This window comes from Streptomyces sp. R41 (genome assembly GCF_041053055.1).
GTDB lineage: Bacteria > Actinomycetota > Actinomycetes > Streptomycetales > Streptomycetaceae > Streptomyces.
Window position 1 is genome coordinate 9,807,651 of sequence record NZ_CP163443.1, and the last position, 56,408, is coordinate 9,864,058.

Below are 56,408 nucleotides of genomic sequence, written 5' to 3' on the forward strand. Positions count from 1 at the left end.
CATGCCGAGCAAAGGAACCCGTAAGGGATGAGGTAGACCGCTTGCCCACCGGCCGTCTCAGTGCCACGAATCCCCGCCTGGATCGACGCCGTCGATGCCAGCCAACTGCCCGGGGCCTCACCGGCTTCGCACCCCACTTGCTCCGAGCCCTCGACGCCGTGACAGCCGGCCTCACCCTGCAGGGCTTCGGCGTAGTCGGGTGACGTCCGATTTGTGCTCGAGCGAGGCCGACGTCGACAAGATCAAGACGGTTCGCGCAATCGCCATGCCATGGGAGGGGGCGGCGGCGTCCAGCCATGGTGTGAACCCGCCGCCCCATCCTCCGCCCCAGCGCTTGCTTCACCTATCGAAACTCGATAGATTCCCATCGTAACTCGATGGAAGGATGGGTCGTGGGGAAGCTGACAGTGCGTGCGCTGCGCGCCGTGCTCGCGGTGGTGCTCGCCGGCACCGTGTTCGTACAGGCATTGATGGTGTGGGTGTTGGCCAGCGGGAGCGACCCGGAGGACGGGTCGCTCCCGCTGACCCCGCTCCGCGTGATCACGTTCCTGGGCATGGTGTCGGTCCAGGTCGCTCTGGTCTGCGTATGGCGGCTGGTGACGATGGTGCGACGCGGAACCGTGTTCTCCCACGCCGCCTTCCGGTACGTGGACGGCGTGATCGGCGCGATCGTGGCGGTTGCCCTGTTGTGGTTCGCGGTCACGGCCCTCAATGCGCCGGGCCAGCGGGACGACCCGGGGGTCACCGTCATCATGGGCGGGATCGGCATGGCCATCCTCGGGGTCGCGCTCATCGTGCTCGTGCTGCGGATGCTGCTCGCCCAGGCCGTCGCGCGCGACGTCGAAGCGGCGCAGATGCAGGCAGAGTTGGACGAGGTGATCTGATGCCGATCGCCGTCGACATCGACGTGATGCTGGCCAGGCGGAAGATGTCCGTGGGCGAGCTCGCGGACCGGGTAGGAATCACGCCCGCCAACCTGGCGGTACTCAAGAACGGCCGCGCCAAGGCGGTCCGCTTCGCGACGCTCGCCGCGCTCTGCGAGGTGCTCAAGTGCCAGCCGGGCGACCTGCTGCGCTGGGAGGCCGAGGACGCCGCGGGCGGATGACGTGCCCCGGGGCGGGCGTGAAAACGCCCGACACCACCGGCCCGTGACACGGCACGTGGACCGCATGGACATGGATCGCCGATCACCCGCAGCACCGTCCCGACACCGTTGGGCAGATCCCGGTTGACCTGCACCGCACCGCACCGTCCCTGCCGACGATCGCGACCTGCGAACGTGCCCCCACCGCAAGCCCCGTCCTTCCAGCGCGGAAGGGCGGGGTTCGTCGTTGGGCCGGCAGCCAGGGCTTCGGCATGTCGCTTGACGCCCGATTATGACGAACTGCCAGTTCGACGGGGTTCTGGGAACGTGACAGGCACAGGCTTCGAAGATCATGGAGTTCTCGACGCCCCCGTGATCCGAGTGGAAGACCGTGTCTGCCGACGCACCATCGCCGACCCCGCCTGCCTTTGACCAACTCCGCGAGCATCCCGGGGCCGTGCCCGAGGAGATCCCGGGCCTGCTGGAGCGACTGGCCGAGGTGCCCGACCCTCGTGATCCGCGCGGCGTACGGCACGCTCTGGTCGTCGTGCTCGGGCTGACCGCGTGCGCGGTTCTGGCCGGAGCAACCTCCCTGCCGGCGGTGGGCGAGTGGATCACCGACGCCCCGCTGTCCGTCCTGGAGTGCCTTGCCGTACGGCCCGATCCGCTGTCCCCGAAGCGGTTCCCGCCGGCGGAGGCGGCGGTGCGGCGGCTGCTGGGCCGCATTGACGGCGACGCGCTGGACAGGGCGGTGGGCCGCTGGCTGGCCGACCGGCGCGCTGGCCGACGGTCAGCTGCACGCAGTGGCGGTCGACGGCAAGACCCTACGCGGAGCGGCCGGGCCCACGGGGCGCAAGACCCATCTGCTCGCCGCCTGCGACCACCTCTCCGGCCTGGTCCTGGCCCAACTCGACGTAGGCGAGAAGACCAACGAGATCAGCTGCTTCCAGCCTCTGCTGGAGACCTTCGCCGACTTGGCGGGCGTGGTCGTGACCAGCGACGCCATGCACACCCAGCGAGAGCACGCCAGCTACCTTTTCGGCCGAGGCGCGCACTGAATCGTGATCGTGAAAGGGAACCAGAAGAAGCTCCACAATCAGCTCAAGTCCCTTCCCTGGAAGCAGATCCGGCTGCAGGGCCGCCCTCGCGACACCGGCCACGGCCGCGGCGAGATCCGCCGCATCAAGGTGTGCACGGTGAACAGCCTGCTCTTTCCCGGCGCCCGCCAGGCCGTCCAGCTCAAGCGCCGCCGAGTGGACCGCAAGGCCGGCAAGGTCAGCATCAAGTCCGTCGACGCGGTCACCAGCCTCCCTGCGGAACAGGCCACACCCGCCGAGCTCGCCCGGCTGATCCGCAGCCACCGGAAGATCGAAGCCCTGCACCACGTCCGAGACGTGACGTTCGCCGAGGACGCCTCCCAGCTGCAAACCGGCTCCGCACCCCGCGCCATCGCCACCTGCCGCAACTTCGCCATCGGCGCCCTTCGCCTCGCCGGGAAGAGCAGCATCGCCGCCGGACTCCGGCACAACGACCGCGACGCCAGCCGACCGCTCGCCCTCCTCGGACTCACATGATCACGAAACGGACGTCACGCGACTGCGCCGCGGCCCTGCCTCACCCTGGAGTGGAGCTCCGGCGGCATCGAGGGCGCCGTGAACGCATCACGAAGATCAAAAGCAGCTCCACGGACGAGCTGGCTTTGAACTGCACCGCAAGATGAACCTGCTTCAGTGACCCTCCGCGACCGCTCCCAAAGATCTGTTGCCAGAACCGAGTTCTGGCAACACCGGGGCTTGCGGTGGCAGCCGCTCGGCGCGGTCGTACCCTGCCTACCGGCGTGTGTGCGAGCTGTTCGTGGGGTCCGGCTGACCAGCGATCGCGGCGAGCTGCAGCTTGGTCTCGTCCGCGCTGCCGGGCACGGCAGTCATGATCACAATCTTGAGGTCGGAGTCGCCGTCGGTCAGCACATCGCAGTCCACTGTGACTGTGCCCACCGAGGGGTGCTCGATCGTTTTATGGTCCTCACGGTGCGCGGCCACCGTACCGTTCGCCCACAGTTCGGCGAACCGTTGGTTGCCCGCACTCAATACGCGGATCAGCTCTGCCAGGCGGGTGTCGTGAGGGAAGCGGCCGGTGGCGCGGCGCAGGTCGGACACGACGGCGGCGTCGGTGGCGTCCCTGTCCAGTTCGGTCACCGGCCATAGCCCGAGGCGAACAGGACCTGCACCTACCGGGAACCTCTCGCGGGCGAAATTGCGCAGCTGCGGTGGCACACCTGAGGGATCGCCCAGCAGCGCAGCCCAACTGCGGTTCCACCAGATCAGCTGCCAGTCCGCCGCGAACACGGCGACCGCGACGTCCCCGAGCCGGGTCAGCACACGGTGAACGCCGGGTGGGATGTGGCCGGAGATCGCGCCGTCCGCCGGCGGGACGAGGTGGGCCAGCCGGTACAGATGATCCCGCTCGGCGGTGGACAGCTGCAGGGCGCGGGCCAGAGACGCCACCACCTGCGCCGAGGGCGTCGTGGCCCGCCCCTGCTCCAGGCGCACGACATAGTCGACCGACACGCCGGCGAGTTCGGCGAGCTCCTCGCGGCGTAGCCCGACCGCGCGGCGTGCCGGGCCCACCGGCAGCGCCGCGGCCGACGGGGGCAGCCGATTCCGCCATGTACGGATCATCGCCCCTAGCCCGGCCTCTGGTGTCGTCGTCATGTTGCCCATCTTCCTGCGCCTCGGTCGTCAAACGTGATGTCGATGGTGGTACTGCTGCTCCTACCGTTGAGGCGTCCCTGGCCGCGCGCCACGGGTGGACGAACAATGAACGCATGACGATCATCTTCATTACAGGAGCGAACAAGGGGCTTGGTCGCGAGACCGCCCGCCGCCTCATCGAACTCGGTCACACCGTGCTTGTCGGAGCCCGCAACCCCGAACAGGGCGCGGAGGCCGCCACCGCGCTCGGCGCGCGGTTCGTCCCCATCGACGTGACCGACGACGCGTCCGTCACCGCCGCGGCCGCGGATGTCGCCGAGCACGAGGGCTCGATCGACGTTCTGATCAACAACGCCGGCATCCACGGCCCCGCCGGTGATCCCAGCACCTTGACCGGTGCCGACGTCCACGGTGTCTTCGATGTCAATCTCGCCGGTGTGGTCCGAACGACCACCGCGTTCTTGCCGCTGCTACGCCGATCATCAGACCCGGTCATCGTCAATGTCAGCAGCGGAATGGGCTCGCTCGCCTTCACCCACGACCCGTCGCGGGTCGAGTCTGCTGCCATCGCGCCGCTCTACAGCGCCTCGAAGGCGGCGCTCACGATGCTGACCACCCAATATGCCAAAGCGCTGACAGACATCCGTATCAATGCCGCCGATCCCGGCTACACGGCGACCGACCTCAACGGCCACAGCGGCCACCAGACCGTCACCGAAGGGACGGACGCGATCGTCGGCCTCGCAACCGAAAAGCCCGGCGCCGGCTCCGGACGCTTCGTCGACCGAACCGGTGAGATCGCTTGGTCGTGAACCCGGAAGACACGTTGCTCGGCGGGACTCGGCGTCGTAGTGGTGTTCAGCTACGGCGCCTGGGCCGGCCAGGGCTTCGCTGGCCTGGTGCGCCGCAGCCCGCCGCAGTGCTGAGCGAGCAGGATGCGGGCGCGGTCGTCACCGCCGTACGTGCACACCGCGCACCCGGACAAGGCGCTGCCCAGGATTCGCTGACCGGGCGACACCTACACCGCTGAACTGGGCCGTGGAAGAGGTCGATCACGCCCTCTTCGGGGTGCCGTTTCCTCGCCGACAAGATGCCCGCCCTGTTCAGCCGCGCGGAGCCGAGAGGTTCCCTCGACGTTGAACCGGCGCGCGGTTTCGTAGACCCTGACGCTTCAGCCGATCCCGGCATCAACCCGCTGTCCAGGGGCGAAGCTTCTCCGGGTTGCGTACCGCCCAGATGTTTGTGATCCGGTCACCGGCGATCCGGAACGCGAACACGGTGACCGTGATGCCGTGCTGCTGGGCTATCAGGCCGGGCTGGCCGTTGACAGTACGCTCCAGCAGCGTCAGGTCGGGCGCGATGCGGGCGACGTCGAGATAGGCGCGGGCGATCCGTTCGCGACCCGCGATCGGCCGCAGCACGGCGCCGACCAGGCCGCCGCCGTCGGCGATCACAGTGGCGTCGGGGTCGAGGAGGCCGATGAGGGCGCTGACGTCCTTCGCCTCCCATGCCCGCTTGAAGTCCCGGACGATGCCGGCCTGGGCGGTCGTCGGTGTTGCCGGAGCCTGCGACGCGCGGATGCGACGGCGGGCGGAGGAGGCCAGTTGGCGGCAGGCCGCCGGCGTACGGCCGACGATCTCAGCCACCTCGGCGAACGAGTAGCGGAAGACGTCGTGGAGGATGAAGGCGACGCGTTCGGCCGGCGTCATGGATTCGAGTACGACGAGGAAGGCCATGTTGACCGACTCGTCGAGGGTGATCCGGTCCGCCGGGTCCGCCGTAACCCCGTCGGTCCACTCCCGGCGTTCGGGAAGCGGCTCGGGGATCCATTCGCCCACGTAGCGCTCCCTCCGCGCTCGGGCGGAGCCGAGCAGATTGAGGCAGATGCGGCTGGCGACCGTCGTCAGCCAGCCGCCGGGTGAGGCGATGGCATCCCGTTGCCGCCGCGGCATGGCGTACCAGCGGGCGTAGGTCTCCTGCACGACGTCCTCGGCGTCGGCCAGCGAGCCGAGGAGCCGGTACGCCAGATTGATCAACTGGCGCCGCTCGCTCATGATCGCGCTCAGGGCAGGATCGGGCCGACCGTGTCCCGGCTCGAATCGGTTGGTCATGGTGTCGCGTACTCCCTTGCCTCGCAACTGTCCTCATCTCTTCGACAAGACAGCGCACCGGATTGTGAGGTCCGTCCCGTCGCCTCACATTCCGAACGGCTGCGTTGTCGTACCAGTCGAACGGAATGGAGGAAGCTGATGACCGATTTTCAAGCGATCGCCGACCGCGTCGAGATCGAGGCGCTGCGCGGTGAGTTCACCGACGCGGCGATGATGCGCGACCGCGCCCGCCTCGCGTCGCTGTTCACGCCGGACGGCGTGCTGCGGATGCCCAACATCCCCATCGAGTTGATCGGCCGGGAGGAGATCCGTGCCGGGGGCGAGCGGCTGCAGGCGCAGTGGGACTTCTTCGTGCAGAACACACATCCGGGCACGATCCAGATCGACGGCGACACCGCGACCGGCCGCGCCTACATGCAGGAGATCGCGCGTACGCGGGACGGCCGCCAGGGACTCAACTACGCCATCTACCACGACCGCTACCGGCGCACCCCGGACGGCTGGAGGTTCACCGAGCGGGTCTACGAGGTCAGGTACCTCGACACCACCCCGCTGGCGGGCTCGGCGCCGCGCGCGGAGGGTGCGCCTGACGACCCGCCGGCCAGGGACCTCCGCGCCCCGCGACCCGGCACACCCGACGCAGCCCAGGAGGCATGATGACCATCTCGGCCTCGGCGACACCGTTCACGGATCCGGCGCCCGCGCACCGCTTGGAGCGGGCGGCCACCGCGCTGGCGGCACACAACTTCACCGTCGAGATCCTCGATGATGCCGCCGCCGCGCGTACCCGCGTCAAGGAACTGATACCGGAGAACGCCAGCGTGTTCACCGCGGCCAGCGAAACTCTCCGGCTGTCCGGCATCGACGACGACATCAACACCAGCGGCCGGTACCGGGCCGTCAAGCCCCGCGCGCTGGCCATGGACCGGGCCACCGAGGCCGACGACATCCGGCGGCTGGTCGCCGGCCCCGACATCGTCGTGGGTAGCGTCGCCGCGCTCACCGAGACCGGCTCCCTCGTGGTCGCCTCGGCCAGCGGAAGCCAGTTGCCCGCGTACGCCGGCGGCGCCGGGCGCGCCATCTGGATCGTCGGGGCGCAGAAGGTGGTGCCCGACCTGAGCACCGCGCTGCGCCGCCTCGACGAACACGCCCTCCCGCTGGAATCCGCCCGCGCCCAGATGGCGTACGGGCAGCCCAGCGCCATCAACCAACTCCTGGTCCTCAACGCGGAATCCCGTCTCGGCCAGGGCATCGTTCTGCTGCTCCGCGAGGCCATCGGGTTCTGAGCTTGACGTTTGACGTCGCGGGTCACTCGACCTGCTGAGATCCCCGGGATCCGGGTGCATGCGACGCGGCCGTTCTCCACGCTTCGAGATGCTGAGTAACGAAGTGCGAGGAACGGCCGCTGCCTTGGAGAGGCTCACCTGAGGCAGGGTATGCACCGTCGACGGCGGCCCGCAGTCAGCTCCCACGGCTCAGGGCGCCTCGGCTTCCAGCCGGTCAGCCGCCGGCGCCCGTCCTGCGCGGGTCGCAGTCGGGGCAGGCAAGGCTGTCGGCGGCATGCGGCCCCTGGGCAACGGGGATCCAGTGACGGTTGTATCGGCCGCGTCCGCGCATCACATACGTCTGCCGCGGAGTCCACCCACACGCACGAGGACCGGCCGGGCCGGAAGCGACGACAGGATGACCGCGGGCGGGGAGCTGTTCCCGCGGTCCATCAATTCCGCAGGCCGGGGCTACTCGGCGAGCCTAGCGATGCGGTCCCCGGCGGGCGGCGCCGGTGTCCCCGGTGCCCTGTCGCGGCGCCGTACCGTCCAGGCGGAGCGCGAGGACGGCCCGGTCGTCGTTGTCGGACCTCGCCGACCAGCGTTCGCTGTCGATCCGCACGAACGACACGACTGCCTCCGGGTCCGGGGCGTGCTCGCCTCGGAACCGTTCGCCGAGCCGCTGCAGGACCGGGTAGAAGACGCCGTCCGCGTCGCGCGCCTCGCTCACTCCGTCCGTGTGCACGACGAGCACCTCCCCAGGCCGCAGCGGATGCACCGTCGTGTCGTCTCCGCCTGCCGCCAGGGCGCCCAGGCCCAGTGGCAGCCCGGGCGCCGTGACCAGCCGGCGGGCGCCGTGCGGCCCGATCACCAGCGGCGAGGGGTGTCCGCGGTCGACGATCCGCACCTCGCCGCCGCCCGGCGCGAACTCCAGCACCAGCGCGGTCACGAAGAGCTCGGGGTCGCCCTCGTCACCAGCCGGGCTGTTGCGGGCGATACTGAGCTCCAGCCGTTCGGCCAGACTGCTCAGGCTCTGCCACTCGTGGGCCGACACCCTGAAGCTGCCCAGCACCGCCGCGACGGTCTGGACCGCGTCCAGCCCCTTGCCGCGGACGTCGCCGATGATCGCCCGTACCCCGAAGGGCGTCTCGCATACGTCGTACAGATCCCCGCCGACGAGCGTGCCGCCCTCCCCGGCCTCGTAGAACCCGGCGGCATGGACGGGCCCGAGCCGGCGCGGCACGGGCCGCAGCAGGGTCCGCTGCATGGCTTCCGCGACCGAGTTGGCCCGGATCAGGTGCTGCCGGGTCCGCTCCCGCTGCCAGGCCAGCGCGACGCTGGCGATACCGATGAGGAACGTGGCGGCGTAGACGGCGACATGGTGCTGCTCGTCGAAGTGGCCGGGGCGACGGGCGGCCATCCACATCTCCAGGCCCAGGCACACCACGGCCGACAGCGCGGTGCCCCGCGGGCCGCGCGTCGCGGCCGCGAGCGGCGGTACGGCGATGAGCATGAAGCTCACCGGTTCGCGGCCCCTGACGATCACTTCGGCGAGCACGTCGATTGCCACCGCGATCAGCGGCAGCCACCACGCCCACCCCCGGCGCGGGGACGGGGGCCGCAGCCCGGCACGAAGGCTTCCGCAGGACACGGCCCGCGCCCTAGCTTCCGTGCCCGCCGGGACCGGTTACGGAGCGGGCGGTGCCACCGCCCGACGCACCGCCCGTCGCCTCGGCCGCCGCGCGGCCGCCCGCGCCCGGCAGGCCGGCCTCGACGCGGGAGAGCTGGGCGGCCAGGCTGGCCAGCCACACCTCGAAGTCGACCAGCGTCGGCAGCGGCTGTGTGGGCGGCCACGAGGGTTCTGGCCGCGTTCCGTCCGGCGGCGGCCGCTCCCCGGTGCACAGGGCCGCGAGCCGATCGGTGGTTCCGGCCACCGCCCGGGCATCGGCCCGGGCCCGTTCCACGGCGTCCGGAGACAGGGCACGCGAGGGCATGTCGAAGCGGGGCAGCCACTGGGCCCCGAGCAGGATCTGGCGGGCCGCGATGAGCAGGCCGTGCCAGTCGGCGCCGGCGGAGGCGCCGGTGGCCGGTTCACTGCGGAACTGGTCGTAGGCGGACTCGGCCAGGCGCAGCCGGTGCAGGGTGGGCAGGGTCGACGGGGGAGGTGCGGAGCCCGGTGGCACGGCCGTCAGTACCGCGGCAGTCTCCTTGATCAGCGGCCCGCACTCGCGCAGCAGCCCTGCCATGGTCCTGCGCACCTCCTGGCGTGCGCCGGCCGGCCAGGCGAGCATCGCGCACAGCAGACCGATGGCGCTGCCGGTCACCACGTCCACGATCCGCGCCTCGGCCAGCCGCCAGGTGGCCGGCGCGATCTGGGCGAACGCGGTGGCCACCACGAGCGTGAACAGTCCCTGCGCCCAGGCGATGCCGAGCAGCGGCCCGAGCGCGAAGGCGAGCAGCATGCCCGGCGCGAGGATCGCGGCGTAGGTGTCGGTGTGCTGTCCGACGCCGATGAGCAGGGCGCCCGCCGCGACGGCACCCACGAGATTCCCGGCCACCGCCTCGCGAATGGCCGCCCAGGTCGCCCCTACGGTGGTCCTGCTCAGCGTCAGTACCGCCAGCAGTACCCAGAACCCGTGGGTCAGGTCGAGTGAACCGGCGACCAGCCGTGCCGCGCCGAGGGCCAGTGCGATCCGGACCGCGTTGTGGAACTGCACCGAGCGGAGCGTCATGTTGCCGACGATCCGGCGCAGCCACAGCCGGGATGTGGACGCCTCCGTGTACCAGAACAGCTCGCGTGGCTCGATCGGCGGGGTGCGCCGCCCGTCGAGGCCGACCCGTACGGAGATTTCCAGGATGCGCACCGACTCGGCGACGGCCAGCAGAGCGGCCTGCCGACGCAGCACCGGCACCAACGCCAGCTCGTCGGCGGCCGACTCCGCCGCCTGTCGCACGCGCATCTCCTGGAAGGCGCCGATCGCCTCGTCCATGCGCGGCGGGCCCGTGGCCGCCCGGCCCGCCCGTAGGGCCGCGGCACTCTCGTCGCACAGAGACGTCACCTGCGGCAGCAGCCACGGGGATGCCGGGTCGGTACGGCCGCCACCCCTTTCGTCCGTCCGGCAGCCGTCCCGTATGTCGGCCCGGCCGCCGTCCCGCAGGAGGTCGCGCAGTTGTCCCGTCTCGGTCAGATGGGCCAGCTGTTCGAGCAGCCGGCGGGCCCCGGAACCTGCCTGGGAAAGACCGCGCATCGCACGGCCCGGGCCCGCGGGGCGTTCCGCGGGCGGGATCTTGGACAGCCGCAGCCGCGCGCCCGCGGCGCGCAGGACCTCGGGCGAGGGGCTGATGCGGTCGGCGAGGGTGTCGCCGGCGGTCGCCACGGCCTTTGCGAGGCTCCATCGGTACGTCTCGCCCGCAGGCTGCGGCAGGAGGAACAGCTCGCACAGCGCCAGCAGCACCACGCCCACGGTGAGCCCGGCCAGCCGCATCCCGAGGGTCTGCGGTTCGTAGGGCGGGAAGCAGGCCAGGATGTAGAAGAGCTGGAGTCCCGGTGCCGCCCCGGCCGGCCGCGGCCCCGCGATGGCCGCGAAGGCCAGGAGGAAGCCGACGACGAGCATCCCGAGCACCGCCGCCCAGGTCTGCACCGCCAGCACGGTCCCCAGTGCCACCAGCACCAGGCCCACCGGCAGCGCCTTCAGCATCACCGCGGCGCGTTGGCGCCCGGACCCCGGGATCGAGGACAGCAGCCCGAGAGCGATGGGCGCGAACAGCGCGTACAGCGCCAGCACTGGCTCGTCGAGCCCGTACAGGAAGGCGTAGAACCCCGCGGACGCCGCCAGTGTCACCCGCGCCGACCGGTGCAGGATCTCGGCTCGCTCGGCCCCGCCCTTCACGGCGGGCTCCCGCCGTGCGTCGGGCGCGAGCCGAGTGGCGGGACCTGGCCCAGGACCACGAGCCGGTGGCGTACGGCCATGACGACGACGGAAGCCGCCAGGATCACCGCCCCGCCCGCGCGCAGGATCGCGTCGTACGCCGCCTCCGGCGACCATTCCGGCGTCATCGCCGTGATCGCGGCCGCGGCCGCCGCCAGCGCGACGCCGCCCAGCGTGACCAAGAACGTCAGCAGGACGCCCGACGCCTCGCCGGCCCGGTCGGGCGCCACGACCTGTTGTGTGGCGACGCTGGCAAAGGTCCAGCCCAGCCCCAGGCCCAGCCCGCACCAGGCGAACACCACAACGTACAGCCACCCGGTCGTCACATGACTGAGCATGACCATGCCCGTACCGGCGATGGTCCCGGCCAGCGCCATCACCACCGTCGGCCGCATGTGCGCGGACAGCCTGGCGCCGAGCGGCCCGCTCAAGGCCACGAGCACCGCGGGCGCCAGGAACACCAAGCCCGCCTGAAGCGGTGACAGGCCCCGCACCTGCTGCAGGTACAGCGTCGAGACGAAGACGGTGACGGCGTAGCCCATGTTGGTGACGGAGCCCGCGCCCGTCACCAGGACATAGGGGATGTTGCGGAAGAGCCGGGCATCGATGAGCGGATGCCGGGCCGTCCGCTCCCGCAGCACGAACAGCCCGCCCGCCACCACGGCGACGGCCAGCAGGGTGAGCGTGCGGGCATGGTCCCAGCCCCAGGCGCTGCCCCGCTCCACGGCCAGCGTGAGCGCCGCCAAGGCGCACACCAGGGCCAGACAGCCGGCGAGATCGAGCTGGCGGGGAGCCGAGAGGTCCCGGGAGTCGGGAACGCACACGTACGCCACGATCAGCGCCAGCACACTCAAGGGCGCGAGCAGCCAGAAGATCCAGCGCCAGCCGGGCCCTTCGGTGAAACCGCCGCCGACGAACGGTCCCAGCGCCGTGCCCACGTTGGCGATCCCGAAGGCCGCCCCCAGCGCACGCGCCCGGGTCGTGTCCGGGAAGACGTTGGTGATCACGGACACCGCCACCGGGAAGACGAAGCCGGCACCGATGCCCTGCACGATCCGTGCCCCCACCAGCGGCCACAGCCCCGGCGCGAGCGCACAGCCGACCGACCCGGCCGCGAACAGCGTCGTCCCGGCAAGCAGGATGCCCCTGCGCCCGAAGACGTCGCCCACTCTGCCGCCCACGATGAAACAGCAGCCGATGGCGAGCATGTACGCGGACAGCGTCCACTGGGCGGCCGAGGCGGTGACACCGAACTCCTCGGCGATCCCCGGGACGGCCAGGTTCAGCGCGAAGAAGTCGAGCTGGATGCAGAAGAGGGCCAGGGCGACCGCGATGAAGGCCCCCGTCCGCGCGGCCGGCGAAGACTCAGCGCGCATGAGCACGTTCCTCTCGGGCCGACGCCGCCGAGGCGTCGTGGGCGGGCCGGACACGCACCCCACCACCTCATTGTCGGACGACCCCGTACGCACCGCAGCCCGGCCACCCGGGACCGCGGCGGGCTCCTTCCGGGGACGACGGCAGAAACCACGCGAGCGAGACCGGAACGGAGCGGCGGGGCGAGTGCAGTGTCATCGGAGCAGTTCGACTTCGAGCCGGCGCCGAACTGGCTGGCAGGGGACTGCCTTTTCGTGAACGTCGGACGAACGAACATCCCGATGTACTCACTCATCAGCCGTCTCTGGGACAAGGCGCTGATCGTGCGGGGCCGACGCTTGCTCATACACGGGCACCCTTTTCGGCGCCGACGGGTCGCGAACGACCACGCCACAAGCCGGTGTCGCCGTCCGTTGACCTCGGATCTGCCCCATTGGTGTTGGACGGGCGTTGCCCCCCGGTGACCAGGACTACCCGCACCCCCGTAGACGGCGACGACGGGGCCCGATGGCTTCAGAGGGCGTTGTGCCAAGTCGTCTCGTCGAAGTCGGCCGGCAGGCCGCCTCCGGCCAGGTCCCAGGCCCACATTCCGACGAACGCGCCGGTGAAGCCGAGAGCCCGGATCTGCCCGTTCTCGAACTCCTCGGCGTGCTCGTCGGACAACACCGTGGCATCGAGCGCCGGGCCGATGTAGTGCCAACCGTCTCCGGTGTCGTAGCGGAAGCGCAGGACGGGTCCCCGGAGGTCGAGACCGAGACGCAGCCGACGCGTCTCGCCGAGGGGTACCCCGTCGGCTTCGTCCACGGTCAACGCCCCGCGGTCGCAGCGTGCCACACGGAGAACCGCCTGCCCTTCGTCGTCCGCGGTGACGTGCAGGAAGTACCAATTGCGCGTGTTGTAGTGCGCGGTGATCCCGGCCAGATGCTGGAAGGAACGCGGCCTGTACTCGATCGTCGCCTCGAACGCGCCGTCGAGGGAGGTCACCCGGCGGCCGACCAGGCTGGGGCCGATCAGGCTCTGCGGGGAGCGGCCGCCGTGTAGCCGGAGGTGGGACGGGCGGGCGGTGAGGGTGAGCCAGTCGGGTGTCGCGGGGCGCCGCAGCGTGGACCACTGCGGCCCGAGCACCGGTCGGTCGAAGCCGTCGAACTCGACGGCTTCGGCCCCAGGCGCGTCGGGTTCGTCGGCAGGCAGGTCCAGGGCGGGTACTTCCAGGGCGGGCAGGCCGGTGGGGACGCGCGGCCATCCGTCGGGAGTCCAGGTGACGGGTGCCAGCGCGGTCTCGCGGCCGAGTACGCACGGGCCTCGGTGGCCGTGGGGCCGGGCGACGAGATAGGCCAGGTACCACTGGCCCTTCCCGGTCTCGACCAGGCTGCCGTGTCCGGCCTTCTGCAGAGGCAGGTCCGGGTGGTGGCGGGCGGTGATCAGCGGGCCGTGCGGGTCCCGTTCGTAAGGGCCGGTGAGGGTGCGGGAGCGAGCGACGGTGACCTGGTGGTCGTAGCCCGTGCCGCCGTCCGCGGTCAGCAGGTAGTACCAGTCGGCACGGCGGTAGAGGTTGGGGCCCTCGATCCAGCCGGCCTGCGGAGGCAGCACGAGCCGCACCGGGTCGCCGACCAGGCGGCGCGCAGCGCGGTCGTAGCGGGTCGCCTCCAGGCCGGCCGAGCCGCCGTGGCCCGGCCGCCAGTCGTGGACCAGGTTCAGCAACCAGCTGTCGGGACCGTCGTGGAAGAGGGACGCGTCGAAGCCCCGCGCGTGCAGCGGCACCGGGTCGGACCAGGGGCCGTGGATCGAGGGGGCCGTCGTGAGGTGGTTGGGGCAGTCGGTGAAGCCGCCCGCGTACGTCGAGACGTTGCTGAAGACGAGGTGGAACAGGCCGCCCGCGTGCGTGAGGTTGGGTGCCCAGACCCCGCCCGAGTCGGGGCAGCCGGTGAGGTCCAGCAGGCGCGCGCTGTCCAGGGCTCCGCCGAGCGGTCGCCAGTGCGCCAAGTCCCGGGAGTGGTGCAGCCGTACGCCGGGGTGCCACTCGAACGTCGAGGTCGCAAGGTAGAAGTCGTCACCGACGCGCACGAGGGACGGATCGGGGTGCGAACCGGCCAGTACCGGGTTCTGGATGACCTGTGCCGTCCGCTGCCGCATGCGCTGTCTCCGCCTCTTCTGCCTCAATGGCAGCGCCCGCCAACCGCCTTGATCGCCGAGGACCGTAGTGTCGAACACGTTCGCACGCAATGCCCGGGAGGCATCCCGCGTGCAACACATCTCCCGCCGGTCGGCCCTGGGCTCCGCCATCGCCGCGGCCCTCGGAGGCGGCGGCCGTGTGGCGGGGGATGGAGCCGCTGGTGCGGCTTCGCAACTCCCATGGTGTTTGGAGCGGGCCCGGCCTCGACCGGCGACGGGCCCGTTTGGAGCCCCTTCAAAGCGCCCTCACGTGGCAGGGGTCGACCGTCCACCGCGCTGCCCCCCCGGCGGAAGGCCGTCACCAGTGCTGGTGACGGCCTTCGGCGGAGAGCCCCTTGTGGTGGTCAGGGGCAGCTGATGCGGGTGTCGCCGGTGTCCGTGGTGCAGGTGTCCGTGTTGGGGCCGCCGTTGGCGGTGTCGTTGCCGGAGATGTTGTCGACGGTGTTGAGGTTGTCGGTGCCGTAGTTGCCGATCAGGTTGTCGTTGCCGGGGCCGCCGTTCAGGGTGTCGTTGCCGTAGCCGCCGTCGAGGCGGTCGTTGCCGTATCCGCCGTACACGGTGTCGTTGCCGTAGCTCGCGTTGACGTTGTCGTCTCCGCCGAGGGCGCAGATCACGTCGTTGCCGAAGGTGCCGTTGAGGGTGTCGTTGCCGCTGGTGCCGATGATGCTGCAGCCGCGGGAGTTGTTGACGGTGGTGGTCCGTGTGGCGGTGTTGTTGGCGGGGTTCGGGTCGGTCTGGGTGGCGCTGAGCGTGGCCGTGTCGGTGAGGGTGCCGGTGGCGCGGGGCTCGACCACGATTGTCACCGTGGGGTGGGCGCCGGGGGCGAGGGTGCCCAGGGAGCAGTCCGCGCTGGTGGCGGTGGTGGTGCAGGTGCCCTGGCTCGGGGTGGCCGAGACGACCGAGGCGGCGGGTCCGGCGAGTGTGTCGGAGAGGACGACGCCGTTGGCAGTGTCGGTGGTGCTGTTGTTGACGGTCATGGTGTAGGTGGCGCGGTCACCGATACTGACGGTGGTGGGACCGGCCTTGGTGACCGACAGGTCCACGCCGGAGGGCGGCGGGGGCGGCGGGGTGCCGGTGCCCCCCAGGTAGCGGGCCAGGGCGAAGTCGCTGTTCGGGCCGCCCTGGCCGGCGGCGACGATCTTGCCGTCGGGCTGGAGCGCGATGCCGCGGGCCTGATCGCTGCCGCCGAAGTCGGTGGTCGCCAGGCCGCCGGTGCCGAAGCCGCCGTCCGGGCTGCCGTTGGTGTTGTACCGCAGGACCGCGAAGTCGCCGCCGGGCCCGTTGCTGCCGGCGACGACGATCCTCCCGTCGGGCTGCAGCACCACGTCCTGGGCCCCGCCGCCACCCGAGGTGAGGACCCGGCCGGCGTTGCCGAAGGTGGTGTCCAGGCTGCCGTTGACGTTGTAGCGGGCCAGCGCGAACCTGCCGCTGCTTCCCCCGGCCGCGACGATTCTGCCGTCGGGCTGGACCGTCAGCCCCTCCACGGACTCGTAGTCACCGAAATCGGTGCGCTCGATGCCGTCGCCGCTGAAGCTCGTGTCCAAGGTGCCGTTCGCGTTGTAGCGGAGGAGGACGAAGTCGAAGCGGGTCGTCCCCACCTCACCCCCGACAACGATCTTTCCGTCGGGCTGCAGCGCCAGGGCGCGCGCATCGCCGCCCTCCTCCGGCAACTCCGGCGCCGGGTCGTTGGTCACCATGCCGTCGCCGCCGCCGAAAGTCTGGTCCGGGGTGCCGTCGTCGTTGTAGCGGGCCAGCGCGACCCCGGCACCGCCATAGCCGACGGCAACGATCTTGCCGTCGCTGGGCTGCACCGCCACGTCCATGGCCTCTTGCGGGGCGCCGAAGTCGGTGAACACCCGGCCGTCGCCGCCCCCGAAACTGGTGTCCAGGGTGCCATTCGTGTTGTACCTGGCCACCGTGAACCAGCAACAGTTCTCGTAGCCTTTCCAGCTGCCGCCCACCACGACGATCTTGCCGTCGGGCTGCAGCGCCACGGCGTGGGCTTCGCTCCACTGGAAATCTGGGTTCATGTTGTTGATGGCGGTCGTCACGGTACCGTCGCCACCGAAACTGGTGTCCAGGGTGCCATCGGCGTTGTGACGGGCCAGCGCGAAGTCGCTCTCAAATACCGAATAGTCGGCGGAAGCGCCGACAGAGACGATCTTGCCGTCGGACTGCACAGCCACGTCGTTGGCGTGATCGTCGTCGGCGAAGCTGGTGAGCACCCTGCCGTCGCCGCTGAAGCTGGTATCCAGGTCGCCCGGGGCAGCGGCCGCGGTGCCGGGCAGGGCCAGGACGAGCGCCAGACCGATGGCCGCCACGACCACGGCCCGGGCCGCCCGTGACCGGCGGCGTCTTCCCCAGTATCGGCGCATCGCCGGTCGCAGATGAGAGGTCAGCATGGGCCGCAGCTTTGCGACAGACGCACAACAATCCGCCCGTCGCTGGGCCGCGTTGCGCTCACTGGACGCCGGAATCCACCCCCGCGGGTGAGAAACCGTGCCGAGGGCGGGCGAAATGTCAGTTGAGGACTTATTGCGCCCACGGGGCCAGGCCCGCGGCACCGCCCACTCAAAGACGGAGCCCCGTACGCAGTTGTACGGGCCCAGGCTTGCCCGGTTGTCACTCCGCTTCCGCCGGCCACGGCTGGACCGCTTCCGCGTACGGCGCGTACCGGTCGGCGCGGCCCGCGGGGTCGTAGTCCTGGTCGGCGTCCTCTTCGTTCTCGTTGTCGCGCCGGCCGTGGAGGGTGCAGGGCGATGTCCGGGTCGTGGTCCATGTCGCCGGTCAACGCGCCACAGGTCGGTGACGCTGTGGACCTGCGCCTGGGCCCGGCCCGTGCATGCGCCGCGGCGCCCGCCGGGCCGTAGGCCGATGGGCGCCGTGGTGTGCCAGTCGTGGGTACTGGCCGGTGGTTAGTTGAGGGTGGGGTAGTCGGTGTAGCCGGTGTGGTTGCCGCCGAAGCTGGTGGCGCGGTCGGGGGTGTTGAAGGGGCCGCCTTGCTGGAGGCGGGTGGGGAGGTCGGGGTTGGCGAGGAAGAGGCCGCCGTAGGCGATGAGGTCGGCGGTGTTGTCGTCGATCAGTTGGAGCTCTTCGGGGCCGGTGGGGTTGATGCCGGTGTGGGGGTTGAGGATGAAGGTGGTGGGCCAGGCCTTGCGCAGGCGCAGGGTGAGGTCGCGGATCTCGGGGGCTTCCATCTGGTGGAGGTAGGCCAGGTTGAGGGGGGCGAGGGCGTCGATGAGTGCGGTGTAGGTGGCGTCGACGTCGGTGCGGTCGGTTTCGTCGATGTCGTTGTAGGGGTTGGCGGGGGAGATGCGGAAGCCGGTCTTGTCGGCGCCGATGGCGTCGGCGACGGCCTTGGCGGTCTCCACGGCGAAGCGGATGCGGCGTTCGGGGGAGCCGCCCCAGGCGTCGGTGCGGGTGTTGGCGTTGGGGGCGAGGAACTGGTGGATGAGGTAGCCGTTGGCGCCGTGCAGTTCCACGCCGTCGAAGCCGGCCGCGATGGCGTTGCGGGCGGCCGTGGCGTAGTCGGCAATCGTTTCGGTGATCTCGTGCTCGGTGAGTTCCTTCGGCGTGACGAAGTCCTGCGGGCCCTGGTGGGTGTAGACTTGGCCCTTGGCCTGGACCGGGGAGGGGCCGACGGGGGTGAGGCCCATCAGGGTGGGGTGGCCGACGCGGCCGGTGTGCATCAGCTGCAGGTAGATGACGCCGCCCTTGGCGTGCACGGCGTCGGTGACGGTGCGCCAGGCGGTGATCTGCTGGTCGGAGTGGATGCCGGGGGTGTCGGGGTAGCCCTGGCCGATCACTGACGGCTGGGTGCCCTCGGTGATGATCAGGCCCGCACTGGCGCGCTGGGCGTAGTACTCGGCCATCAGCTCGGTCGCCGACTGGCCGGGGCCGTAGGCGCGGCTGCGGGTCATCGGTGCCATCACGATGCGGTTGGCGAGGCGCTTGCCGCCCAGTTCGGTCGCTTCGAAGGCCTTCGACATGATCATCATCCTTGCTCGGGAAAGACGGGCCGCCGCACGGGCGGTCCCTGGCGACCGGCCCCGGTGATGCTGCTCCGGAAGCCGTTTACTGTCCGAACAAGTAAGCCCCATGAATCCATTCCCCTGCACACGTGACCCCATCACTTCACGCTGAAATGGGCATGAAACGGCCGCATATTGGACTGCTGGGCCGGGTGGGAGGTGGAAGGGGCCGATTGGTTGTCCGAGCAGGGGATGTGCTTCGGAGAACCCGGAAGGAGCCGCTCGAGGGGCCGCTAGGGACGGTCGGACCTCAGCTCTGTGTGGGCCCCGCGTGCACATGGGCACTGAGCTCTTCGTGCGTCGGCGGTGCTGTGAGTGGCCGGGTGCCGTCCGGGCGCAGTCCGTCGACAAAGATGTGCACGTGGCGGGTGGCGAGGGCGGTGGCCTGTTCCTCGGGGAGGTAGGGCAGGGGGCGGCAGGCCAGGGCCCCGGTGGTGATCAGGTCCACGGGCGTCACATCGGGCCGGATGGCTCCCTGAGTGCGCGCGTGAGCCAGCAGGTCCTCGAGAACGGGGCCGATCTGGCTCTGGACCTCGACCGCTTCGGGTGTGGTGCCGACAGGGCCGCCGATCAAGGGGAGCACGAGCGTGTCCCGCTCCTCGACCAGGCGCAGCAGGAACCCCTCAATGCCGGCCAAGGGGTCCTGCGGGGCGGCGTCCAGTGCGTCGCGGGCGGCCTGGAGTACCAGGGTGAAGCCGTCGAGCACCACCTGCTGGATGAGGGCTTCGCGGTCGGGGAAGCGCCGGTAGAGCGTGGCGATGTTCACTCCGGCGCGGCGAGCGATCTCGTCCAGCGGCGCGGCGGTGCCCAGTTCGCGAAAGGCGGTGCGGGCGGCGGCGAGTACCTGTGCCCGGTTGCGGGCCGCGTCGGCCCTCAATCGCGGCGTGCTGCCCTCGCCGGCGGTGCGGGAAGTCACCGTGAGCCCGTCCTCTCTCGAACGTGCCGACCTGTCCTGATCGCTGCCGGCCGACGCATCGAGATTACGTCAGCGGCACCCCTCGCACCGCATAAGTGAAGGATTTCCTGCGCTTGGTGTACGGTGTCGGTGGATGAGCCCGCCACAGGCGCACGCACCGCGAGGACACCTCGGGTACGCACGACGCTCCGGCCGGCCTTCCGTTCGGGCTCCGTAGGCGTCGCCCGCTGTCCCCCCACGTATCCCGAGAGAAGAGATGAGGCGTCATCTGTGCAGAGGACACGTTTCGAAGGCAAGGCGGCAGTCGTCACCGGCGGCAGCCGTGGGATCGGCGCGGCCGTCGCGCGGCGGCTGGCCCGCGAGGGCGCGGCGGTGGCGATCGGCTACCGGGGCAACAAGGAGGCGGCGGACGCTCTCGTCGCCGAACTCGACACCGACGGCGGCCGGGCGATCGCCGTTCAGGCCGACGCCGCCGTCCCAGAGCAGACGGGGGTGCTGATCGAGCGGGCGGTGGCCGAGTTCGGCCGACTGGACGTGCTCGCGTCCTGCGCCGGCATCGAGCACTTCGACGCTCTCGAGAAGATCACGCCGGCCGACTTCGACCGCGTCTTCGCGATCAACACACGGGGGCAGCTGTTCGCCGTCCAGCACGCCGTCGCCCACATGCGCGAGGGCGGCCGGATCGTGCTGACCTCCTCGGTCAGTGCCTCCAAGGCGTTCTTCGGCCACACCCTGTACGCCGCCAGCAAGGCGGCGGTGGAGTCCATGGTGCTGAACCTGTCCGCCGAACTCGGGCAGAAGGGCATCACCATCAATGCCATCGCTCCCGGCGGTACGGCCACGGACATGGCGGCCGAGCACGGGGCCAGTTACCAGCACCCCGAACTGGTCGGAAAGCAGGACCTGTCCGAGTGGCTCAACGTCGAGGTCGCGCTGCGACGGCTCGCGCAGCCGGCGGAGATCGCCGCCGGATACGCGTTCCTCGCCTCCGACGACGCGGCTTACATGACCGGCCGCACCCTGCAGGTCGACGGCGGCATGTTCTAGGGACAGCTCGACCACCAGGGGGTGACGAACCCGCCCCTTGCCCCCGTCCTGCCCGCAGCCTCGTCCGGAGCACACCACCGAAGAGGCCTGGGCCCCGCTGACATCGGAGAGTTCCTCACCCCATGCACCAGAGCACCAAGTTCCCTCCCGGCGCCCCCTCCCGGGGTACCCCTCACGATCCCAGTGCGGATCCCGTAGCCGATCACGCGCGACACGCCAGGCACGTGCTGGTCGACTCCGAGCGTGGCGTTCCCGCTCCGGTGCTCGCCGCGGCCGCCGGCGCCCGCAAGGCGATGCTCGTACCTGTGGTCACCGCGTTGGCGATCGGCACCGCGTTCGTCGCCGTCTATCTCGCGGCGTTCCACGCGCCGTCAGTGCGTCACCAGCCCTTGGGCATCGCCGCCTCCGACAAGGTGGCCGCCCACGCGGAACTCGCCCTCAACAACGCGGCACCCGATGGGTACACCTTCTACCGCTACCCGGATGCCGAGGCCGCTCGCCAGGCCGTCACCCACGACAAGGTCCCGGCAGCCCTGGTCGCCGACGGCCGAGGGACGCGTGTTCTGGTGGCCGGGGCGCAGGGACCGTCCACGGTTTCCAGCCTCGCCACGGCGATGACGACTGCGGTCGGAAAGCCCGTTCCCGTGAAGGATGTGCTTCCCCTGGCAGCGGGGGACTCGCGCGGACTGTCGGTGTTCTACGCCGCCTTCGGCGTGGTGCTTGCCGGCTTCCTCTTCGCGGTGTCCTCCTACCAGATCGCTCCGCGCCTGCGGCTCTCGGTTCGCGTCACATCGATGCTGGTCTTCTCCGCCGCCTCCGGCGTGATGGTGGCACTGATCGCGCACACCGCCCTGAGCGCGCTGCCGGCATCGTTCGCCGTGGTCACCGTCGTGGTGGGCCTGCTGGCCTGGGCGTCCGCCGCGGCGGCCGGGCTGCTGCTGCGCTTGTTCGGGCCGCTCGGCATGCCAGTGGCCTCGGTCGTTCTACTGATCCTTGGCAACGCCGCCTCCGGTGGAATCCTGCCGGCCACTTTTCTGCCCGCATGGCTCTCCCCACTGGCTTCGTTCATGCCTCCGGCGGCGGCGGTACGGGGCCTGCGGGGCGCCGCCTACTTCCACGACGCGCATCTCAACGGAGCCGTGCTGACCCTGGCCGCATGGGGCTTGGGCTGCCTCGCTCTCCAGTACGTTCTGGACCGAGTTGCCGCCCGCCGCCCGCCGGTTGGGTCTCCGGGCTCCGTCGTCGGCGTCGGGCACTGAGATCGAGGGCGGACAGGGGAAGGACCGGCCGGAGACGCTCGAGCCCGAGACGCTGCGCCGAGTGATCGAGCGGGCCGTCCGGCACGGTGAGATATCGCCGGACAACCCCGCTCCCGACTTCGGACCGGGGTTCATCATCGGAGCCGCGTACGGCCTGGCGGCGATCGAGGACACGGAGGCCGACACCGCCTACCTCATGGGCGTCATGTATGCATCCGTCCTGCCCGTGCTGCTGCGGCGCTGAGCCGCGGCGGTGCCGTGCCGCACCTGTTAGGCGTTGGTGCCTTTTCCTTGGCCGCTCAGGTCTCCTGCGACGTGGCGCGGGCGAGACTCTTCTCGATCCGTCCCAGGACCTCGATGGCTTCGGCCTGCTGGGCCGGCGTCAGGCCTTCGGCGACGCTGGTCTCGAGGTCCATCCAGACCTGTTCCACGTCGCTGCGCAGGGCGTTGCTGGCCGCAGTGGGTTCGACGATGGTGACCCGCTTGTCGGTGGTGGAGGGGCGGCGGCGGACGAAGCCCGCATTCTCCAGGCGCCGGATGGTGCGGGTCATGGTGGCGGCGTCGGAGCCGAGCAGGCGGACGAGATCGGTCTGCCGCTGGGAACCTCGATCCCACAGCTGCATCATGACCAGCTCCTGGCTGGGGTGGAGGCCGACGCGGCGAAGTAGTTGGCCGGCCAGCATGCGGTGGAGGCGTGCCACGCGGAAGATCGCGTGATTGATCGCGCCGGCCGCGACGGACTCCGGCATGGGCACATTCGCCAGTCCCTCGGTGTCGGTTGTCATCGGCCGACGGGCGTCTGGGGTCGTTGGCTCGCTCATGCGTTCCTCGCGTGGCCTGTGCAGTTGATTGAACAGGTAAAGCGTACAGCTCCGAGGGGTGCGGAGGGGGTGTTGCTGGTCGAGGTGGCGGACTGCCTGCCTGGGGTGGCGTGGGTCACGGGGGAGCGGGATGGGTTCCTGGGATTTACTTGTTCGGACAGTGAACTGCTCCGGGGCAGCAGGACCCGGGCCAGTCACCAAGAACCCTCACCGGCCAGATGAATTTTGCAAGTCACCCCGCCCCGGGAGCGGCCCGAAGCCTCGTCCGGCCGATGCCGAGCGGGCTGGCGACGCCTGCCCGGAATGCGTGGCGCACGGCCACGAGCTCCGGTCGGCGTGTCGGCGCGCACGGCAGGAGGTGGAGTCCGCGCTGACCATGCTGCGTAAGGGACCAGTGGACCGGCGCCGGTGGGCTGAGTCCACGGAGCAGGGCTGGCACCGCAGATGCGATGCCGGCCGGTTGTCGCAGTGACGTCGGCCGCCAGGGTCAGCGCGTTCCCTTCGCCGCGAACGCGGCAAGGGCGTCGATGTGTCCTTGGTGATGAAGGCCGGGCCCGTCGGTACGGGCGCGGTGCCGCCGCCGCTGAAATCGCCGTTGGTCTTGTACAACCACAGTGAGTCGACCGCCAAGTAGCCCTGCAGGTACGGCTGCTGGTCGACGGCGAACTCGACTGAGCCGTCCTGGACGGCCTTGACCAGGTCCTTGTTGAGGTCGAAGGTCGCGACCTTGGCCTTCGTGCCCGCGTCGGACAGCGACTGCACGGCGGTCAGCGCGATGGGGGCGCCCAGGGCGAGCTGTCCTGCTTGAGCTTGGCGGTGATGGTGGACTTCACGGACGGCATGTCGGTGCCGTTGACCGGATGTCCGTCTTGCCGCTGAACCGTTCCTAAGGACTGAGCGGGGGTGAGTCCTGTTGCCAGGACCCGTGCTCAGCCGAACGCCCCGAACGGTGTTGGGCGTTCTGGTCTCCCGCGTTCGCTCCGCGTCCGGGCGGCACGGATCGTGTCCGTGGTCCGGGAATTCGGGGGCGGGTTCCCTCACGCCCGGAGATATCCGGTCGGGCCTGGACGGTCCGATGCCCCGCACGATCGCTCTGGTCGTGCGGGGGCGATGCCGTCCGTCGCCGGATCGGGTGTCCCTGGGCGCGCCGTCCGATCGCCACCGCTGCCGCGTCGTGACGAGTCATCTTGCGGTTGCTGCTGGTGAGGGGCTTTTGCCAGTGCTGGCCGCCCCACCGGGAGGTGTAAGCGGGATCGACCGCGACGATCGCAATGCCCATCTGATCGGCCATCGAGGTGAGCCGGGCGCGGAGCCTGCCGGTGGGCAGGTGGGAGATGAGCCGGCGGAACCGCTTCCTGCGGCCGTGTTTCTCGCGGGTCTTGTCCGCGGCGAAGTCCAGGTCCTCGATCGCGATGGCTTTTACGCCGCAGGTTGTGGCCCAGTGCAGCAGCCGGGTGAGGGCGTGCCGTAGCTGGGCGTCGCGGTGCTCTGCGCTGCCGGACAGGTCGTAGAAGAAGCGGCGCGGGGTGCCGGTCGGGTTGCCGTGGACATCCAGGCGCCAGGCGGCGAGGTGGTCGGCGTTCATGTCCACGCCGATCACGCCCTGGGCGAGCGCGGCGCCCAGCGGGATGGTCGGGGTGGGCGGGATCTGCCAGGAGGCGGTCAGATACCAGCGGCCACGGCCTACGTCCAGGCGGATGCGGTAGGCGACGGACCGGTTGGCTTCGACGCGGTCGGCCCACTCGGCGCCCCGGTGCAAGAACCTGACGCGGCAGGCGAGGACGTACCGGCCGTGCCCGGCGTTCGCCAGATGCGCGAGCGGTGCGGGCAGCTTGATGCTCACCTCGCCCCCGGGGCTGACGCGGATCGTCTCGTTGCCGTAGCGCTTCCCGGACTCTCCATCCGCCTGGCAGAACCAGCGTTCGGCCTCCCACCGCCGGCGCCAGTGCGTCTCGGTGAGCTGCGCAGCTTCGAGATGGTGCCGGGTGCGGGCCAGCCGCTTGCCGCCGCGTACGACGTGCACGAGTCCGGCTTCGCGGTCGGCCCGCTCGGCGGCCAGCCGGTCTTCCAGCACGTGCAGGCGACGCGCCTTGGCGTGCCACTCCTGCCTCGACCGGTAGCCCCCGGGGGCCCCTGGGAGCCCTTCTGCCCGACGGGCAGGGACAGCCGGTGTGCGATGGTGCGGATGCCCGCTTCCAGGTTCTGGATGTGCGTGAGCTGGCAGCGGCGGGCCAGCGCCCACTGCTCGTGCGACGCCTTGGTGATGCTGCCTGCCCAGCGCGACGACGACAGGGGCGTCAGCTCCCGCTTGCGGGCCGCCCAGGTGTCGGCGGAGTGTTCCAGGCCGTTCTGGCAGCGCGTCTTGAGGTCCTGCGAGGCGAGCGCGCCCAGATGCGCGCCGACCAGGCGCAGCACCTTCTCATCCCCGGGCGTCAGGTGCCCCAGCCGGGTACGGACCGCTACACCGGCCGGACCGGACGCAACGAACGGCTCCGCCGCTTCCCTCAGCCCGCCCACCCCTTCACCCCCGCCTGACCCCACCCGAAGATCCCGTCACCGCATCCAACGAGCACCATCCGCAAAGGTCACGCATTCGATAAGAGAACATCAGTTCCCTCCAGGCGGGTGGCACGACCACCCGCCACCGGCACTCGCTCCCGCTCACCAGAACCTGCTTGAGCGCACTCCAGCGACAGCAGCTCCAGACCCCTCCTTCAGACCGGCGCAGCGCTCCTCCACGGCCACCTGCCCCTGCTGCTGGATGACGCAGATCGCGTGCTTGGCCCCGAGCTTGTTCAGCCGCTCGCCGAAGGCCTCGCCCGCGATGGTCTCGTCCTGGCCGAAGTACTCCAGCATGCCGAGCTGCTTCCAGTTGCCCACGCCGGAGTTGAAGTCGACCACCGGGATGCCCGCCTGCTTGGCCTTGGCCGCCACCGAACATTGCCTAGCCGCAGGACGGGCACAGCCCCCGGTAGGTGACCTCGACCTCGGACACCGTGAAGCCGAAGCGCTCCTCTGCGGGGAGGTCGGCCAGCGGGTTGCCGGTCGGGTGGACATCGCGGATGGTGCCGCAGTTGGAGCACACCAGGTGCTGGTGCGGGTGGTGCGCGTTGGGGTCGTAGCGCTTGGCGCGGCCGTCGGTGGAGACCTCGGTGACCTCGCCGAGGGAGACCAGCTCGCCCAGGGCGTTGTAGACGGTCGCCCGGGAGATCTCGGGCAGCCGCTGTGCCGCGCGGGCGTGCACCTCGTCGGCCGTGAGATGCACGTGCTCGCCGTCGAGGACCTCCGCAACGACACGCCGCTGGGAGGTCATCCGCCAGCCGCGCTCTCGCAGTCGCTCCAGCAGGTCACTCATATCTGTTCACCTATTCGGGCTCAGTTGGATACGCCAAGTTTGTCGGTGGACGTCCGGGTTCCGATTGGATATGGGCTTGGCATGCTTCTTGACTTGGATTCTGTCCATCGTAGGATCAGTTCTGGCGATAGCCAAGGGACAGGAAGACTCCAGTACGGCAGGGGACAGCAACGTGACGGGACCACCTCGGCGTCCAGGCGATCGCCTCCGGGGTGCGCGATCGCGTGGGCCATACCTCCGTTCAAGTCGTGAGTGAGGTCCTCCACACACTCCGGGGCCCGCGCCCTGACTGTTCCACCGCCCGCAGTTTCTGAGCACCAAGATCCGCCCCGTCCGGAAGGATTCCCATGACTGAGAACCACGATGCGATCGTCACTGACCCGAAGCCGGAGGAGGCGGGCGGCTGCCCGGTCGCGCACGGGCGCGCCCCGCACCCGACCCAGGGCGGCGGAAACCGCCAGTGGTGGCCGGAGCGGCTGAACCTGAAGATCCTCGCCAAGAACCCCGCCGTGGCCAACCCGCTCGGCGAGGAGTTCGACTACGCCGAGGCGTTCAAGACCCTCGACCTTCCGGCCGTGAAGCAGGACATCGCCGAGGTGCTGACCACCTCGCAGGACTGGTGGCCCGCCGACTTCGGCCACTACGGCCCGTTCATGATCCGGATGGCGTGGCACAGCGCGGGCACCTACCGGATCAGCGACGGCCGCGGCGGCGCCGGTGCGGGCCAGCAGCGCTTCGCCCCCCTCAACAGCTGGCCCGACAACGGCAACCTCGACAAGGCCCGCCGCCTGCTGTGGCCGGTCAAGAAGAAGTACGGCCAGAACCTCTCGTGGGCCGACCTCATGATCCTCGCCGGCAACGTCGCCCTGGAGTCGATGGGCTTCGAGACCTTCGGCTTCGCCGGCGGCCGCGCGGACGTCTGGGAGCCCGACGAGGACGTCTACTGGGGTCCCGAGACCACCTGGCTCGACGACCAGCGCTACACCGGCGACCGCGAGCTGGAGAACCCCCTCGGCGCGGTCCAGATGGGCCTCATCTACGTCAACCCGGAGGGCCCGAACGGCAACCCGGACCCGATCGCCGCGGCCCGCGACATCCGTGAGACCTTCCGCCGCATGGCGATGAACGACGAGGAGACGGTCGCCCTCATCGCGGGCGGTCACACCTTCGGCAAGACTCACGGCGCGGGCCCGGCGGACCACGTCGGCGCCGACCCCGAGGCCGCCCCGATCGAGGCGCAGGGCCTGGGCTGGAGCAACAGCTACGGCACCGGCAAGGGCGCGGACGCGATCACCAGTGGCCTCGAGGTCACCTGGACCAGCACGCCCACCCAGTGGAGCAACGGCTTCTTCCAGAACCTGTTCGGCTACGAGTGGGAGCTGACCACCAGCCCCGCCGGCGCCCACCAGTGGGTGGCGAAGGACGGTGCCGGTGCGGGCACCATCCCGCACGCCCACGACGCGTCGAAGAGCCTGGCCCCGACGATGCTGACGACCGACCTCTCGCTCCGGTTCGACCCGGCCTACGAGCAGATCTCGCGTCGCTTCTTCGAGAACCCCGACGAGTTCGCGGACGCCTTCGCCCGCGCGTGGTTCAAGCTGACCCACCGCGACCTGGGCCCGGTCGTGCGCTACCTCGGCCCGGAGGTCCCGAGCGAGACGCTGCTGTGGCAGGACCCGCTCCCCGCGGTGACGCACGAGCTCGTCGACGCCGAGGACATCGCCTCTCTCAAGGCCCAGATCCTCGCCTCGGACCTGTCGGTGTCCCAGCTGGTGTCCACCGCGTGGGCGTCGGCCTCGTCCTTCCGCGGCAGCGACAAGCGCGGCGGCGCCAATGGCGCGCGCATCCGCCTGCAGCCGCAGATCGGGTGGGAGGTCAACGAGCCCGACCAGCTGGCGACGGTGCTGCGCACGCTCGAGGGCATCCAGGAGTCCTTCAACGCCGGCGGCAAGCAGATCTCGCTGGCCGACCTGATCGTGCTCGCGGGTGCCGCGGGCGTCGAGAAGGCCGCCAAGGACGCCGGCTTCGACATCGAGGTCCCCTTCACGCCGGGCCGCGTGGACGCCTCGCAGGAGCAGACCGACGTGGAGTCGTTCGCCGCTCTTGAGCCGACCGCCGACGGGTTCCGCAACTACCTCGGCAAGGGCAACCGCCTGCCGGCCGAGTACCTGCTGATCGACAAGGCGAACCTGCTGAACCTGAGCGCCCCCGAGCTGACGGTCCTCGTCGGCGGCCTCCGCGTCCTGGGCGCGAACTACCAGCAGTCCTCGCTCGGAGTCCTCACCGAGACCCCCGGGTCGCTGACCAACGACTTCTTCGTCAACCTGCTCGACCTGGGTACGACGTGGAAGGCGACGTCGGAGGACCAGACCACGTTCGAGGGTCGCGACGCCTCGGGCGAGGTCAAGTGGACCGGCACTCGTGCCGACCTCGTCTTCGGCTCGAACTCCGAGCTGCGCGCGCTGGCGGAGGTCTACGCGAGCGACGACGCGAAGGAGAAGTTCGTGAACGACTTCGTCGCGGCGTGGGTCAAGGTGTCGAACCTCGACCGGTTCGACCTCGTCTGATGACGACGTCCGGGTCGGCCCGCACGGGCCGACCCGGACGTCCTCGGTCCGCAGGATCTCGACGTCGTCCGCCTCCAGGGCGATGTCGAGAGGATCGCGGTTGGTGGAGGCCGGGTTCGGTCGTTGCGCGTCGTAGCGACGGGCTGACGCCCCTTCAACCGGCTTCCCACATCCAGTGTTCGAAAGAGCGCGCCCTGGGGTGCCCCCGTGCCGCACCATGAGAACGTGCGCGCGAGACTTTCGTACCAGCAGCAGGACGAGCGACCGGCCTTCTCGCTGGCGGCCGCGCTGTGGCGCGTCGGGGCCGAGGCCGTACTCGACGCGTGGACGACCGGTCCGGACGGTTCCCCCGTGTTCCGCGGCGCGGCGAGTCCCTCCGCGGATACGGACGACGCTGTCATCCTCCTGTGGTCGGCCGTCGCCGCAACCTCGTGGGGCGATATCCCGGCGGACTCCGGCCTGCCCAGCGGGCTCACCGGCACCGGCGGGGCCCGTCTCGTCCCGGTCCGCCTCGATGACACGCCGCTGCCGCCCTCCCTGGGCAGCCTGCGCCACCTGCGCCTCGCGGAGGGTACGGACCGTATGACGGACGTGGCGGCGGCCATGATCATGAACATCGGTTCAACCACCGTGTCCGCGCCCGCCGTTCGGGGCGACATCCGCGAAGACTCCCCGGCCATTGCCGACTTCGGCCGCCTGGGCCTGTTCGCGGCCTGTCCGCGCTGCGGCGTGAGCAGTGACCGGCTGCGCCCGTACATCACCGTCGACCACTTCAGCGACCGGGCTCTGCGCCTGGTCATCTGCGGCGCGTGCGGCTGGCAGGACGCCTGCGATCTCTGATTCCGGCGAACCGGAAGATTTCTGACGACCCGGAAGCACGCGACACGCGGGCGTGCGGACCGAAACCGTACGAGCCGACACCATGCGATGGGTTCTCCCGGGTCGGCAGACGGGGCGGGGGCGTTCGGCAGGAGGGCAACCGGATGCCGATCGGGATCGGCTGCCCTTCCATCGCCCGCCCAGCCCGACCGGACACGGGATCGGTCAGTACGTCGAGATCAGTACGTCCGGATCAGTGCGTCGAAATCAGTACGTCGGGATCAGACCGCCGGGCTCGGGTACGTCGGGTACTCCACCCCGGAGACGTGCTGGACGACGCGGATGACCTGGCAGGAGTAGCCGAACTCGTTGTCGTACCACAGGTACAGAATCGCGTTGTCGCCGTCGACCTTGGTGGCACCCGCGTCGACGATCGAGGCGTGGCGCGAGCCGATGAAGTCGCTGGAGACCGCGTCGGGGGCCGTGGTGAAGTCGATCTGGCGCTTGAGCGGCGAGGTCAGCGACACATCGCGGAGGTGGTCGAGGACTTCCTCGCGGGTGGTCTCGCGCCCGAGCCGCAGGCTGAGGATCGCGATCGAGACGTCCGGCACCGGGACGCGGATCGAGCTGCCGGTGATCGGTGCCTTGAGGTCGGGCAGCGCCTTGGCGACGGCGGAGGCGGCACCGGTCTCGGTGATGACCATGTTGAGCGGCGCCGAGCGGCCGCGGCGGTCGGCCTTGTGGTAATTGTCCAGCAGGTTCTGGTCGTTGGTGAAGGAGTGGACGGTCTCCACGTGGCCGCGCAGAACGCCGTACTCGTCAGCCATCGCCTTCAGCGGCGGGACGATCGCGTTGGTGGTGCAGGAGGCGCAGGAGAGGATCTGCTCGTCCGGCTTGATCGTGTCGTGGTTGACGCCGTGCACGATGTTGGGGACGTCGCCCTTGCCCGGCGCGGTCAGGACGACCTTGTCGATGCCGGGGCGCAGGTGCTCGGACAGGCCCTCGCGGTCGCGCCACTTGCCGGTGTTGTCGATGAGGATGGCGTTCTTGATGTCGTACGTCGTGTAGTCGACCTCCGACGGGTCGCCCGCGTAGATCACCTTGATCTCGTTGCCGTTGGCGATGATCGTGCTGTTCACCTCGTCGACCGTGATCGTGCCCTGGAACTGGCCGTGGATCGAGTCGCGGCGCAGCAGCGAGGCGCGCTTGACGATGTCCTGCTCGCCGCCCTGGCGGACGACGATGGCGCGCAGCCGCAGGCCGTTGCCGGAGCCGGACTTCTCGATGAGCAGGCGGGCGACGAGACGACCGATGCGGCCGAACCCGTAGAGAACCACGTCGCGCGGCTCCCGGCACTCGATCTTGTTGGCGCCCGTGGCTCCGGCGACGGCCTCGGAGGTGAACTCCTCCACCGAGAGACCGCGGTCGTCGGTCCTGTACGTCGCGGCCAGCATGCCGATGTCGATCTGGGAGGGGCCGAGATCGAGCGCGGTGAGTGCCTGCAGGAACGGCAGCGTCTCGGTGACGGAGAGCTCCTCGCCGGCGATCTGCCGGGCGAATCGGTGCGTCTTGAGGATGCTGACCACCGACTTGTTCACCAGGGAGCGGCTGTGAAGCAGGATCGTGACGTCCCGTTCCCGGTGCAGCTTCCCAATGAGGGGGATCATCGACTCCGCGATCTCCTCGCGGTTCTTCCAGTTGGTGAACGAGTCGTCGTTGACAGTCACAAGTTTATCTTTCGAGCTAGGCGGTGCTCATATGCTAAACCGTCGCCTTTTTGATCATGCAAGGGGTGCCCTGATCGGGTCTCATGGCCTCACCGGCCCGCGCGCAGATCCGCACCGACCTCCGCGCCGAAGCGGGCGCGCACCTGCGGCGTGTTGCAGAAGGCCGTGAACAGGCAGCCTCAGCTGCGGTGTTGGAGTGTCTGGTCATGCGGCAAGGGCGAGATCGCGCATGCGGGCGAGGGCCTGGACGGCGCGGCGGAGGCCGTCGCCGCGCTCACGCGGCTGAACCGGGCCCGGGAGTGCGTCGACGTCGTTCGCATGCATCGGCTCGCCGCAATGGGAGCAACGCAGGTCGACACTGCTGACCTCGCCGCACGCGTGGTGGCGGTACTCCCCGCGACCAGTCTCCGCTACTGAGGGGTTTCGGCCTGGGTGACGGCGATCTCGCCGGTGGGTGTGTCCCGGTGTCATGGGGTATTCCGGTGGGGGTGGCCTGACCGCGAAGCAGCGGGCTCAGCGGGAGCAAGTACGGTTCGAGGCCGCCGAGTTATTCGCTCAAGGTGTGCCGCCGTCGTAGGTCGCGCGGCGGTTACGGGTCTCCCGGAAGTCCGCCTGTGCCTGGCATGCCCGCCGGCGAGAGGGCGGTATGGCGGCTTCGCGGTCCAAGGGACCGTCGGGGACGCCGGCAGTGCACCGGGGCGAGCGCACCCACACCGTCTACCTCGACGACCTGAGCACCCACCTCGTGGGCGACTGGCTGCGCGAGCGCCGCCGTCGCTGGCTCCAGGCCCCCCATCCGCACCTGCTCATCACCACTCCTACCGGCACCCGGCATCACCGCACCTCAGCTACTTCGCTCCGCGCGCCGCCTTCGACCAGATCGGGCTGCTGCCGCGCCAGGTATGGGCCGACCGCATCCTGTAGGAGGCAGGAGAGACCGCTGATCCTGTGCACCTCGTGCGACTCTTCGGCATCCACCTCAACATCGTCGTGAAGTACGTGCAGACAACGCATCCGGACAACGCGCCACCCCGGATCCGCCGATCGGCCGACGCGGCGGACGAAGATGCACCTGCGGGCAAGCTGCCGCGTGCCCTCCTGCTCCGACGCTGTTACGGCGCGGTCGCCGACTGGGCGGTCCGCTGAATACTGAATGGCTCCCGTAGCCGACCACATTTCGTTCCCGCACAACCCGAGTCAAACGATCAGGGGTTGGCGTCCGTGAGCGGTTCTGGTGGTGACGGCTGTGGCGGATTGCCGTCTTCGACGCCGCCCATGCGGTTGCCGTCGGGATGGTGGACCGGGCGCGATGGGGCATACCGCTGTCCCCACTGGCGCAGCTCGGCGAGGACCGGAAGGAGGGCGCGACCGGCCCCGGTCAGGAGGTACTCGTAGCGCTCCGGACGATCCTGGTATTTGCGGCGTTCGACGACGCCGACCTCCTCGAGCTTGCGCAGCCGGGCGGCCACCATCTGGCGTGGCGCCCCGGTCCGGGTGCGGATCTGGTCGAACCGGTGCACGTCGAAGCCGATCTCCCGCACCACCAGCAGTGACCAGCGGTCGCCGATCAGCTCGAGGGCGTCGGCTATCGAGCAGATCCGGGTCCCGTCAGCGGCGAACGTATCGAAGTTTGCCATCGTCACCTCCTTCTGGTCGCTTCGGCGCCTCCAGTCTAGTCGGTTTGATTTTTAGACTGACCGTGCAACACAGGGAGCGCTCTGCCTCGCGTTCGCAGCGCTGGTGCACACCCGGCATCCTGCCAGCCCGGCCATGGTCCGCACGCTGGTCAGCGGTGCCGGTCTCCAGGACCCCGGGCTTTGGTACTCGTCGCACTCACGCCCGACCGCCACCGCAGGCTTGGCTCGACCAATCCGCTTGATTCGGTTGCTGCAGGCCGATGACGGACAGGAGTTCGAGCTGCTCGACAAGGCCAAGCTGGACCTCGAACGGCACGGCGGCCGCACTTCCCGCGGAGTGGCCGTCCGCGTCCCACAACGACTCCTTGCCCCGACCACGGCGAGCTGGCGCAACCCCACACCGGCAAGCCAGCTGTCCGCTCACTGACCGCCTACGACCACCAACCCTTGGAAGAGATCATCCAGTAGTCCGAACGGCCGGCGTTCAAGCGGCTCCCGACGTGCTGATGAGCTCGTCGGTGACCCACCGTGCGACGTCGGCGGGGTAGGGCGCCGGCAGTCCGAGGACGATGTGCCGGAAGCCGGCGTCGATCGCGTCGCCGATCGCGTCCCGCGTGACGCCGGGCTGGTCGTAGGAGACGGGCAGGTGGATCGAGCGGGTGACCGAGGCGGGGTCGCGGCCGATCTCGGCGCAGTAGCGGTCAAGGAGTGCGCTGCGGTTGATGACGTCCTCGATGTCGCCGCCCGGGATGTTCCACAGGTCGGCGTGCTCGGCGGCCACGCGCAGCGTCGGGGACGAGCGTCCGCCGATGAGGATCGGCGGGTGGGGGCGCTGGACGGGTTTGGGGTTGCCGAACGCTCCGGTGAGGTGGTGGTAGGTGCCGTGGTGGTCGAACGGTTCCTCCTCGGTCCACAACCGCCGGATCACCGTGCAGGCTTCGGCGAGGCTCCCCACGGCATGCGCGGAGTCGTGAAAGGGCAGGCCGTGTGCTTCGTACTCACGCCGGGCCAGGGGATGTCCGGGTCGTGAGCCGACGCCGATGCCGAAGTCGAGCCGTCCGCCGGAGACGATGTCGACCGTCGTGGCGATCTTGGCCAGCATCGCGGGCGGTCGGAACCGGTTACTGGTCACCAGCACGCCGAGCCGCAGTCGTCGGGTGTGCGCGGCGAGGGCTGAGAGCAGCGTCCAGCCTTCGTGGGTCGGACCGTCGGGGTCGCCCCCGATCGGCATGAGGTGATCGAACAGCCACGCGTGCTCGATCTCCGGGATCGTGTCCGCCTCGCGCCAGACCCGCAGGACGTCGTGGTAGTCGACCTGCATGGGGGCGGTCATGATCCCGAAACGGGGCCGGGGCGTGTGTGGCATGGAGCCGTTGGTCCTTTCGACGCCGTCGGTGCGCCGGCTGGGGCGTGTTACCGAGGTTCAGGCGGAACGTGCTTCCGGAAGGTGCGGGACTTGATTCGCTTGGGCGGTTGCGGCGAGGACGTGGCCTTCACCCGCTGCGATGAGCTGCGGCACCTCCCATCTCGGCGGGTGCCGGCGAGCTGGAGGAAGAACACCTTCTCGCCGGGCGCCTGCGCGATTCCCGCGGGCGCGGGAGCTGCGGGGGAGGATGTGGAGGCTGTACCTCGGACGATCAGCGGCGCCGCAGTGACGGGTCGAGCAGCGCGGGCGGGGTGTCGTACTTCTCGTCCGCGGCGAGGTCGGTGCCGGGTGCGACGATGGCGTCGATCGCGTCCAGTACGTCGGCGGAGAGCACGGTGTCTGCGGCGGCGAGTTGCGAGTGCAGGTGGTCCAGTGTGCGGGGGCCGATGAGCGCGCTGGTCACGGCGGGGTGCGCGGTCACGAATCCGAGCGCGAGCTGGATCATGGTCAGACCGGCTTCGTCGGCGACCTTGGCCAGCTGCTCGACGGCATCGAGCTTGGCCCGGTTGGAGGGGATCGTGGTGTCGAAGCGTTGCGGCATGAACGTTGAGCGGCTGGTGACGATTTCCTGGCCCTCGCGGATCGTGCCCGACAGCCAGCCCGAAGCCAGCGGGCTCCATACCAGCACACCGAGCCCGTACTGCTCGGTCACGGGCAGCACGTGGGTCTCGATCCCGCGCTGCAGGATCGAGTAGCTGGGCTGTTCGGTGACGTAACGGCTCAGGTGGTACTCGCGGGCGGCCCACTGGGCTTGCACGAGGCGGTAGGCCGGGAAGGTCGAGGAGCCGAAGTAGCGAATCTTTCCCGCGCGCTGCAGATCGGTCAGGGCCGACAGGGTCTCCTCGTCGCTGGTGCGCGGGTCCCACCGGTGGATCTGGTAGAGATCGACGTGGTCGACGCCGAGCCGGCGCAGGCTGTTGTCCAGCTCGGTGACCAACCAGCGGCGCGAACTGCCCTGGTGGTTGCGCTCGTCGCCCATGGGCATGCTCGCCTTGGTGGCCAGCACGATGTCGTCGCGTCGGCCGGCGATGGCTTTGCCGACCATCTCTTCCGACTCGCCGTCGCTGTACATGTCGGCGGTGTCGATGAGGTTGATCCCGCCCTCGAGAGCGGCGTCGACGATGGCGGTGGCCTCGTCCTGGGTGGTGCGCCCGATCTTGCCGAAGTTCATCGCGCCGAGCGCGAGGGAGCTGACCTGCACACCGGTGCGGCCCAAGGTGCGGTACTGCATGACCGTGTTCCTCCATTGCGGATGAAGCGTGGTGAATGCATGGCTTGGTTGTCGGCCCTTGCTCTGACATCATGAGCAAACGGAACCTTGTCCCGTTTGACGATACGGGACGCTGTCCCGTTTAGCAATCGCGGTAGCGGAGAGGACGGCGCGGTGAACGACAGCGACCAGGGCGCAGGGCACACGGCCCGGCCCAAACGGGCGGACGCCCGGCGCAACAAGGAGACCCTGCTCGACGCGGCCGCCGCGATCTTCGTCACGTCAGGCGTGGAAGCGCCGATCCGTGACATCGCGGCCAAGGCCGGCGTCGGGACGGCCACGATCTACCGCCACTTCCCGACGCGAGCGGACCTCATCATCGCCGTCTACCGCCACCAGGTCGAAGCCTGCGCCGAGTCCGGTCCAGCCCTCCTGGCGACCAGCCCAACTCCGCACGCCGCACTAGGGCGATGGATCAACCTCTTCGTCGATTTCCTCGTCACCAAGCACGGACTCGCCGCCGTGCTGCAGTCCGACAACGCCGGCTTCGACACCCTGCACGCCTACTTCCTCGACCGCCTCCTGCCCGTGTGCACCCAACTGCTCGACGCCGCAGCCGCCTCCGGCGAGATCCGATCCGACCTGCAGGCCTACGAACTCATGCGCGGCGTCGGGAACCTCTGCATCGGCGCGGACGGCGATCCCCGCTACGACCCACGCCGACTGGTCGAACTCCTCATCGCAGGACTGCGCCGACCGCACTGACTACCGGACAGGCAACTATCGATTCGAAGAACTGGGCGCTGAAGATCCGGAAGGCTGGACGCGCTCGGAGATCAGCTCGGTCACGATATGGCCTTGCCGTACTCGAATGCCTCGACGAGGGCGGGGATGCCGAAGCCTCAGGAGAACACCCGGGCTGGAGCCTGGTGGAGGTAGGCGGAGCCAGCGGATGGTGGCGACCCCGGGCGGGGCGGCAGTGGGCTGGGCAGGGCGGCGGACCGGCTCGGGCCAGGCGGCCGCACGCTTGCTGTCCCGCTGCATGGCAAGGCGCGGGTCCTCGCTGGCCAGTTCGGCGTGCACAAGCCGGTCGGTGCGGGCCGGCTCGCGGCGGAAGGATGCGGTCTCGGGCCCGGTCCACGGCCGCGTGCGCTCCACGCGCACCGCCCGCTCTGCCGCGGGACGGCACCACCAACAGCCATCGGGTGTCAGCTCGTTGGCGTACAGCCCGGGGATCCCCGGGCCTGCCCCGATCGAAACAGCCTGACGACCCCCCTAGTTGACGCCGACGCCGCGTGTGAACGGCTCGAAGGTGTGGCTGAAATGCCAGGGGTCCTGGGCGATCCCGGAGCAGGAGTTGGCGCCGGCGGTGCCTACGCAGCCGCCGTTGTCGCGCTGGAGTGCCCAGAAGGAGAGCGTGTTGATGCCCTTGGCGACGGCCCACTTCTCGACCGTGACGGCGTCCTGCGTGGTGAACGTCTCCTCGGGTCCGTAGTCGTCGATGCCGGGCATCTCGGTGACGCCGATCATGTGCCAAAGCTTCGTCGGGTTCTTCTTCGGGTAGAGGGCCGCCAGTTGGTCGTGCAGACCGGAGGCGGCCGTCTCGGTGTCGGCCGCCATGTCGTGGGTGGCGCCGTCCCAGTAGTCGAACGTCATGATGTTGACGACGTCTACGCGCGCGCCGTTGTCGACGGCGTTCTGCAGCAGGGCCACGCCGCTGGGCGCGAGGCCGGTGGTGGTCGTGGGGAGGGTGTAGGAGAACTGCACGTGGTGGCCGGTGCGTTCGGCCCAGTGCTGGACCTTGGCGATGGCCTTGTTGCGGCGGGCGATCCCGGCGGTGTTGTTGATGGAGTCGGCCTCGATGTCGAGGTCGATCCGGGTGACGCCGTAGGTCGTGACGAGGCTTTCGTACACCTTGGCGATGGAGTCGACGCTGGTGCAGCTGTCGGCCAGTTCGGTGCCGGTGGTGTCGGCGCTGTAGCCGCCGAAGGACGGGATGACGTTGCCTCCGCGGGCCTGGATCTCGGCGATGTCACTGCCGAAGGTCGCCTTGCCGATCGGCTGGGAGGACTCACCGTTCCAGTAGGCGGTGCATGATCCCGCCCCGGCTGTCTGGAGGAAGGCCATCGTGAGGTACTTGTTGCCCGACTCGATGGCGAGCGTGGCCGGGCTTTCGCCGGTCCATGCCTCGAAGTACGGCGCCGCAACGTGTGCGGGCATGGGCTTCGCGGCGTACGGGGGTGTCGATTGCGCGGCGAGCGCGCCACCTCCTCCGACGGCAACCAGCCCGGCCGACAGGGCGGTGACGGTCATGCAGGACAGCAACACGCGAAGAGGACCAGGTCGTCTCATTGACGCTCCCATAGTGAAAAAGAGCAGGCGGGGACAGCGGAAAGACAGAACCGAGAGACGCACGCCGGATCGGTGAGCGCCGGCGAACTCCCCCCTTAACGGGGGCGAACGACGACCATCGTTGGACTAGACCAATCATCTGTCAAGGTTCTTTACAGTTAACTGACCCGAGTTGGCCCGGGGATCCCCGGGCCTCTGGGGTCGATTCCGCAGGTCGATGCACACTCGTTGCGGCGGCACGTCCGATTCGCCCAAGCCGCCGTGAGTCTGGACCTGAGCAACGACGAACTCCTCTGGCCCACATCGCTGTTCGTGTCCGAGGTGGAGTGCGTCCTCCGATCCACGGGCTCTTGGCGGGGCCGGGCGATATGGCTCATGCCTGAGGCCTGGCTGGCGGAACCGCAGTCGCCGGCTTCGAGGACCTGCCCAACCACACCGTGCCGACAGCCGATCCCTGGGCGACCACCGCCACCGGCTGGGGCACCAAACGGGCCGTAATGGACCCGCACGACTGGTTCACGGAGCTCATCAACCGGGCGCCCGAGCTCAGGCACGCGGCCACGCCACGACCGTACTGGCCGCAGCGCCGTGGCAACGGACTCGCCCACGACGGCAGTACCGCGCGGGACACCCGACGTCACTTCGCGCGGCTCGTCGGCGAGTTCGCCGACAACGGCTACCTGGCTGAGGTGTTCGGCGAGGAACGCGTCGACGATCACAGCGAGCTGTTCGACGCTTCCGAGGTGATCGACAGGGCGCCTGGGCATCCCTGATCTGTGACCTCTGGCGCCGTAGGTGTGGGACGAGGACACCTTCTACGGGCTGATCGAAGTGTTCCATGACCTGGTGAGCCGCCCCCGCGTGCGGCACTTCCACTCCTACAGCGGCTGCGGATGGCGCCACTCGGAGTTCCGTAACGGCCCGGCACGCGTCCTGTACCGGTGGAAGGCCAACCAGCTGGTGCGCTCGGCCGGCATCGAGTACGAACTGGCCGCGGAAGGCGAGGACCTGGGGCGCATGACCGCCGTCACCGACGACGCCCGAAGCCGGCTGGTTCACCGAGCGCTCAACGACAGCGCACCCGACATCACCACTCGCATCCGCCACGCCATCGCGCTCTTCCGAGGACACGACACGTCAACCGAGGGCAGGCGGTTGGCGATCGTCACCCTCGCGGGCATCCTCGAAGAACGCCGCTCACTGATCAAGGAGCAGGTCGGGAAACCCGATGAAGGAGCGCTGTTCGAGATCGCCAACCGCTAGGATCTGCGCCATCGCAGGGCTGACCAGCGCGGTGAATACGACGAAGCGTTCCTCGACTGGATCTTCTGGTGATACCTGGTCACGGTAGAAGTCACCAACCGGCTGATCGCCTCGCGGAACCTCGCCTGAGACGGCGGATCAGTCGTCGAAGCAGTGGCCCTGGCCCTGCTTCCAGTCCGGCCTCTGCCGCCCGCTGGTAACAGCTGTTACCATTCTGCTATGGCGAAAACACAACTCGGTGCCAGGGTCGACGACGAGATCGCCGAACTTGCCAAAGCGCGGGCCAAGGACCGCGGGTTGAGCATGGGCGACTACATCGCAGAGCTGATCCGGGAAGACGCCGAGGGCCTCCGCGCCCGCGGGCTGGAGGCAGCCCGCCGGTTCCTCGATGAGCACCAGACCGTCTTCGATGAGGCCGAAGATGCCGGGCAGTCTGCCCCGGGGGCGCGCGCCGCGTAATGGATCTGCACATCGATGTTCCCTGGATCCTGCAGGTCGCCGAGATCGCCGGGGCAGGTGACCCGGCACCCGACGACTACGGGGTGCCAGTGGCCGCCGTCGCCTGCCACCGGGCCGAACTGCTCGAGCAGCCGGTCTACGACGGCCCTTACGCCCGGGCTGCGGCCCTGGTGCACATCCTCGGCCGCTGCCGCTGGCTGGAGCGCTCCAACATGGCGGTTGCCGCTGCGACCGGAGTCATGTACCTCGAAGCCTCCGGCATCCCGGTCAAGCCCACCCGCGAAGACGCTGTCGCCCTGCGTGACCTGCTCCGTGACCCGGCCTGCACGGCCATGAAGATCGCTGGTCTGCTGCGGTCCTGGCCCACTGCCACCTGATTAACTGCCCCTGCCTGCAGCCCGTCTCTTCCCATCCGCACGGGCCGCCGTGCTCCACGCCGCCAGTACATTCTGGTGCTGATGGGGCATCATGCGCCGTGTGGAGACGCCGTGTTCGCGGTGTGGCCGTCTCGTGACCCGTCGAGGTGGTGTCCGCCGCCTGGTCGCTGCGCGCACCGTGACCCGCGTTCATTCCGCGGTGAAGGCTCTCTGGCCCTTCGCCAGGCGGCGCACGTTATGCGACCCGCCGTCGGAGCATCGTGACGACAGACTGCGGGCCATGCCTGTTTGGGGTTGAATGGCTCATTCGCCTACATCCGGGGGGACGTATGTGGATGGCCGCTTCTTTCCCACTTGCACTCTCTGACGACGTTGGGTCGTGGTCAACTGCCCAGTGAGCTTTCGTGATCACCATGGGCATCCTCGGGAGGCTGGCGTTCATGGGGATCCTCTTGGCGGCCCTCTTCGGCGGCCCAGTGGGAGCCTTCTTCGCCCTGCTCGCCGTCATCCTGCTGTGGCTCTTGGGCCACTGGATCTGGACAGCGTGGCTCGCGCCGCTCCTCGGCGGCTCCTAAAGGACACGACGAAGCCCCAGCCGGAGGCGGTGCCGCTGAACCTCGCCTCGGCGAAACCGACCGTGCCGCCGCTGAACGTCACGCCGACGAAGGAGACCGCTCCTCGAAGGCGGTTGGTTGAGAAGCTACCGCCGTCGAAGACGGCGCCGGTGAAGTTGAAGTCGTGCTGGCACCAGGCGGCGGGTGCGTCCGGGTGCTGTAGATGGTTGTGGAAGACGCGGATGACGGTCTGCCGGACTTCCCGCTCACCGGCCTTGTGCTCGGGGGCTGTCGGGTCGGGTTGGTAGGGCATTCGGAGGCAGGCGCACAGGACGTCGACGCGCACCTGGCGTTGTTCTGCCCAGTCACGCCGGTGAGACGGACGGCGTCCTGGACGTGGCCGAGCTGTCGGCGGCGGTGGTGTACCGCTCGGCGCGCTGGCTTGCGTCCGCGCGGTGTGCGTCCCCCTCGGCGAGGAGCTGTTTGCGGTAGGCGTAGAGACCAGCGAGGACGCGGCTCGCTCGGCCGCCCCAAGACCTGCGGGGCCGAAGTGAGGGTGGCGATCGTGGCCACAGTGACCAGCGACCCTGCGTATCCAGCGGATGTGTCAGCACCGAAGCCAACGAACTCTGCCCATCGGTTGGCCCGAAGACGCCCTGGACCACCCCTGCGGCTGCTACCTCGGTGACCCGAGCCTCGGAATCAACACCTCTCCACGAGCTTCCGCGGGGCAGCACTAGGATCTTCGGCATGGCGAAGGGCAAGGTGCAGCGGCGGGCGCGGAAGGTCCTGGGAGAGGAACCCGTGGCCTTGGTCTGGTGTGAAATCCACAAGCCAATCCCCGTGCCGCCCAAGGAAGTTCACCGTGCCGCGGGCAAAGGTCGCCTGAAATCGCGCCACCACTGGTTGTTGTACGCCGGGGCCGTGGTGTTCTTCTTCGTGGTCGTGCCGATGATCTTGATCGACAAACTCGGCCGCAAACTGGACCAACTGCTGTGGTCCGGACGGAGCCGTAGCCATAGGACCGGACGGCCACGGACGACTCCACCTGACGCACAGCGCTCCGGCCGAGACCGCTCCCGTGAGAGCGATCCCGAGCAGGATCCGACCAACGGCGTCTTCGACGGGGACTGGAACCTGACCGCGGGCCAGCTGCTGCTGCGCTGGTACGGCCACTCGCCCAGCCCCAAGCGCCTGGTCATGCTGGCCCGCGACCGCATCTGCGTGGCCGCGTCCCCTCGCCGCCGGCTGTCGCCGACCAAGGCCGACGACTTCCGGACGGTCAGGGAGTTCACCCTCGACCAAGCCCGGATCGAGGGCGAAGCGGGCCAGCCGCGCGGGTACGCCACCTTCCGGCTCTGCTTTGCCGACGGTTCCTGGCTGGAGGTGGGCCGACTCGGCGAGCCGGAAGACGCCGATCACTTTCTGCGCACGGTCAGCGGCTGATCAACCCTTCCGGCCCGCCACGGCCGCTCAGTTGGGCTTGCCTCCGCAGCGCAACTGGCCGTGTGAGTGGAGCTCGTCAGCGACTCCTCCGACGTCCTGGTGGTGGAGGCGATGTCCACGGGTCGTCCGGGGCATCCCTGGATCTCAGCCCGGTGGCGGGTGGCTGCCCGGCCGGCGGCACCACAGGATCCGGGCAGCACCCAGAGCGTCGGTGCCGGTGCTCCCTACCGCACCTGTGCCACCGGTCGTCGCCGCACGACCGAGGTGTGAAGAAGACCGCCCGCCAGCGAGCCACCACCTCCTGGTCCCAGCTGCACCGCCAGCTGGGCTCCGAGCTGCCGCACCTGCATCCGGATGATCAGGTGGAAGTCCTCGTTCAGGTCGACGTGACAACCCCGGCGGACGAGCCGCTTCTGTCAGCCCTCATCGCAACGAGCTGTGCGCGGCCAACGCCGGGTCGGCCGCGCAGCTCCTGCCACCTATCGAGCCACCGCCTTCGCCGACACCACTGTGGTACCGGGGGCTGCTCATCCCTCGGAATCCGCTTCACGTCGAGTTGAGACGGTGATTACTTGGTTCGTGCTCCAGCGGTGGCCTTCCGCCCGCTCCTGCGGGGCGCTGTGGTCACACTGGTCGGATGTTCTCCGCCTGCGGTCCCTTCTGGCCCTGGGTGACGTCGAACTCGACTTTCTGCCCCTCCTGCAGCTCGCGGAAGCCCTGGGCGGCAATGTTCGAGTAGTGGGCGAAGACATCAGGTCCGCCGCCCTCCTGCTCAATGAAGCCGAAACCCTTTTCGCTGTTGAACCACTTCACGGTGCCCTTGGCCATGGCCTGCTCCTTCGAGGAAAGCCGGGCTCGCACTCTGCAGGCCCGGGAGGTGATCGCCCTGGTCCGGAGAGGCGCTGAACAGCAAGAACGCCCATGATCGTGATCACGGGCGAACGGGACTTCGGAACCACGACTGCTGATTACGACGCTACACCGCTCGGCCGACAGCCGCTGGCGACGCGGCCGGACTGCCGCCCTCGCGTCACGAGAGAGCCGCTTCTGCCGGCCGCAGCGACGACGGGCAGGCCGTCCAGGTGGAAGCGGGTGCTGATCGACGGAATCCGGTGGCGAGTGCAGGCGCGAGCCAACGCGCGCGGTCGCATCGGGTGGACGGTGAACGTCGGCTCCACGATCTGCCGGACTCACCAGCACGCCGCCTGGGCACGCCGGGACGGCCAGGCCCAGAAGGAACGGCTAACAGAGTGGTCCTGGAAGCGAGTGCTGTCGCCCGCCGGTCCCCGGCTTGACGATTCCGGGTGGTTCACACGGACACGGACGGCCTTTCCTGGCTGACTGCGTCGAGTAGCAGTTTCGCGGCCACCCTCGCCCCGTCGGTGCGGATCGTGCCGGCCACGGCCCTCGCTCGTGCGCTGGTCTGAGGCGTCAGGGCCGTGGTGAGCGCGGCCGACAGGGAGTCGAAGGTCGGCGTCAGGCCCTCGTGCGCCGCGCCGATGCCCAGCTCGGCCACCCGCCTCGCCCAGTACGGCTGGTCCGCGATCCGGGGGACCACCACCTGGGGCGCGCCGGCGACGGCCGCCGTAGTCGTCGTACCCGCGCCGCCGTGGTGCACGACGGCGGCCACGCGGCGGAACAGTGCCTGCTGGTTGACCTCGCCCACGACGAAGCAGTCGGCGGAGTCGTCGATCGGGGCCAGGTCCGCCCAGCCGCGGGCGAGGAGTACGCGGCGGCCCTGCGCGCGGCTCGCTTCCGTGGCCACCCGGGCGATGTCCGCTGGGGCGTGCGCGGCCATGCTGCCGAAGCCCACGTACACCGGCGATTCGCCGGCGTCCAGGAACGCCTCCAGCTCCTCCGGGAGCGGCCGGTCGTCGGGCAGGATCCACGCCCCGGTCTGCACGAGGTCGAGGTCCGTCATGCCCTGCGACGGACACAGCGTCGGGTCCGCGGCCAGCCATGGCCGGCCGGTGAGGACGTGGTCGCGGACGTTGTCCACCGGCGGCAGGCCGATCGCCGCCCGATGGCTGTTGAGCGCCTCGCCGTACAACGCGTTCACCCGCTGGGCGTCCTGCTCCCACAGCACCCGGTTGTCGGTCTCACCCTGCGGGGACGGCGTGCCCGGCCGCCTCCCCGGAGGGAAGTGCCGCGACGGCAGGCCCAGGATGTGGAAGCACGCGAGCACGTAATGGATGCCCAGTTTCTCGGCCACGTCCCGTGCGCCGGCCGGCATCAGGCCGGTCGCCAGCAGCGCGTCACATCCCTCGGCCGCCGCGGTGAGCGTCTCGAACCGTGCCGCGACCAGCTCGGGAGCGAGCCGGAACGCGTCCTTGGCCGTCGGTGGCTTCGTGCCGGCGACCACCGAGCGCACCGACGGGCCGAGCGGCACCAGCGGCACACCGACACGCGCCAGCAGCGCCGCGAACTCCTCGTCCGGCGGCGCGCACACCCGAGCCTCCACACCGAGTTCCCGCAACCCCACCGCCAGTCCCGCCAGCGGTTCGACATCTCCGCGCGATCCCCACGTCGTCAGCAACACACGCACTTCGCGACTCCCGTTTCTGCAGGTCCTGGCTTTCGGCCGCCGATTCTGCGATACAACCCGGGTCTTGCCGCAAGCCCCCCGGTGCGCTATAAGTTGAGAGTGGCAAGGAGTGGGACCTCCTTGCCTTTGCCTTTTGGTCGTCCGCTGTGGACGGCCAGCCTCCTCGCGAAGCGGCGACCCGCCGCGTACGGCGGTACATCGAGCAGGAGGACCTCCCCTCGGCCGTGCGCCGTCTCAGAACTTCCGACGCGGTGACGCGAGCCGCTTCCAGCAGATGAGGGCGCATCCGAGGCTGAGCAGAGCTTCGTGCATGTCGTCGTGGATCTCCCAGGGGCTCCGCAGACGGCGGAAGTGATGGAAGAGCGCGAAGGCACGCTCGACAACCCATCGCTGCGTGCCCAGACCAGAGCCGCGTTCGGTGTTGCGGCGTGGAATCAGCGGCCGGATGCCGTGTTCGCGCACCAGCCGTCGGTACTTGTCGTGGTCGTATCCGCGGTCCGCGAGGACCACGTCCAGGCGTCGGCGGGGCCGGCCGCGCTTGCCCCGCACCGGCGGCACGGCTTCCAAGAGCGGGACGAGCTGGGTGACTTCGTTGCGGTTGCCACCGGTGAGCGTGACAGCGAGCGGGATTCGGGTCCCGTCCGTGATCAGGCGGTGCTTGCCGCCCGTCCTGCCCCGGTCAACAGGACTACGTCCCGTCTTGGGCCGCCTTGAAGGGCCTGACGTGCGAGGAGTCCACGGCCGCGCCGCAGAAGTCGAGCGCGTCGGCGGCCCGCAGCTTCGCGAGCAGGACCTCGTGCAGCCGCTGCCACACGTCGGCCTCGTGCCACTCGGCCAAGCGTCGCCAGCAGGTCATCTCCGAGCCGAAGCCCAGCTCCTGGGGCAGATGTTCCCAGGAGATTCCGGTGTGCAGCACGAACAGGATGCCGTGCAGGACCAGGCGGTCATCCAGGCGCTTGCGGCCCGGGTAGCGCGAGCGGCGCTCGACCTTGGGCAACAGTGGCTCGATCACCGCCCACAGCTCGTCGCTGACCTCCCATGGCTTCGGCCGTGCCATCCAAGACCCCTACACCTTCATCAACCTGACACCGAGTCGGCTCCAACCACACTGTTGATCATTCTGTTAGAGGTTCTTGGCCCAGGGATCCCGCGAGCCGCGATGAGTCCTGGCGGCGTCCGGCGGTCGTACTGTCGAACCCGTTACCGAGGTGGGCTTCTGGTGCGCCCGAGGGGAATGGCCCGGTACTCGTCGATCAGACCCAACGCGGCCGCCTCGGCGGCGAGCGTCGCGCCGCCGATCGCGATGTCGCCCTCCCGCGGCTCGGCTTGCAACCGCTCGATCTCCTCCGCCAGGCCGCCGGAGGCCAGGCGGGCATTGCCCTGCACCGCCGACAGCGTGGTGGAGAACACCACCTTGGGGAGCGGCTTCCAGAGCGCGGCCCACTCGAGCCTTGAGTCGTCGAGCGAGGGATCCTGGTCGGCGGTCTCCCCGTACAGCATCGTCTCGTACAGCCGTCGTCCCAACAGGTGGACGCCGACCTGTCGAATCTCGTCGATCCAGAAGCGAAAGACCTCCTCGTCGGGCCCCGTCCAGTCGAAGTCGCCGTCCGGCCCGACGATGTAGCCGTCAAGTGACACGCCCATCGAATAGGTCACGCTTGGGCGCAGATCTCTCCTCGATGGCGTGGGCGGTTTCGGTGTCGCGGCTCCCGTTTTTACTGACGGTGACTCGTTTTTACTGACGGTGACTCTGTTTGTTGTCGGAGTTGTGAGTAATACGGGCATATAGCATGGCTTGCACATTTCTCGTCAATATTTCTCAGGCAGATCGAAACAGGGCGCGGGAGCAGGTGTCTGTGGGGCGGTGTCCTCCTCGCGGCCGGTCAGGGCTTGGCATGGTCGTAGAGCGGTCGGATTCGGGCAGTGGCCCGCCGGTGGAGGGGCCCCCGGCAGTCGGTCACCCTGGTGTGTTCCGGGAGCTGCTTCCTATGGCGGTTTGGGCGATCGACCACGACGGGCGTATGTGGATGTGGGCGTTGGCGGCGCAGGAGCTGCTGGGCTGGCGGCCGGAGCAGATCATCGGCCATGACGGGCTTCCCCTGCTGGTTCCGGAATGCAACTGGGAGCTGGCCAGGGAATTGAGTGCCCGGTCCCGGGCCGGCGAGACCGTGGTGGGGGCCTATCCGGTGCGGCACCGGGATGGGCACACCGTCGAGATGGAAATGTGGATATCCCCGATCAGCGACCCGGCAGGGCGGCCCGGCACGCAGGTCATCGCTGCCGAGACCTCTGCCGTGCGGCGCATGCGGGACTCGCTGGCGGCCCTGGAAGGGCTGTTCGGGCAGTCGCCGATCGGCCTGGCGCTGTTCGACCGCGAGCTGCGCTATGTGCGGGTCAACGGTGCTCTAGCTGAAATGAACGGCCTGCCCGCAGCCGCGCACGTGGGCAAGCGGATCCGTGACGTGGTTCCTGGTATCGACCATGGGGCAGCGGAAGCTTCGATGCGGAACGTGCTCCGTATCGGGCGCGCTGTGCTGGATCGCCGCACCGGCCGCACTGCCGCTGCCCCCGACCAGGACCGCATCTGGTCGTCTTCCTACGCCCCGTTGACCGACAGTAATGGCGAACGGCTCGGTGTGATCGCCTCGGTCATCGACATCACGGAGGGGGAGGCCGATCACCTGCGGGCCGAGCGGGCGCGCCAGCGGTTCGCCTTGCTGGCCGAAGCCGGAGAGCGCATCGGCACCACCTTGGACCTGCGGCAGGCGGCCCGTGGACTGGCCCAGATGCTCGTGCCCCAGCTCGCCGACACCGCCGAGGTGCTGCTGCTGAAGGGAGTGCTCGCACCCGACGACGTGGGCGCATCCGCCCACGGCCTGTTGCACCGGGTGGCCACGGCGGGACCCGGCCCCGTCACGCCGGCTGGGCAGCCGGCCGGCGAGGTGACGCACCCCATCCCACCCGGATCGGTGTATGCGACCGTCCTCGCCCACGGACGCCCCCGCACCGTGCCACTGCCGCTGCCTGTGCTGGGCGCCGTGCCCTCGATCCCGGTGGCGGGCCTGTTTGCCTACAGTGCCCCGGGCACCGCGCGTGTCGTCCCGCTGAACGCGCGGGGCAAGGTCCTCGGTTTGGTGATCGTCACCTGTACCCACGGCGAAGCGTTCGACGAACAGGACATGGTACTCATCGACGAGCTGGTCGCCCGGGCAGCTCTGAACATCGAAAACGCCCGCCTCTACGCCAGTCGGCACCAAGCGGCCCTCACCCTGCAGCGCAGCCTCATCAAGCCGCTCCCTACCGTGCCCGGACTCGAACTGGCCAGCGGCTACCTCCCAGCCAGCAGCGAGAACGAAGTGGGCGGCGACTGGCTCGACGTCCTGACACTCACCGACGGCAGGACCGGCCTGATCATCGGGGACGTCATGGGACACGGCATCCGGGCCGCGGCGGTCATGGGCCAGCTGCGCACCGTGGCCCGCACCCTGGCCTCCCAGAACGTCCCGCCGGGCCGCTTGATGCACCACCTGGATGCCGCAGTGGCCGATCTCGGCGACAGCGAACTCGCCACCTGCGCCTACGCCGTCTACGACCCGGCCACCTGCGGGTGTCTGATCACCCGCGCCGGCCACCCTCCGCCCGTCCTCGTCGACCCCCACGGCATGGTCCGGTTCCTCAACGGAACCTGCGGCCCACCCCTGGGTGCCCCACGCAATGTGCCCTTCGAGACCGAACACGTCCCTCTCCCGCCCGGCAGCCTCCTCGTCCTCTACACCGACGGACTCATCGAAAGCCACGACTACGACCTGGACCACGGCCTGGACCAGCTGGCCCACGCCCTGCACCGGCCATGCCAGACACTGCACGAAGTCCGGGACCACCTCATCACCGACCTGCTGCCCACACCATCGCATGACGACGTCGCCGTCCTTCTGGCCCGGCCTCGATGACGAACCAGCCGACCAGTCGTCGCGAACAAGCGAACAGGCAGCGGACCGCTGACCTGGCCCGACATCACCGCTCACACTCAACGCCGCTTCCCTGCCCCGCTTGCCGCCGACCAGAGCAAGCCCTGGGAGAAGGCCACACGCCCCGGTGTGGCCCTCACCCCGATCCGCGTCCGGCGCGGGTCCCCACACATCCGCCCTCACCTGCCCGGCCCGCGTGCCCAAACCCAGCCGCCCCGGCCCCGGCCGCCCTCCCGGTTCCAAGAACCGACATCCCGCCACGCGTCACGATGTGGGCAAAACCGTCAGTGCCTGTTTCTGATGGCTCGGTCAAGTTCCCCTCAGCATCTGTCTGTTCAGAAGGACCGGTAGATTCCCTCCGGGTCAGCGCGGGCCCATGCCGCGTACTCCTCGAAGCCCAGGTTGCCGATACTCAGGTTCGCGTGAACGTCGTGGACTGAGGCGGGGATGGTGCGGAACTCGCGGCCGTACTCGGTCAGCTGCTCGTGGTCCTCATCGTCCACGCGCTCCTATCGCGTCAGCGTGGTGACCGCGGAGACGAAGCTGCACACTGTGGTCTGCTCCGGCAAGGTCAACCCTCGACGCTGCGCAGCAGGCCATCGTCACCGAATGGACCACGGCACTCAGCAGTCCTGGTCTCGGCTGAACTGCCGACACTGCGCGGTGATGTGGGCGCAGCGGTCAACCGATAGGGGCGGCGCTGTGGCTGTGTGCGGGAGTTGCGACGTCGTTGCGACGCGAGATGGGGAGCCGCACTCGCGCGAATGTCCGCTGTGCGCGACTTCGGGAGTCACCTGCCTCGCCAGCCAATCGGCTTACGAAACGTGACGACGGCCTGATCGTTGTGGGGGGCGGGGCACGAACCGGCCATACCCTCAAGGAATATGGTCAGGGCCTCGTGCTGGAAGGTGATCAATCGATGCCGGTGCCGAGCTTGCTCGCGGTGTTCGCCCACCCCGACGACGAGTCCCTGTTCTCGGGCGGCGTGCTCGCCCGGCACGCGGCCGCAGGCGCTCGAACCGCAGTTGTCACAGCAACCTGGACCGCGGACACGCAACGCGGCGCGGAACTCGCCGAAGCACTTCGGATCCTAGGCACTGACGAGCCACGCATGCTCGGCTATGCAGACGCTCGCGTACCGCAGTCGGCTCCGGGTGTGTCGCGTTTCTGCGATGCGCCCCTCGACGAGACGGTGGGGCGGTTGGTCGCTCACCTGCGCCAGTTCCGCCCGGAGATCGTGGTCACCCATGACGCCTACGGCGGCCTGACCGGCCATCCAGACCATGTGCACACCAACCGGGTGACCACGCTCGCAGTCCAGGCCTCCGGGCTTGAGGGGCTCTATCCGGATGCCGGTGAACCTTGGCAACCGAGCGCCCTCTACCTGGCCACGCACCCGCACTCGGCTATCGGTGCGCTGAGCGACCTGGTCCGTGGGGGCAAGGCCATGAACACCGTTGCCGACGAGCGGATCACCGCAACCGTCGATGTCAGCCCCTGGCTGGAGCAGAAGTGGGCCGCCGTGCTGGCTCATCGCACCGAGGTGGATCGGGGGGCCGCGCCGGGCTTGCTTGCCGGATTCCCGACGGCCGTCCGGGAGCGGATTCTCTCCACCGAGTGGTTCATCCGCTACGAAACCGTCTCCACTGTGTCGTCCCAAACGAACCTGACCGTGTGAGCATGAGGTGCCGCAGCGACTCCCAAACCGATCGACTTTGATCACGCGGCACAGCCGCGACGTGACTCCCGAAGCCGTCGACAATCGACTCCCGTTCCCGCGTGCACAGCCAGCGTCGGCTACCACAGGGTTCCGTAGGTCCGGCAGGGGGGACGGCGGCCAGCAACGCCTGGGAGCGGGTGTCGATTCCTGCCGCCGCGGGAGCTCGCTCGCCTCGTCACGGACCAAGGACGCGAGGATGAGGCGGAACACTGGTGTCGTCGCGCCACGGAGATTCAATACAGTCCGCTCGCGCCTTCCCGCTCTACCTCCAGTGCCTCGTTCCCCGGCGAGCAAGTCGTACTGACGGCCCTGGTCACCACGGCCGTGTTGCCCTTCGTCCAGACGCTGGTGTCAAAATCCGCCGAGGACGCATACGCACAGGCCCGTGAACTGATCCGCCGCCTGCCCCTATGGCACCCGGGAAACCGCGGCGGCACCCGTGGTATCCCAGGTGCCCCTTCCATGCCGGCGTAGGCGCGGTTCGTCATCCTCGAGCCGAAGCCCACCGGCTGAGCCCTTCCACTAAAAGGCGTGGAACTCCTCAAAGGGCGGCTCAAACGGCGGGTCAGGCAAGCGCATGGCCTTGCAACGCGTCGCTGATTCGGCCTGGACATTGGCGGCAACCGTCGTAGGAGTGCTGCCCGGGAAGGCGCCGGGAATCACCGTCCACCCCAGGTTCTGCTCGTAGTAGCGCACAGCGGTTAGCACTGATGGCGCCCCGGCGTCGTCCATAACGATCAGTCCGCCAGGCCGGATAATCTTGCGCAAGAAGTAGAGATCGACGAAGACTTCATGGAACCGGTGACTGCCATCCACGAATGCCGCGTCGGCCACAAGACCTTCGGTGAGGAGTTGCGGGAGCGCGATCGACGAAGGAGCCGGGATGAGCGAGGCGATCGAGTCCAGCCCCGCGGAGCGCAGCAAGTCCCAGCCGGCATTGGACCAGTCACGTTCTTGAAACGGGTCGATGATGATGTGCCGGGGACTCGGCCGCTGGACTGTGACCAGCGCTTCACCGATCGCGAGCGCGGAACTGGCGTAGGCGAGACCGACCTCGACAACCGTCTGCACGCCCTCGGAGATCAGCAGGTCGCGCAACTGGTCGCAATCGCGTTCGGGTACCGTGACCGTCTCGAAGTCCGCCTTGCGGTCCCGCGTCCACGGCGGCCCCTCCTGCGCGAGCCGACGACGTACCTCCCGGATCCGCGTCCTGCGTTCATCCGATTTCATCGTGCTGGCCCTCCCTCCCCGTGCCCGCGCTGCCATCTTGTCTGCTCGAACCCCTGTGGGACCAGTTCGCCGCGCTCCTGTCCGCACGGGAGGCGTTCGCCGCGGACCACTCGCTGGGCTGTCACCGCCGCTGGATCGCCGACCGGACGGTCTTCGAGCACGTCGTGCTCGCGCTGGTCCATGGCTCCGGCCACGAGCGCATCTCCACTCCCGGATGTTGCGACCGCACTGTCCGACGGCGTGTCAAAGAGTGGGCTGAGCTCGGGATATCCGAGCAGATTCACGCCCTCGCCCTGGAAGCCTGCGACCGGATGATTGGTCTCGGGCTGGGCGAGATCTTGGTGGCCGGCTGCATCACCAAGGCCCCGTCCGTTGGCGAGAAGGCGGGGCGGTCACCAGTCGACCGGGGCAAGCGGGGACTGAAACAGCGTCGTGGACTTCTACCTCTGCCTCGCCGCTGTACTCGTCGCGCTCCGCATGCTCATCCGACGCGCGACCAGGCGCTACCGCTGGGACGGCCGACCCACCACCGCTGACTCAAGTGATCCATTTGCCGCCGGCGACCCTTAGCCGGCGCTTGGGCCTGGTCACCGAACCATCCCAGCGCTGAACCCGCTACGCGCAGGGCGTGGACTCGAAGCTCAGGCATGTTCTTCGTCGTGAAGCGAGGGGGCGTAGGAGATTCCGACGATCAAGCCATCGTCCGTGAGGAGCCGGGTCACCGTCTGTCCCCACGGCTCGGTACGGGCCGGGTGCAGCAGTTCGAAGCCCGCGCGTTCAAGCTCGCCGCCAGCCGCTGCGACAGCGTCCGCGTCCTCGACCTCGAACTCGATCGATGCTTGGGGGACCACTTGGTCGGCGGGCCACGTCGGCGTGCCAAAGCATGCCTCGGCTGCCTGGGAGAGCGGCCACACGCCGAAGTGCTTGCTGCCCGGGATGCTCTCGCTGGAGTAGTAGCCGTCGTCTTCGCCCTGCAGCGGGAGGCCGAGGGCGTCAATGAACAGTTTGCGGCTCCGCGGCGGGTCAGCGGCGACAACCGCCGTACTCGCGATGAAGAGAACGTTCATGTGACGCAGCCTACGGGCCGTGGTTCCCAGGAGGCGGAGACACCAGCAGCCCGGACGGCCCTGACCCTACAAGCAGCTTTACTGCCCCCTTTCTGGCCTACAGCGGTCCCCAATCGCCGGTCGGTCTTAACACTGCAATCGCCGGTCGGTCTTAACACTGCGCGCCCCTTGAGGGTGAAGGTTGATCGGTTCTGCGCTCATTCAGCACAGACTCCTCCTTTCAGGCCGGCCCTCCAGGTGACCCGCTTGCGGTCATGCCGGGGCGAGAGAGAGCCCTGTCGACGAAGTCCCCTACGAGCGCTGCGGTCTCGGGCACCATGATGTCCTTCGTAGGTAGCCACGGCACTCCAGCAGGTGCAGCGCGGCCCCCTCCCTTTCCTCGAGGAAGTAGCGCGGGATGCCCTTGCCTTCGAGGGTGTTGCAGCTGCCGCAAAGTGGCCCTTCTCCGAACTAGGCAGCTTCGGCTATCTGGGGTCGCCAGAAGGCTTCAGGTATGTGAGGCAGGTGGTCTTGCGCCGTATGCGCCTCACAAGTATCTGGGGGCTGTTGAGGCGCATTGGGCACGTGAGCCACGATTTGCCGCGCCGCGCCGCGCCGCGCCGCGCCCCCGCCCGTCAGGCGCGGCTCGCCGGCTCCGGCTCGGAGGGAAGTGCTGCCGCGCGGCGGGGGAGCAGCAGGGGGGTCGCCAGCAGGAGCACGCCGGCCAGGCCGATGGCCGTACGCGGGCCGAGCAGGCCGCCCAGCACGCCCCAGACGGCCGTCAGGAGCGCGGTCGAGGCCTTGGTCGTCACCGCCCAGGCGGACAGCGTGCGGGCGACCCGGTCGGTCGCGGTGCGCTCGAGGCGGTAGGTGGCGTAGACGGGGTTGAAGACCCCGCAGCAGAAGATGAGCCCGAGCTCGACGCCCATCACCAGCAGCAGCCCTCCGGTGCCCGGTCCCAGGAAGGCCAGGCCGACGGGCCAGAGCGCGCGCAGCGCCCCGGCCACGATCAGGACCCGGTGCTGCCCGAACCGGGTGACGAGCGGTCGGGCCAGCCGCGAACCGAGGAGCCCGCCGATCGAGGGGGCGGCGAAGGCGAGGCCGTACTGCCACGGTGCGAACCCGAGTCGGCCGAGCATCAGGACGGCCAGCAGTGGCTGGGCGGCCATCACCAGGCCGTTGAACAGGGCGGTGTTGAAGAACAGCGGACGCAGCGTCGCGTCGGCGAGGATGTACCGCCAGCCGTCGAGCAGGTCCCCGGCCCGCATGCGCGCGGTCTCCCGGCCCTCGGGTCGCGGCTCGTGCCCGCCCGTCGCGCGGATGCCCAGGGCCGAGAGCAGGTAGCTGACCGCGTCGGCCACCACCGTCGCCACCGGGCCGAGGAGCCCTATCGCCACGCCGCCCAGCGGCGGTCCGATGATCGTGGTCGTCCAGGCAGTGGACTCGAATCTGGCGTTGGCGACGAGCAGGTCCTCGGCCGGCAGCAGTGTCTTCAGGTACGCGCCGGAGGCGGCGCGGAAGGTGATGTCGGCCGCCGCGACGACGACCGAGACCAGCAGGAGCTGAAGGAAGGTGAGCACGCCGAGCGCGAACGCGGCGGGGATCGTCAGCAGCGCCGCGAACCGCACCAGGTCCATCGCGATCAGCACCGACCGCTTACGGCGGAACTCCACCCACGGGCCGAGCGGCACCGCCACGGCTGCGCCCACCGCAGCCCCCACGGAGGAGAGGGCGGCGACCTCGGCCGGTCCGGCGTGCAGCACCCGGATGGCGATCAGCGGGAACGCGCCGAAGGCGAGCCACGTGCCGAGCGCGCTGGTCCCGTACGCTCCCCAGAGCCACCCGAACCGCCGCCCCAGCCGGTGCCCGCTCCTCATGCCCGACGCCCCTCGCCCGCACAACCGATCCGCGATCGGAAGCATCAAAGCGAGGACCATACCCGGGGATCAAACAACCGCGGGGCCGCCGGCCACAACCAACGGTTGTGTCCATAGGGTATCGGCATGGACTTCGACACCGTCCGGACCTTCGTCGCCGCCGCCGACGGAGGGCAGTTCCAGGAGGCCGCCGCCGAGCTGGCGGTCACCCAGCAGGCTGTCTCCAAGCGCATCGCCGCGCTGGAGCGCAATCTCGGCGTGCGGCTGTTCACCCGCACCGCGCGCGGCGCCGAGCTCACCATCGACGGGCAGGCGTTCCTGCCCCACGCGCGCGAGCTGCTGCGCGTCGCCGAGCGCGCGGTCGCGTCCGTGCGCACCGGCAGCCGTCCGCTGCGCGTCGATGTGATCGCCTCGCGCGTCGCGCCGTCGGGCCTGATGCGCGGCTTCCACCGCGCGCACCCCGAGATCGAGCTCGACGTGGTGATGCTGTTCGACGTCGAGACGGCCGTCGACGCCATTCGGTCCGGCGCGATCGACGCCTCCTTCCGCGCCGTCGCCGTGCCCGGCTGGCCCCTTCCCGAAGACATCGAGTCCGTCCGGGTGCTCGACGAGCCGCTCCAGCTCCTCACCGGCCCCGCCCACGCGCTGGCAGGCGCCCGGTCGGTGACCGTCGCTCAGCTCGCCGGGCACCGGATCTGGATGCCCGGCATCGTCCCCGGTACCGAGTGGGCCGCCTATTACGACGACCTCGTCGCCGAGTTCGGCCTCACCATCGAGGCGACCGGCCCCAACTTCGGCTCCGATGCGCTCCTCGACACCGTCGCCGACACCCCGGCCCTGGCCACCTTCATGGGCGAGCAGACCCGCCTCGTCTGGCCCGCCGACCACGGACTGCGCCGCATCCCGGTGACCGACCCGACGCCCGTCTACCCGCACTCGCTCCTCTGGCACCGCGACAACCCCCACCCGGCGCTGGCCACCCTCCGCGCCCACCTCGCCGCCACAGCGGCCGGCCACGACGCCGCCGGGACCTGGGCGCCGGGCTGGGTGATTCCGCACTGAACGCCACCGTGTCTGCGATCACCGTGGCCGGATCGACGGACGGTGGCTCGGGGGCAGGCGTGGCCATCGGCACACTCCGGCCATCTCGGACTGGATCGGCGCGGCGCGGAAATGCTCTTCGAGGTTCTCACTGAGCGTGAGGAAAGAGCAGTCTCGCGATCGCCTCCAACGAGGCGCTCACCGGCTGGAGCAGGACCCTCACCGATTCGGGGCTCTGCGCGGCGATCGTAGACCGGCTCACCTTCAACGCCTCTGCCATCGAGACCGGCACCGAGTCATATCGCCTGGCTCGCCCCAAATCACAGAAGAACACAGCCGCAGGGTGACGCGCTCTGGTCAGTCTTCCAGGGGAAGCTCCTCCTGGTTGAAGCGGAGGCTGAGCTGGCTTCCCAGCTCGCGAAACCCCAGCGCCCGTGCGACGTTACGGGAAGCCATCGGGCGGGCACGCCATTGCGGGAGCAGACCGTCGGCGAGTGCTTGCGCCACCGCCGCGGAAGCGACCTGCCGCGCCAGCCCGCGGCCTCTTTCCCCTGGTGCGGTGAGCACGCACAGATGGGCTGCTGCCGCGGGCCAGGCTTGAAACCCTGCCGCGGCCACCACGTCCGCGCCATTGCGCACGACGAACGCAGCGGAGGTGATCTCGTCCATCCCGCTCTCACGGGCGTCCTCGGGCGGCACCGAGTTCACCAACGTCATCAGGTCATGATGTCCGGGGGCAAGCCGTTTCACGGAACGGTCAGCCGGCGCCGGGCGGAAGCCGTCACGTGACACGTATCCCAAGACCGCCGGACCCAGCACTTCATCCACCGGCAATACGGCCCGAACCGCGACTGGAGATGTCAATGCGGTGGTCGGCATCCTGGCCAGGATCCGACGCAGAACCTGTGCAGCCCTGTCGGTCGGCGCCGTGATGATCGCCGAGTCACCCAGCACCACAATCCCGACCCACGGTGGCGGAGCCATCTGCGAGGCAGGCGACGTGACCACGTTCAAGCCGTCCACCGGGGGAAACGACACCGGCACAGCAGCCAGCGTTTCCCATACTTCC

Annotated in this window: 46 protein-coding genes and 13 pseudogenes (1 of these 59 only partly in view); 30 read left to right on the forward strand and 29 right to left on the reverse strand. The window is 69.5% G+C overall.

Annotated elements, in window-relative coordinates:
• Window positions 1–392: 392 nt before the first annotated feature.
• From AB5J53_RS44575 to AB5J53_RS44595, 5 genes and pseudogenes are all read left to right on the forward strand, one after another.
• Complete coding sequence (locus AB5J53_RS44575) at window positions 393–884, forward strand: DUF2975 domain-containing protein (protein WP_369244512.1); 492 nt, start codon at window positions 393–395, stop codon at window positions 882–884.
• Window positions 884–1,105 (forward strand): helix-turn-helix transcriptional regulator, encoded by a 222-nt coding sequence (locus tag AB5J53_RS44580; RefSeq protein WP_010981499.1) that lies wholly within the window; start codon window positions 884–886, stop codon window positions 1,103–1,105. Before AB5J53_RS44575 ends, AB5J53_RS44580 begins: the two co-directional genes overlap by 1 nt.
• Window positions 1,106–1,583: 478 nt before the next feature.
• A pseudogene (locus tag AB5J53_RS44585) lies at window positions 1,584–1,790 on the forward strand (transposase family protein); the annotation flags it as partial.
• 19 nt (window positions 1,791–1,809) lie between these two features.
• On the forward strand, window positions 1,810–2,142 hold the full coding sequence (locus tag AB5J53_RS44590) for a transposase (protein WP_369251275.1): 333 nt from the start codon (window positions 1,810–1,812) through the stop codon (window positions 2,140–2,142).
• A 9-nt stretch (window positions 2,143–2,151) separates the two neighbouring features.
• Window positions 2,152–2,658, forward strand: a complete 507-nt coding sequence (locus tag AB5J53_RS44595) for a hypothetical protein (protein WP_369251276.1) — start codon at window positions 2,152–2,154, stop codon at window positions 2,656–2,658.
• 255 nt (window positions 2,659–2,913) lie between these two features.
• Here AB5J53_RS44595 and AB5J53_RS44600 read toward each other — a convergent pair whose 3' ends face one another.
• Window positions 2,914–3,795 carry a helix-turn-helix transcriptional regulator gene (locus AB5J53_RS44600; protein ID WP_369251277.1) on the reverse strand — a complete coding sequence of 294 codons (882 nt, stop codon included), beginning with the start codon at window positions 3,793–3,795 and terminating at the stop codon, window positions 2,914–2,916.
• 113 nt (window positions 3,796–3,908) lie between these two features.
• On the opposite strand from AB5J53_RS44600, the gene AB5J53_RS44605 reads away from it, so the two are divergent.
• Window positions 3,909–4,607, forward strand: a complete 699-nt coding sequence (locus AB5J53_RS44605; protein WP_369251278.1) for an SDR family NAD(P)-dependent oxidoreductase — start codon at window positions 3,909–3,911, stop codon at window positions 4,605–4,607.
• A gap of 375 nt (window positions 4,608–4,982) precedes the next feature.
• Here the strand turns inward: AB5J53_RS44605 and sigJ are convergent, their stop codons facing one another.
• On the reverse strand, window positions 4,983–5,906 hold the full coding sequence (gene sigJ / locus AB5J53_RS44610) for an RNA polymerase sigma factor SigJ (protein WP_369251279.1): 924 nt from the start codon (window positions 5,904–5,906) through the stop codon (window positions 4,983–4,985).
• 138 nt (window positions 5,907–6,044) lie between these two features.
• On the opposite strand from sigJ, the gene AB5J53_RS44615 reads away from it, so the two are divergent.
• Complete coding sequence (locus tag AB5J53_RS44615) at window positions 6,045–6,563, forward strand: nuclear transport factor 2 family protein (protein ID WP_369251280.1); 519 nt, start codon at window positions 6,045–6,047, stop codon at window positions 6,561–6,563.
• Entirely contained in the window at window positions 6,563–7,192 is a 630-nt protein-coding gene (locus AB5J53_RS44620) for an LUD domain-containing protein (protein WP_369251281.1), read from the forward strand. The genes AB5J53_RS44615 and AB5J53_RS44620 overlap by 1 nt, the downstream gene beginning before the upstream one ends.
• Window positions 7,193–7,655: 463 nt before the next feature.
• Here the strand turns inward: AB5J53_RS44620 and AB5J53_RS44625 are convergent, their stop codons facing one another.
• The 7 genes from AB5J53_RS44625 to AB5J53_RS44655 form a co-directional block, all read right to left on the reverse strand.
• On the reverse strand, window positions 7,656–8,822 hold the full coding sequence (locus tag AB5J53_RS44625; RefSeq protein ID WP_369251282.1) for a PP2C family protein-serine/threonine phosphatase: 1,167 nt from the start codon (window positions 8,820–8,822) through the stop codon (window positions 7,656–7,658).
• 10 nt (window positions 8,823–8,832) lie between these two features.
• Window positions 8,833–11,061, reverse strand: coding sequence for an FUSC family protein (locus tag AB5J53_RS44630; protein ID WP_369251283.1), 2,229 nt, complete (start codon window positions 11,059–11,061; stop codon window positions 8,833–8,835).
• A complete protein-coding gene (locus AB5J53_RS44635) occupies window positions 11,058–12,476 on the reverse strand; it encodes an MFS transporter (protein WP_369251284.1) in 1,419 nt (472 codons plus the stop codon). Before AB5J53_RS44635 ends, AB5J53_RS44630 begins: the two co-directional genes overlap by 4 nt.
• A gap of 511 nt (window positions 12,477–12,987) precedes the next feature.
• Window positions 12,988–14,607: a family 43 glycosylhydrolase gene (locus tag AB5J53_RS44640; RefSeq protein WP_369251285.1), complete on the reverse strand. Its 1,620-nt coding sequence runs from the start codon at window positions 14,605–14,607 to the stop codon at window positions 12,988–12,990.
• A gap of 383 nt (window positions 14,608–14,990) precedes the next feature.
• Window positions 14,991–17,048: a calcium-binding protein gene (locus tag AB5J53_RS44645; protein WP_369251286.1), complete on the reverse strand. Its 2,058-nt coding sequence runs from the start codon at window positions 17,046–17,048 to the stop codon at window positions 14,991–14,993.
• 513 nt (window positions 17,049–17,561) lie between these two features.
• Complete coding sequence (locus tag AB5J53_RS44650; RefSeq protein ID WP_369251287.1) at window positions 17,562–18,635, reverse strand: alkene reductase; 1,074 nt, start codon at window positions 18,633–18,635, stop codon at window positions 17,562–17,564.
• A 292-nt stretch (window positions 18,636–18,927) separates the two neighbouring features.
• A complete protein-coding gene (locus tag AB5J53_RS44655; RefSeq protein WP_369251288.1) occupies window positions 18,928–19,593 on the reverse strand; it encodes a TetR/AcrR family transcriptional regulator in 666 nt (221 codons plus the stop codon).
• Between the two features lie 270 nt (window positions 19,594–19,863).
• Between AB5J53_RS44655 and AB5J53_RS44660 the strand changes: the two genes are divergently transcribed.
• From AB5J53_RS44660 to AB5J53_RS44670, 3 genes are all read left to right on the forward strand, one after another.
• On the forward strand, window positions 19,864–20,640 hold the full coding sequence (locus AB5J53_RS44660; protein ID WP_369251289.1) for an SDR family NAD(P)-dependent oxidoreductase: 777 nt from the start codon (window positions 19,864–19,866) through the stop codon (window positions 20,638–20,640).
• Window positions 20,641–20,864: 224 nt separating this feature from the next.
• Window positions 20,865–21,899 (forward strand): ABC transporter permease, encoded by a 1,035-nt coding sequence (locus tag AB5J53_RS44665; RefSeq protein WP_369251290.1) that lies wholly within the window; start codon window positions 20,865–20,867, stop codon window positions 21,897–21,899.
• A 61-nt stretch (window positions 21,900–21,960) separates the two neighbouring features.
• A complete protein-coding gene (locus AB5J53_RS44670; protein ID WP_369251291.1) occupies window positions 21,961–22,143 on the forward strand; it encodes a hypothetical protein in 183 nt (60 codons plus the stop codon).
• 55 nt (window positions 22,144–22,198) lie between these two features.
• Here the strand turns inward: AB5J53_RS44670 and AB5J53_RS44675 are convergent, their stop codons facing one another.
• The 6 genes and pseudogenes from AB5J53_RS44675 to AB5J53_RS44700 form a co-directional block, all read right to left on the reverse strand.
• Window positions 22,199–22,684 carry a MarR family winged helix-turn-helix transcriptional regulator gene (locus AB5J53_RS44675; protein ID WP_369251292.1) on the reverse strand — a complete coding sequence of 162 codons (486 nt, stop codon included), beginning with the start codon at window positions 22,682–22,684 and terminating at the stop codon, window positions 22,199–22,201.
• Between the two features lie 239 nt (window positions 22,685–22,923).
• A pseudogene (locus AB5J53_RS44680) lies at window positions 22,924–23,101 on the reverse strand (IS5/IS1182 family transposase); the annotation flags it as partial.
• A 106-nt stretch (window positions 23,102–23,207) separates the two neighbouring features.
• Window positions 23,208–23,577: pseudogene (locus AB5J53_RS44685) on the reverse strand (substrate-binding domain-containing protein); the annotation flags it as partial.
• A gap of 76 nt (window positions 23,578–23,653) precedes the next feature.
• Window positions 23,654–25,237 (reverse strand): annotated as a pseudogene (locus AB5J53_RS44690) (IS200/IS605 family accessory protein TnpB-related protein); the annotation flags it as partial.
• A 189-nt stretch (window positions 25,238–25,426) separates the two neighbouring features.
• Window positions 25,427–25,654, reverse strand: a pseudogene (locus tag AB5J53_RS44695) (sugar ABC transporter substrate-binding protein); the annotation flags it as partial.
• Between the two features lie 10 nt (window positions 25,655–25,664).
• The gene (locus AB5J53_RS44700) at window positions 25,665–26,075 is read right to left on the reverse strand and encodes a Fur family transcriptional regulator (protein ID WP_369251293.1); all 411 of its coding nucleotides are present in this window, start codon (window positions 26,073–26,075) and stop codon (window positions 25,665–25,667) included.
• Window positions 26,076–26,254: 179 nt separating this feature from the next.
• Between AB5J53_RS44700 and AB5J53_RS44705 the strand changes: the two are divergent.
• The 3 genes and pseudogenes from AB5J53_RS44705 to AB5J53_RS44715 form a co-directional block, all read left to right on the forward strand.
• A pseudogene (locus AB5J53_RS44705) lies at window positions 26,255–26,347 on the forward strand (transcriptional repressor); the annotation flags it as partial.
• 75 nt (window positions 26,348–26,422) lie between these two features.
• A complete protein-coding gene (katG, locus tag AB5J53_RS44710; RefSeq protein ID WP_369251294.1) occupies window positions 26,423–28,642 on the forward strand; it encodes a catalase/peroxidase HPI in 2,220 nt (739 codons plus the stop codon).
• Between the two features lie 225 nt (window positions 28,643–28,867).
• On the forward strand, window positions 28,868–29,482 hold the full coding sequence (locus tag AB5J53_RS44715; RefSeq protein WP_369251295.1) for a hypothetical protein: 615 nt from the start codon (window positions 28,868–28,870) through the stop codon (window positions 29,480–29,482).
• Between the two features lie 260 nt (window positions 29,483–29,742).
• Here the strand turns inward: AB5J53_RS44715 and AB5J53_RS44720 are convergent, their stop codons facing one another.
• The gene (locus AB5J53_RS44720) at window positions 29,743–31,188 is read right to left on the reverse strand and encodes a glyceraldehyde-3-phosphate dehydrogenase (RefSeq protein WP_369251296.1); all 1,446 of its coding nucleotides are present in this window, start codon (window positions 31,186–31,188) and stop codon (window positions 29,743–29,745) included.
• A 165-nt stretch (window positions 31,189–31,353) separates the two neighbouring features.
• Here AB5J53_RS44720 and AB5J53_RS44725 point away from each other — a divergent pair, with 165 nt between their 5' ends.
• Window positions 31,354–31,605, forward strand: coding sequence for a hypothetical protein (locus AB5J53_RS44725; RefSeq protein WP_369251297.1), 252 nt, complete (start codon window positions 31,354–31,356; stop codon window positions 31,603–31,605).
• Window positions 31,606–32,136: 531 nt separating this feature from the next.
• Window positions 32,137–32,334 carry a hypothetical protein gene (locus AB5J53_RS44730; RefSeq protein WP_369251298.1) on the forward strand — a complete coding sequence of 66 codons (198 nt, stop codon included), beginning with the start codon at window positions 32,137–32,139 and terminating at the stop codon, window positions 32,332–32,334.
• Between the two features lie 59 nt (window positions 32,335–32,393).
• Here the strand turns inward: AB5J53_RS44730 and AB5J53_RS44735 are convergent, their stop codons facing one another.
• On the reverse strand, window positions 32,394–32,825 hold the full coding sequence (locus AB5J53_RS44735) for a winged helix-turn-helix transcriptional regulator (protein ID WP_369251299.1): 432 nt from the start codon (window positions 32,823–32,825) through the stop codon (window positions 32,394–32,396).
• Between the two features lie 247 nt (window positions 32,826–33,072).
• Between AB5J53_RS44735 and AB5J53_RS44740 the strand changes: the two genes are divergently transcribed.
• Window positions 33,073–33,252: a hypothetical protein gene (locus AB5J53_RS44740; protein WP_369251300.1), complete on the forward strand. Its 180-nt coding sequence runs from the start codon at window positions 33,073–33,075 to the stop codon at window positions 33,250–33,252.
• A 57-nt stretch (window positions 33,253–33,309) separates the two neighbouring features.
• Here the strand turns inward: AB5J53_RS44740 and AB5J53_RS44745 are convergent, their stop codons facing one another.
• Both AB5J53_RS44745 and AB5J53_RS44750 read right to left on the reverse strand, forming a co-directional pair.
• Window positions 33,310–34,191: an LLM class flavin-dependent oxidoreductase gene (locus AB5J53_RS44745; RefSeq protein ID WP_369251301.1), complete on the reverse strand. Its 882-nt coding sequence runs from the start codon at window positions 34,189–34,191 to the stop codon at window positions 33,310–33,312.
• Between the two features lie 271 nt (window positions 34,192–34,462).
• Window positions 34,463–35,482 (reverse strand): aldo/keto reductase, encoded by a 1,020-nt coding sequence (locus AB5J53_RS44750; protein ID WP_369251302.1) that lies wholly within the window; start codon window positions 35,480–35,482, stop codon window positions 34,463–34,465.
• 153 nt (window positions 35,483–35,635) lie between these two features.
• Between AB5J53_RS44750 and AB5J53_RS44755 the strand changes: the two genes are divergently transcribed.
• A complete protein-coding gene (locus AB5J53_RS44755; RefSeq protein ID WP_369251303.1) occupies window positions 35,636–36,226 on the forward strand; it encodes a TetR/AcrR family transcriptional regulator in 591 nt (196 codons plus the stop codon).
• A 438-nt stretch (window positions 36,227–36,664) separates the two neighbouring features.
• Here AB5J53_RS44755 and AB5J53_RS44760 read toward each other — a convergent pair.
• A pseudogene (locus tag AB5J53_RS44760) lies at window positions 36,665–37,813 on the reverse strand (chitinase); the annotation flags it as partial.
• Window positions 37,814–38,074: 261 nt separating this feature from the next.
• Between AB5J53_RS44760 and AB5J53_RS44765 the strand changes: the two are divergent.
• The 5 genes and pseudogenes from AB5J53_RS44765 (at window position 38,075) to AB5J53_RS44785 (ending at window position 41,912) form a co-directional block, all read left to right on the forward strand.
• Window positions 38,075–39,148 (forward strand): annotated as a pseudogene (locus AB5J53_RS44765) (hypothetical protein).
• A gap of 147 nt (window positions 39,149–39,295) precedes the next feature.
• The gene (locus AB5J53_RS44770; protein WP_369251304.1) at window positions 39,296–39,535 is read left to right on the forward strand and encodes a hypothetical protein; all 240 of its coding nucleotides are present in this window, start codon (window positions 39,296–39,298) and stop codon (window positions 39,533–39,535) included.
• Complete coding sequence (locus AB5J53_RS44775) at window positions 39,535–39,912, forward strand: fic family toxin-antitoxin system, toxin component (protein ID WP_369251305.1); 378 nt, start codon at window positions 39,535–39,537, stop codon at window positions 39,910–39,912. Before AB5J53_RS44770 ends, AB5J53_RS44775 begins: the two co-directional genes overlap by 1 nt.
• A 440-nt stretch (window positions 39,913–40,352) precedes the next feature.
• Window positions 40,353–40,487 carry a hypothetical protein gene (locus tag AB5J53_RS44780; RefSeq protein ID WP_369251306.1) on the forward strand — a complete coding sequence of 45 codons (135 nt, stop codon included), beginning with the start codon at window positions 40,353–40,355 and terminating at the stop codon, window positions 40,485–40,487.
• Between the two features lie 729 nt (window positions 40,488–41,216).
• Window positions 41,217–41,912 (forward strand): hypothetical protein, encoded by a 696-nt coding sequence (locus AB5J53_RS44785; protein ID WP_369251307.1) that lies wholly within the window; start codon window positions 41,217–41,219, stop codon window positions 41,910–41,912.
• 624 nt (window positions 41,913–42,536) lie between these two features.
• Here AB5J53_RS44785 and AB5J53_RS44790 read toward each other — a convergent pair.
• A complete protein-coding gene (locus AB5J53_RS44790; RefSeq protein WP_020120296.1) occupies window positions 42,537–42,740 on the reverse strand; it encodes a cold-shock protein in 204 nt (67 codons plus the stop codon).
• A gap of 171 nt (window positions 42,741–42,911) precedes the next feature.
• On the opposite strand from AB5J53_RS44790, the pseudogene AB5J53_RS44795 reads away from it, so the two are divergent.
• Window positions 42,912–43,130, forward strand: a pseudogene (locus AB5J53_RS44795) (hypothetical protein); the annotation flags it as partial.
• Window positions 43,131–43,221: 91 nt separating this feature from the next.
• Here the strand turns inward: AB5J53_RS44795 and AB5J53_RS44800 are convergent.
• The 3 genes and pseudogenes from AB5J53_RS44800 to AB5J53_RS44810 form a co-directional block, all read right to left on the reverse strand.
• Window positions 43,222–44,457, reverse strand: a complete 1,236-nt coding sequence (locus AB5J53_RS44800) for a glycosyltransferase (RefSeq protein ID WP_369251308.1) — start codon at window positions 44,455–44,457, stop codon at window positions 43,222–43,224.
• A gap of 234 nt (window positions 44,458–44,691) precedes the next feature.
• A protein-coding gene (locus AB5J53_RS44805; RefSeq protein ID WP_369251309.1) for an IS5 family transposase occupies window positions 44,692–45,514 on the reverse strand; the annotation gives its coding sequence in 2 pieces (ribosomal slippage) (window positions 44,692–45,160 and window positions 45,159–45,514; 825 coding nt in all).
• Window positions 45,515–45,693: 179 nt separating this feature from the next.
• Window positions 45,694–46,125 (reverse strand): annotated as a pseudogene (locus AB5J53_RS44810) (dihydrofolate reductase family protein); the annotation flags it as partial.
• 320 nt (window positions 46,126–46,445) lie between these two features.
• On the opposite strand from AB5J53_RS44810, the gene AB5J53_RS44815 reads away from it, so the two are divergent.
• Together AB5J53_RS44815 and AB5J53_RS44820 are read left to right on the forward strand one after the other, a co-directional pair.
• The gene (locus tag AB5J53_RS44815) at window positions 46,446–48,407 is read left to right on the forward strand and encodes a SpoIIE family protein phosphatase (protein WP_369251310.1); all 1,962 of its coding nucleotides are present in this window, start codon (window positions 46,446–46,448) and stop codon (window positions 48,405–48,407) included.
• Between the two features lie 51 nt (window positions 48,408–48,458).
• Window positions 48,459–48,726: pseudogene (locus tag AB5J53_RS44820) on the forward strand (transposase); the annotation flags it as partial.
• A gap of 34 nt (window positions 48,727–48,760) precedes the next feature.
• Here AB5J53_RS44820 and AB5J53_RS44825 read toward each other — a convergent pair.
• The gene (locus AB5J53_RS44825; protein ID WP_369251311.1) at window positions 48,761–48,928 is read right to left on the reverse strand and encodes a hypothetical protein; all 168 of its coding nucleotides are present in this window, start codon (window positions 48,926–48,928) and stop codon (window positions 48,761–48,763) included.
• Between the two features lie 416 nt (window positions 48,929–49,344).
• On the opposite strand from AB5J53_RS44825, the gene AB5J53_RS44830 reads away from it, so the two are divergent.
• A complete protein-coding gene (locus tag AB5J53_RS44830; RefSeq protein WP_369252859.1) occupies window positions 49,345–50,103 on the forward strand; it encodes a PIG-L deacetylase family protein in 759 nt (252 codons plus the stop codon).
• 564 nt (window positions 50,104–50,667) lie between these two features.
• Here the strand turns inward: AB5J53_RS44830 and AB5J53_RS44835 are convergent.
• A complete protein-coding gene (locus AB5J53_RS44835; protein ID WP_369251312.1) occupies window positions 50,668–51,375 on the reverse strand; it encodes a class I SAM-dependent methyltransferase in 708 nt (235 codons plus the stop codon).
• A gap of 20 nt (window positions 51,376–51,395) precedes the next feature.
• Here AB5J53_RS44835 and AB5J53_RS44840 point away from each other — a divergent pair.
• Window positions 51,396–51,945: pseudogene (locus AB5J53_RS44840) on the forward strand (hypothetical protein).
• Window positions 51,946–52,016: 71 nt separating this feature from the next.
• On the opposite strand, the gene AB5J53_RS44845 reads toward AB5J53_RS44840, so the two are convergent.
• Window positions 52,017–52,442, reverse strand: a complete 426-nt coding sequence (locus AB5J53_RS44845; RefSeq protein WP_369251313.1) for a VOC family protein — start codon at window positions 52,440–52,442, stop codon at window positions 52,017–52,019.
• Window positions 52,443–53,056: 614 nt separating this feature from the next.
• Complete coding sequence (locus AB5J53_RS44850) at window positions 53,057–54,298, reverse strand: MFS transporter (RefSeq protein ID WP_369251314.1); 1,242 nt, start codon at window positions 54,296–54,298, stop codon at window positions 53,057–53,059.
• 126 nt (window positions 54,299–54,424) lie between these two features.
• Here AB5J53_RS44850 and AB5J53_RS44855 point away from each other — a divergent pair, with 126 nt between their 5' ends.
• Together AB5J53_RS44855 and AB5J53_RS44860 are read left to right on the forward strand one after the other, a co-directional pair.
• Complete coding sequence (locus tag AB5J53_RS44855; protein WP_369251315.1) at window positions 54,425–55,360, forward strand: LysR family transcriptional regulator; 936 nt, start codon at window positions 54,425–54,427, stop codon at window positions 55,358–55,360.
• A gap of 78 nt (window positions 55,361–55,438) precedes the next feature.
• Window positions 55,439–55,686 (forward strand): annotated as a pseudogene (locus AB5J53_RS44860) (ATP-binding protein); the annotation flags it as partial.
• A 10-nt stretch (window positions 55,687–55,696) separates the two neighbouring features.
• On the opposite strand, the gene AB5J53_RS44865 reads toward AB5J53_RS44860, so the two are convergent.
• Window positions 55,697–56,408: the 3' portion of a GNAT family N-acetyltransferase gene (locus tag AB5J53_RS44865; protein ID WP_369251316.1), read on the reverse strand. The gene runs 32 nt beyond the window's last position; only the last 712 of its 744 coding nucleotides appear in the window; its start codon lies off the right edge, out of view; the stop codon is at window positions 55,697–55,699.

Coding starts and splice junctions, on each gene's coding strand:
- AB5J53_RS44580 (WP_010981499.1), top strand. CDS start 884: ATGCCGATCGCCGTCGACATCGACGTGATGCTGGCCAGGCGGAAGATG.
- AB5J53_RS44600 (WP_369251277.1), bottom strand. CDS start 3,795: ATGACGACGACACCAGAGGCCGGGCTAGGGGCGATGATCCGTACATGG.
- AB5J53_RS44605 (WP_369251278.1), top strand. CDS start 3,909: ATGACGATCATCTTCATTACAGGAGCGAACAAGGGGCTTGGTCGCGAG.
- sigJ (WP_369251279.1), bottom strand. CDS start 5,906: ATGACCAACCGATTCGAGCCGGGACACGGTCGGCCCGATCCTGCCCTG.
- AB5J53_RS44615 (WP_369251280.1), top strand. CDS start 6,045: ATGACCGATTTTCAAGCGATCGCCGACCGCGTCGAGATCGAGGCGCTG.
- AB5J53_RS44620 (WP_369251281.1), top strand. CDS start 6,563: ATGACCATCTCGGCCTCGGCGACACCGTTCACGGATCCGGCGCCCGCG.
- AB5J53_RS44635 (WP_369251284.1), bottom strand. CDS start 12,476: ATGCGCGCTGAGTCTTCGCCGGCCGCGCGGACGGGGGCCTTCATCGCG.
- AB5J53_RS44640 (WP_369251285.1), bottom strand. CDS start 14,607: ATGCGGCAGCGGACGGCACAGGTCATCCAGAACCCGGTACTGGCCGGT.
- AB5J53_RS44645 (WP_369251286.1), bottom strand. CDS start 17,048: ATGCTGACCTCTCATCTGCGACCGGCGATGCGCCGATACTGGGGAAGA.
- AB5J53_RS44650 (WP_369251287.1), bottom strand. CDS start 18,635: ATGTCGAAGGCCTTCGAAGCGACCGAACTGGGCGGCAAGCGCCTCGCC.
- AB5J53_RS44675 (WP_369251292.1), bottom strand. CDS start 22,684: ATGACAACCGACACCGAGGGACTGGCGAATGTGCCCATGCCGGAGTCC.
- AB5J53_RS44700 (WP_369251293.1), bottom strand. CDS start 26,075: ATGAGTGACCTGCTGGAGCGACTGCGAGAGCGCGGCTGGCGGATGACC.
- katG (WP_369251294.1), top strand. CDS start 26,423: ATGACTGAGAACCACGATGCGATCGTCACTGACCCGAAGCCGGAGGAG.
- AB5J53_RS44735 (WP_369251299.1), bottom strand. CDS start 32,825: ATGGCAAACTTCGATACGTTCGCCGCTGACGGGACCCGGATCTGCTCG.
- AB5J53_RS44745 (WP_369251301.1), bottom strand. CDS start 34,191: ATGCCACACACGCCCCGGCCCCGTTTCGGGATCATGACCGCCCCCATG.
- AB5J53_RS44750 (WP_369251302.1), bottom strand. CDS start 35,482: ATGCAGTACCGCACCTTGGGCCGCACCGGTGTGCAGGTCAGCTCCCTC.
- AB5J53_RS44770 (WP_369251304.1), top strand. CDS start 39,296: ATGGCGAAAACACAACTCGGTGCCAGGGTCGACGACGAGATCGCCGAA.
- AB5J53_RS44775 (WP_369251305.1), top strand. CDS start 39,535: ATGGATCTGCACATCGATGTTCCCTGGATCCTGCAGGTCGCCGAGATC.
- AB5J53_RS44780 (WP_369251306.1), top strand. CDS start 40,353: ATGGGGATCCTCTTGGCGGCCCTCTTCGGCGGCCCAGTGGGAGCCTTC.
- AB5J53_RS44785 (WP_369251307.1), top strand. CDS start 41,217: ATGGCGAAGGGCAAGGTGCAGCGGCGGGCGCGGAAGGTCCTGGGAGAG.
- AB5J53_RS44790 (WP_020120296.1), bottom strand. CDS start 42,740: ATGGCCAAGGGCACCGTGAAGTGGTTCAACAGCGAAAAGGGTTTCGGC.
- AB5J53_RS44815 (WP_369251310.1), top strand. CDS start 46,446: ATGGCGGTTTGGGCGATCGACCACGACGGGCGTATGTGGATGTGGGCG.
- AB5J53_RS44830 (WP_369252859.1), top strand. CDS start 49,345: ATGCCGGTGCCGAGCTTGCTCGCGGTGTTCGCCCACCCCGACGACGAG.
- AB5J53_RS44835 (WP_369251312.1), bottom strand. CDS start 51,375: ATGAAATCGGATGAACGCAGGACGCGGATCCGGGAGGTACGTCGTCGG.
- AB5J53_RS44845 (WP_369251313.1), bottom strand. CDS start 52,442: ATGAACGTTCTCTTCATCGCGAGTACGGCGGTTGTCGCCGCTGACCCG.
- AB5J53_RS44850 (WP_369251314.1), bottom strand. CDS start 54,298: ATGAGGAGCGGGCACCGGCTGGGGCGGCGGTTCGGGTGGCTCTGGGGA.
- AB5J53_RS44855 (WP_369251315.1), top strand. CDS start 54,425: ATGGACTTCGACACCGTCCGGACCTTCGTCGCCGCCGCCGACGGAGGG.